Below are 57,671 nucleotides of genomic sequence, written 5' to 3' on the forward strand. Positions count from 1 at the left end.
AGCTGCGGGCCATCATGGCCGAGCACGACATCGAGCTGACGGTCCTGGCCCGCTACATGCAGATCATTTCGGATGACCTCTGCGCTGAGCTGACCGGCAAGGCCATCAACATCCACCACTCCTTCCTGCCGTCCTTCAAGGGCGCCAAGCCCTACCACCAGGCCCACGCCCGCGGCGTCAAGCTGATCGGCGCCACCGCCCACTACGTCACGGCCGCGCTGGACGAGGGACCGATCATCGAGCAGGAAGTGATCCGGGTGGACCACGCGCGCACGCCGGAGCAGTTTGTGCAGATGGGCCGGGACGTGGAGGGCCGCACGCTGGCGCAGGCGGTCCAGTGGCACGCCGAGCACCGGGTGCTGCTGGACGGCAACCGCACCGTCGTCTTCAACTGACAGGTATTAACTGGCGGGCTTCAACTGAGGGACGGGGACCAGCATGGACGCAGCATCCGGGGTTGGGATGGGGGAAGCCGGCAGCGAGCAGCACCTCGCCGAGTTCTACAACCGCCGTGCCGCGTCCGGCTGGGATCATCCCCTGTCTCCGCGGCGGGTGGAAGCGCGCGGGCGGTTCATCAGCCTGCTGAAGTCCGAAGGCCGCCACGACGTCCTGGAGATCGGCTCCGGCCCCGGCCAGGATGGCCTGAAGTTTGTCCAGGCCGGCATCCATTACACCGGTGTTGACCTCTCCGAGGAGCACGTCCGGCAGGCCCGGGCCAAAGGCCTCGCTGTCTCGGTAGCAAGCGCCCGGAGGCTGCCTTTCGCCGATGGCTCATTTCCCGCGGTGTGGTCGATGAGCACGCTGCTGCACATCCCCGCCGCGGATATCGACGGCGTCCTGCGCGAACTGGTGCGCGTCACGGCACCCAACGCGCCCATCGCCGTCGGCCTCTGGTCCGGTGACGACGAAGAAGTGCTGAACCCGGAGGATGACCTTGAACCACGGCGGTTCTTCAGCCGGCGCAGCGACGAAACAGTGCGGCGGGTCTTCGGACGGCACGGCGCGATCGAGGATTTTGTCACTTGGCCTGAAGGCACCGGCGAGGAATCCGGCCCGGGCGCCGGGCACTGGACGCAGCACTACCAGTTCCTGATCCTCCGCACCCCCGCCTCCCCCAGCTACTAGCGGTCGGGGATGTCCTAGGCTTGGCCCATGGCTCCTCTTTACGATTTCGCCGGCGCATCACCGGCCGTCCACGGCTCCGCCTTCGTCGCCCCCACCGCATCGATCATCGGCAACGCAACCCTCGCCGAAGACTCCAGTGCGTTCTACGGCGTCTCCGTCCGCGCTGACACCGCTGCGATTACCGTGGGTTCCGGCAGCAATCTGCAGGACAACGTGGTGCTGCACGCGGACCCCGGCTTCCCCTGCAGCGTCGGGGCAGGCGTCAGCGTGGGGCACGCCGCCGTCGTCCATGGCTGCACCGTGGAGGACGACTGCCTGATCGGCATGGGCGCCACGGTGCTCAACGGCGCGGTGATCGGCACCGGCTCGCTGGTGGCGGCCGGCGCCGTCGTCCTGGAGGGCACGGTCGTGCCGCCCCGGTCACTCGTCGCCGGGGTCCCCGCCAAGGTACGGCGGGAACTCACCGACGAGGAGTTCGACGGCGTGAAGGCCAACGCCGCCCGCTACGTCGAACTGGCCCGGGCGCACCGCGAACTTCACGGCTAATCCAGGCTGATCGGGCCGATTGTGTCCAGCAGTTCTCCGGGTCCGGGGTTGTCCGGCGCGGACGAACCGCCCAGGTGGTTCACCACTCCCCACACGGCATTCAGGCCCGTGGTCACGGCTCCTTCGGCCCAGCCTGCGGTGAAGGACACGTCGTCCCCGGCAAGGAAGATCCCACGCTGGGATTCAGGCAACTTGTCCTGCTTGAAGTGCGTGAACAGGCGCTGCTGGTAGCGGTAATGCCCCGGCAGGTTCGCCTTGAACGCACCCATGAAGTTGGGATCAGCTTCCCAGGAGACCGTGATGGGCTGGCCCACGATGTGGCTGGCGATGTCCACGCCCGGGTAAATCTGCTCCAGCGAGTGCAGCATCAGCTCAACGCGCTCGTCGGCGTCCAGCGCGAGCCATTTGAGGGCGTCGTCGTTCCAGGTGTAGGACAGCAGGATTACGGCCGGCTTGTCGGGGCCGTCATCGAGGAGGTAGGTGGCCCTGTTCAGCCGGTCCGTCAACGTCATGGACAGCACCTCGCGCCCGGTGTCCGGATCGGTGTCCTTCCAGAACGGACGGTCCACCATCACAAACGTCTTGGACGACTGCATGTAGTGCGAGCGTTCGATCGCGGTCCACAGCTCGGCCGGGAACAGCGCCTCCTCCGTGTGGATGCGCGTGGACAGCAGCCAGGACTGGCAGGTGGTCACCACGGCAGGGTAGCTGGCCTCGCGGCCCCAGCGCTCCCGGATCCGGAGGCCGCCGTCGGCATCGCGGCTGATCCTGCCCACGGCACCGCGCGGTGAGCCGGAGTGGAGGGAGGCGAGTGAGGTTCCGTCGGGCCAGTGGGCCATGCCCGACGGCGTGTGCTGCCACAGTGCCTCGGGGAGCCGTTGCGCTCCGCCGCTGATGAGCCGGTGCTGGTCGTCCGCGTCGGTGTAGACCACGCGGAGGATTTCCAGGATGGAGTTGGGGAAGTCTGTGTCCCAGCCGCCGGTGCCGAAGCCCACCTGGCCGAACGCCTCACGGTGCGCGAAGCCGGCGTCCTTGAATGACTGGCTTCCGGCGATGAACCCGTAGAAGGTCTGCTCGTCCATGAGCGGCAGCAGTTCGTTCCAGAGGGCCTTGATCCGGCCGGTGTCGCGGGCCCGGATGGCCTCCTGCATTTCGGCGAACTTCGCGCCGTCGTTCACCGCGGCCTTCCAGGCATCGGCCACCTCGCGGAAGAACGGCGGCAGGTCCTCGGCGGTCTCGGCGTAGTGCTTCTGGCCGGCCAGTTCAATCACGGTGCTGGAGGTGACGGGTGCCAGCGGGTTGGGGAAGTCCTGGGTGTCCAGGCCCAGCAGGTCCACATAGTGGTAGAAAGCCCGGCCGGACACGGGGAACCGCATCCCGCCCAGGTCGGCCACCACGCCTGGAGCGGACGGGAAGCTGGCGGTGCGCAGGCGGCCGCCGATCTGGTCTGCTTCATAGATGACAGGGCGCAGGCCCAGCTTCATCAGTTCGTACGCCGTGACGAGGCCCGAAAGGCCTGCGCCAACAACTGCCACCTCGGCGCCGTAGAGCTCCGGCGGAACCGCCCCGAGCCCTGCCGGGTGGGCGAGGTAGTGGTCGTAGCTGAACGGAAAATCGGGGTTCAGCATGGTGATGGGGCCGGCCTGCGTGCTGGACGGGTCGGAAGCCGGGAGTTCGGTGGCGACGGTCATGGAAGCTCTGCCTTCGTTGGTTCGGGGGTGGACAGTGTTGAAGATTCCGGGCGGCTTAGCTCACGGTATTCCTCGTGGCTCAGCGCCGCCACCCTGGAGTTGCGGCGGCCGTAGCCGAAGTAGGCCGCCAGGCCCACCAGCATCCAGATTCCGAAGGTCACCCAGGTATCGGCGCCCAGGTTGGCCATGAGGTAGGCGCACATCAGCGCACCGAGGACCGGGGTCAGGGGGAAGAGCGGCACGCGGAAGGTGCGCTCCAGTTCGGGCCGGGTGCGGCGCAGGTAGATCACGGCCACGTTGACCAGGGCGAAGGCGAACAGCGTGCCGATGCTGGTGGCGTCGGCCAGGGCACCGAGCGGGACCAGCCCGGCGGTGAGGGCGACGGCGGTGCCCACCAGGAGCGTGCCGGCCGCGGGGGTGCCGGTCCGGCGCGAGACGCGGCCGAAGATCTTCGGGATAAGGCCATCACGGGACATGGAGAGCAGGATGCGGGTCTGGCCGTAGAGGACGGTGAGCACGATGCTGGCGATGGCCAGGACGGCGCCGACGGCGAAGATGAGGGCGATCCAGGGCTGGCCCGTGGTTTCCTCCAGGATCTTCACCAGGGCCGCTTCGGTGCCGTCGAACCAGCCCCACGGGCGGGCGCCGATGGCTGCGACGGCCACCAGCACGTAGATGGTGGTGACGATGACCATGGAGAGCATGATGGCGCGGGGGAGGTCGCGCTTGGGGTTGCGGGCTTCCTCGCCGGCGGTGGAGGCGGCGTCGAAGCCGATGTAGGAGAAGAACACCCGGGACGCGGCGGCGGAAACTCCGGCGGCGCCCATGGGCAGGAGCGGCTCAAAGTTGCCGGCGTTGAAGGCGGTGAAGGCCACGGCGCAGAAAAAGAGGAGGATGCCCACCTTGATCACCACGATGGACGTGTTGATCCAGGCGCTTTCCTTGGCTCCGCGGACCAGCAGGATGGTTGCCAGCACCACGATGACCATGGCCGGGATGTTGACCAGGCCGCCGTCGCCCGGGGGCTGGGAGATGGCGTCGGGCAGGACCTGCCCGAACACGGCAAGGGTCTCGTTCACGTACTGGCCTGCGCCCACGGCTACGGCCGCGACCGAGACGGCGTACTCGAGGACCAGGCACCAGCCGCAGATCCAGGCCATGCCTTCGCCCATCGTGGCGTAGGTGTAGGAATAGCTGGAACCGGCGACCGGGACCATGCCCGCCATTTCAGCGTAGGACACTGCGGACAGGAGCGCGGCGAATCCGGCGATGGCGAACGAGATCCAGATCGCGGGGCCGGCGAGCGGGACGGATTCGCCCAGGATCACCAGGATGCCGGTTCCCAGGGTGGCGCCGACACTGATCATGGTCAGCTGCAGGATCCCGAAGCTGCGGACCAGTTTCGGTCCGCCGTGCCCGCTTTCCGCTTCGCTGACCATCTGTCCGATCGGTTTCCGGCGCAGCAGTTGCGCGCCCAGCCCGGGACGGCCGGCCTCGCGGCCCGTGGCCGGTCCGGAGAGTGTTGGCACAGTCATCGTTGACGTCCGTTCGTGAGTAGTTGTCGGTTTCCCCTACCCAGCGTAGGTGTGTGAGCGGCATCTCAATGATGTGCAAAGTGACCTATAGTCTTCATTCATGAGACGCAATGCACCACGGGCGGATAGCTCGGAACAGCTGGACGCGGTGACCCTGGGCCAGTTTCTGGCAGCACTCCCCCGGGACCTCACCGTCCTGCACGATGCCGGCAACTCCGGCGCGCCGCTGCGCTGGGTGGAGTCCAGCGAGCTGGAGGATCCCACGCCCTACCTGCTGGACGGGGAGTTCATCCTGACGGCGGGACTGCCGTTCCTGGACGACGGCGGCACGACGGAGCGGGCGGAGGCGTATGTCCGTCGGCTGGTCGGCGCAGGCGTCGCTGCCCTGGGGTTCGGCCTGGAGCCCTACTTCGACGCCGTCCCGGACCCCGTGCTCTCGGCGTGCCAAAGCCATCAGCTCACCCTGGTCCGGATTCCCCACAGCGTCCCCTTCGCCGCCATCGGCCTGGAGTTCTCCCAGCTCCTGGAATCCGGCAACGCCCGCGTCTTCCGTCAACTGGCGGACACCAACCGGCAACTGATGCGGGCGGTGCTGTCGGCCAGGCCCGAGCATGAGCTGCTCTCCGCCCTGGCGCAGCGCGTCCCGGTGTGGGCCCAGCTTTTCGGGGCGGACGGCCGGGTGCGTGCCCGGGCCGCAGCAGCCGGAACCGGCGTGACCAGCCCGGCGGCCGCCGTCGAGCCTTCCATCCTGCAGCCGCTGCTGAAGCGGCTCCTGACCGGCACCGGCCCGCGGGTGGAGACGGACTCGTTGCCCGCGAACGGGTCAGCCCTGGTGTTCGGCCACCCGCTCCGGAGCACCAAGGACGCCACCCTCGGGGCGCTGATCCTGGGTACCGACAGGCCGCTGACCCCGGCCCAGAACAGTGTGGTGTCCTCGGTGGTGGGGCTGCTGGAATTGCTGGTCCGCCAGCGCACCAGCGGCTCGCTCGCCCCCAGCCAGCTGGCAACGGCACTGCTGCTGCATCCCGAAAGCCTGGCCGCCGGCTCAACCCGGCAGCTGAATGTCCTTAGGGACCTCCTCGCCCAAAGCGTTTCCGGGACCCGGTCCGGTGCCCTGCGGGTGGTCCAGGGCGTCCGCGCGGATGCCGCGGCGTCTGCGTCGGCGGAAGGCCCGGTCCGGGAGCTGCTGCAGTGGCGCAGGCTGTTCGACACCAAGATGGTGGAGCTGACGGACTACGGGTTTGCCGCAGTCACCAGGCTGAAGGTGGACGACGCGCTGCTGCATGAGGTGGAGGACCTCGGCTGGCGGCTGGTGGTGGGCGAACCCACGGAAATGGCCGGGCTTCCTGCCGCCTACCAGCGTGCGGCGGCGCTGCGGCCCCGCGTCCAGGCCAGCGGAGAAAGTGTCCGCGTGGATGACGTCAGCTGGTCTGTCACGGGGCTGTTGGGCCGCGGCGCGGGCACCCTGCTTGCCGCCCGGCTGCTGGAACCGGTCCTGGCGCAGGAGCCGGACCGCCGCAGCTCCCAGCTCAGTGTCCTGAAGTCGTGGCTGGGCGAAAACGGCAATTGGGATGCCAGCGCCAAGGTCCTGGGCATGCACCGGAACAGCGTGCGGCGCCAGATCAACGCCTTGGCGGAACTGCTGTCCATGGACCTTGGCAGCGCCCAGGTGCGGGCGGAACTGTGGATTGCGCTGCAGTACGTGGACGGCGTCGAGCCTCAGATGCTCCAGGACCGGTAGAGCTCGGGGCGGCGTTCGCGGAGATAGGGCACCGCCTCACGGGCTTTTCGGGCGGCGTCCGGATCCACCTCGGCGTAGAGGATTTCGGTTCCCGGCCCCGCCGCGGCCAGCAGCGAACCGTCCGGTCCGGCAATGACGCTGCCGCCGAGGAACGTGACGCCCTCCTCGGTTCCGGAGTGGTTGGCATAGGCGACGGTCAGCTGGCTCTCCAGAGCCCGGGCCCGCAGCAGCACCTGGGGAACGGACTCAAAACCGTGCGCCAGTGCGGTGGGCACCAGGAGCAGCTCTGCCCCGGCCAGCGCGGCGGCCCTGACCATTTCCGGAAATTCCACGTCGTAGCAGATCACCATGGACGTCCGGAACCCGTTGAAATCGACGACGGCGGGACCCGCCGCGGCGGAGCTGAACGCCGCGCGTTCATCGTCGCCAAAGAGGTGCACCTTTGCGTAACTGAGGAGCTCGACCCCGGCCGAGTCCACCAGCGTGGATGTGATGTGCCAGCTGCCGGCGTCCGTGACTGACGGCAGGCTGTAGACCAGTGCGATCCCGTGCCGGCGTGCGATGCCGTTCATCGTTTCCTTGACGGCGGGAAGCCTTGCGGGGTCCAGTTCCGCGCGGAGCCGCAGCGGAGCGTAGCCCACGGCAAACAGTTCGGGCGTGACCAGGACGGCGGCGCCTGCCGCGGCGGCCGTCCGGGCGGCCGCTTCCAGGGCGGCGCAGTTTGCATCGACGTCGAGTACGCGGGCGTTTGCCTGCATCAGGGCCAGCAGCACCGTTACCACCTCACATGATCGGGACGGACGCAGGTAATTCGCGTCCACTGGTGCCAGCCTAGCCAGCTGCAGGCCGCGCCGCCCGGGGCCAATTGCACCGGCCGAAGTCCCAGGATGGACGGATCGTCCCGCCATTTTGTCTCACCCAGCAGACTCCTTGCGTTAACTTCTTGACTACAAGAGTCAAAATAGGGCAATCTTCTTTGCATGTCCGCAACACCGCGCTCGACGAGGAGCAAGCCCAAAAATCCAGGATCCCAATCCGCGCTGAGGCAGTTGAACCAGCAGCGGATCATCGAGACCCTGATGGGCGGACCCGCCACCCAGGCCGAGCTCTCCCGGCAGACCGGCCTCTCCACCGCCACGGTCTCCAACATCGTCAAAATCATGCAGGATTCGGGCCTGGCATCCACCGAGCCCATCACCAGTTCCGGCCGCCGGGCACTGAACGTCAGGCTGAACAGCAACGGTGCCGTCGCCGTAGGGATCGACTTCGGACGCAGGCATCTCCGTGTGGTCCTGGCATCGCTGAGCTACCACGTCATCGCGGAGGAATCCGTGATGCTTCCACTCGGCCACCAGTCGGAGGAAGGCATCCAGGCTGCGGTCGTTCTGCTCGAAAAGCTGCTGCGTGAAAGCGGTGTGGACCGGAGCGCCGTGGTGGGCGCCGGCGTCGGAATTCCCGGACCGATCGACCGCCGGACCGGAACTGTGGCGCAGGGTGCCATCCTCCCGGAATGGGTGGGAATCAACATCCTTCAGCATCTCGAGGAAACCCTCAAATTCCCCGTCTACATTGACAATGACGCCAATCTGGGCGCCTGGTCGGAGGTGACCTGGGGCCCGCATACCGGGGTCAGCAACCTGATGTTCCTGAAGATCGGATCGGGCATCGGTGCGGGCCTGATCCTTAACGGTGCGCCCTACTACGGAAACGTCGGGATCACCGGAGAAATCGGCCACGCCACCATCCACGAGCAGGGCCTGGTGTGCCGGTGCGGGAACCGCGGCTGCCTCGAAACCATCGCGTCCACCACCACCATGATCGAGCTCCTCAGCCGCGGCGAAGACAGGCCGCTGACGCCGGCAGACATCGTCCGGAAAGCCCTGGCGAGGGACCCGGCCACCCTCCGCGTGGTGGACGATGCAGGCCTGGCCGTGGGGCGCGCACTGGGCAACGTGGCCAACCTGATCAACCCGGAGGTGATCGTGGTGGGCGGGCCGCTGGCAGGCCTTGGCAACCTCCTCCTGGACCCCATCCGGCGGGGTCTGGTCCGCCATGCCGTCCCCGTCATCGGCGAGACCACCACCCTCACGATGTCCTCGCTCGGGGACCGCGCAGAAGCGCTTGGAGCGGCCGCACTGGTCTTCCAACAGGCCGGGATCCGGCGACAGTAGCCGATTCGTTATCCGGCAATTGCGTTAAAGACTTGACGACAACTGCTGTGATCCAGTTTACTTTCAAACCAGACGGCCCTGCGCTTTGCGGGGACGGACAACGAAGTCATGCATTGGAGGCGTAAGGGCTTATGACGTCCCACACCACGCACACCGACCCGGTCATCCTGGAGATGCGCTCCATCACCAAGGAGTTTCCCGGCGTCAAGGCGCTTTCGGAGGTCAGCCTCCGGGTCAAAGCGGGCGAGATCCACGCCATCTGCGGCGAAAACGGCGCCGGCAAGTCCACGCTGATGAAGGTACTTTCCGGCGTGTACCCCTACGGCAGCTACGACGGCGACATCGTTTACCAGAACGAGGTCCAGCAGTTCCGGGATATCCGCGCCAGCGAACACGCCGGCATCGTGATCATCCACCAGGAACTGGCCCTGATCCCGGAACTGTCCATCATGGAGAATATCTTCCTGGGCAACGAACCCACCAAGCGCGGCGTGATCGACTGGGCAGAGGCCCGGATGCGGTCCACCGAACTGCTGGCCAGGGTGGGGCTGCGGGAAAACCCGGATACCCCGATCAAGGAAATCGGCGTCGGCAAGCAGCAGCTGGTGGAAATCGCCAAGGCGCTGAACAAGTCTGTGAAGATCCTCATCCTCGACGAGCCCACTGCTGCGTTGAACGAGTCGGACTCACAGCACCTGCTGGACCTGATGCTGGGCCTGAAGGGACGCGGCATCACGTCGATCATCATTTCGCACAAGCTGAACGAGATTGAGCAGATCGCCGATTCGATTACCATCATCCGCGACGGCAAGTCGATTGAAACCCTGGATGTCAAGGCCGACGGCGTTGACGAGGACCGGATCATCAAAGGCATGGTGGGCCGCGCCCTGGAATCCCGGTTCCCGGACCATACCCCCAAGATCGGCGAAGTGTTCTTCGAAGTGAAGGACTGGAACGTAGCCCACCCCCAGATCCAGGACCGGATGGTCTGCAAGAACTCGAACTTCTTTGTCCGGCGGGGCGAGATCGTAGGCTTCGCCGGGCTCATGGGCGCGGGCCGGACGGAGCTGGCCCGTTCCGTCTTCGGCCGGTCCTACGGCCACTTCGTCTCGGGCCACGTCTACGTGGACGGCAAAGAAGTAACGCTCAAGAATGTGCACCAGGCAATCGACGCCGGCCTCGGCTATGTGACAGAGGACCGCAAGTCGTTGGGGTTGAACCTCCTGGACGACATCAAGACCACCACTGTCTCAGCCAACCTGGAGAAGATCAGCAAGCGCAGCGTGGTGGACACCAACAAAGAGTTCGCAGTCGCAGAGCAATACCGGAAGTCCCTGCGGACCAAGGCCCCTTCGGTTCAGGAAGGAGTCGCCAAGCTCTCTGGCGGCAATCAGCAGAAGGTAGTTCTGGCCAAGTGGATGTTCACGGAACCGGAACTGCTGATCCTGGACGAGCCCACCCGCGGGATTGACGTCGGCGCCAAATACGAAATTTATGGAATCATCCAGCGGCTCGCCAATGAGGGTAAAGGAGTCATTGTGATTTCTTCCGAGCTGCCTGAGCTGCTGGGCCTCTCGGACCGGATTTACACCATCTTCGAAGGCGCCATCACCGGCGTCCTGAACAAGGAGGAAGCCAGCCAGGAAAGCCTGATGAAGCTCATGACCTCCGCCCGAAAAGCCGCCTAATCCGCTGCAGACTTCCAGAACCTTCCAGATACAAGGACCGAAAACAATGAACGCGCTCAAGAAACTCTTCGGTGGCGACACCCGCCAGTTCGGCATGATATTTGCCTTGGTGGCTCTGATAGTTCTCTTCCAGTGGCTCACAGGCGGCATCACGCTCACCCCGGGAAACGTCATCAACCTCTTCAACGGCAACTCCTACATCCTGATCCTTGCCATCGGCATGGTGCTGGTCATCATTGCCGGCCACATCGACCTGTCTGTGGGTTCCGTCGCGGCCTTCGTGGGCATGGTGGTGGCCATCGCGATGCGGGACTGGGACATTCCCTGGTTCCTGGCTATCCTGCTCGGCCTGGGCCTGGGAGCCCTGATTGGAGCCTGGCATGGCTGGTGGACCGCATATGTCGGCATTCCGGCATTTATCGTTACCCTGGCCGGCATGCTGATCTTCCGTGGGGCGCAGCAGTTTGTGGGCCAGTCCAACTCGATTCCCGTCCCCAGGGAGTTCCAGTACATCGGTGCAGGTTACCTTCCGGAAGTCGGACCGAACACCGGATACAACAACCTGACACTGTTGCTTGGCCTCGCCGCGGTCGCCTTCGTGATCTACAGCGAAGTCCGGCGCCGCAGGACCGCCAAGGCCCTGGGCGCTGAGGTGCCGGAAACCTGGGTAGTTGTCGTGAAGCTGGTCCTGATCTGTGCAGCCATCCTGTACGCCACATACCTCTTCGCCACAGGCCGCCCGGGCACGTCCTTCCCCGTCCCCGGCCTTATTCTCGCCGTCATGGTCCTCATCTACGGGTTTGTCTCCTCCAAGACCGTCGTCGGCCGCCACGTTTACGCCGTGGGCGGCAACCGGCATGCGGCGGAACTGTCCGGTGTGAAATCAAAGAAGATCAACTTCCTGGTCATGATGAACATGTCCATCATCGCCGGGCTGGCGGGCATGATCTTTGTGGCCCGCTCAACCTCGGCCGGTCCTTCCGACGGTACTGGCTGGGAATTGGACGCCATCGCCGCAGTCTTCATTGGCGGCGCAGCAGTGACGGGCGGCGTGGGCACCGTGATCGGCTCGATCGTCGGAGGCCTGGTCATGGCCGTACTGAACAACGGCCTGCAGCTGCTCAGCGTCGGCGCCGACTGGCAGTCCATGATCAAGGGCCTGGTGCTGCTGGTGGCCGTGGCCATTGACGTTTACAACAAGACGCAGGGCCGGGCATCGATTATCGGGCTGATGATGAAGAACTTCAGCCGCCCGAACGGCGGACCTGGCTCACCGCTGCAGCCGGACGAGGTCACTTCCACCAAAGAAACCATCTCCAGGGAAGCCTGAGCCACTCAGGCCTCCCCGAGCCACCACCCCAAAAGAAAGTGAACCAAAAATGCGAATGATGGGTAAAGCAGGAAAGGCAGCAGCGATAGCTGCGATCGCGGCACTGGCGCTGACGGCCTGCGGGCGTGCCGAGCCTGGCACTACAAGCGGCACAACCGGTGCCGCCGGCTTCGCGCAGGACTCAGCCATCGGCGTCGCGCTTCCTAAGAAGACCAGCGAGAACTGGGTCCTGGCAGAGAAACTGTTCAACGACGGCCTCTCCAGCGCAGGCTTCAAGCCGACAGTCCAGTTCGCCAATAACGGCGTGGCCGAGCAGCAGAACCAGATCAGTGCCATGATCGCCAAGGGCGCCAAGGTGATCATTGTCGGCGCGCTCGACGGTTCCCAGCTGGGGACCCAGCTTCAGCAGGCCAAGGACTCCGGCGCGACGATCATTGCATATGACCGCCTGCTGCTGAACACCGAGAACGTGGACTACTACGTGGCCTACGACAACTTCAAGGTCGGTGAGCTGCAGGGCCAGGCACTGCTGGACGGCATGAAAGCCAAAAAGCCCGCCGGTCCGTACAACATTGAACTCCTGGCAGGTTCTCCGGATGACGCCAATGCGAAGGTCTTCTTTGATGGCGCCATGAAGGTCCTCAAGCCGAAGATCGATGACGGCACGCTCAAGGTCCTCTCAGGCCAGACAACGTTTGAGAAGGCCGTGACCCAGGACTGGAAGGCTGAGAATGCCCAGCGCCGGATGGATACGCTCCTGACCGGTTCCTACGGAGCAGCGTCCCTGGACGGCGTCCTCTCGCCGAACGACACCCTGGCACGGGCCGTCATCACCTCCGTAAAGGCGGCCGGCAAGCCTATTCCTGTCGTCACAGGCCAGGACTCCGAAGTTGAATCCGTAAAGTCGATCCTCGCTGGCGAGCAGTACTCCACCATCAACAAAGACACCCGCAAGCTCGTTGAGCACGCAATCGTCATGGTCAAGGACCTGCAGGCCGGCAAGAAGCCCGAGGTCAACGACGACAAGTCCTACAACAACACGGTGAAGACGGTTCCTGCCTTCCTGCTGCCGCCGGTCATCGTGACCGCCGCCAACGTGAAGACGGCCTACGTCGACGATCCGGTACTCGGACCGATCACCAAGTAATACTGATCACCAAGTAACACGGAACGCGGAAATGCCCCGGCTCCCCAAGGGAGCCGGGGCATTCTGTTTATGCAGTTCCGGAAACTACGACGCCGGGTCCTCCACGCGCAGGACGCCCGGGCCCGTGAAGTGCAGGGCCTGGTTGCGCACCGACTGCGGCGTGGTGAACGCCTTGTAGCTGTAGGCGTCGGCGGGATCCCAGCCGACGTCGGTGGTGAAGTCCCACGCGGTCCAGTCCGGTGCAGGCGTGCCGGCGAGTTCTGCTTCCGCCAGCGCCTCTGCCCTGTGGGTTTCATAGGACGCGCGGGCCACGGCGCCCAGGTCCGCCGGGGCTCCGTTGAACCACGATCCGGTGTCGCTGAAGCGGTGCCCGTTGTAGCTGCTGACCATGATTGATTCGTCCGCGCCCGGGCCGGTGTAGTCGAAAGCGTTGTACTCGGAGAAGATCCGGGACTCGTAGCCGGCCCCCAGGAAGTAGCTGCTGCCACCCTGTGCCCCGCTGACCATGGGGTACTGCGGGTCGTCGGTGCTGCCCACAAAGTAGTTGTTCAGCACGTGGACCTGGCCGAACCTGACCCGGGGGCCGCGCTGCTGGATGTTCTCCATCAGGTTGCCGATGTAGCTGACGCGCAGCTTGCCGCCGTCCTTGTCCACGTGCTCGTCGCCGGAACCCAGCAGCATGGTCTTGTCATGGTTGTGCAGTTTGCTGTTGGAGATGGTCACGTAGTCGGTGCCGTCCTTGAGGTCCAGCAGGCCGTCGTGGCGGTTGGCCGGCTTGCCGCGGAATCCGATCGGCGCCTCGCTGTCCGGGTAGCGTCCGTCCGTCAGCCGGACGTGGTCGATCCAGAGGTGGTTGGACGTTACTGAAGACACTGCGTCGAAGCGCGCGTTCCAGGCGCCGTCGCCGTCGTCCGGTGACCAGGTGGTGAAGAAGTCCACCGGCGCCTCCACGCTGAGGTTCCGCACCACCACGTTGGTGGCGCTGAGGATCACGATGTTGGTGCCCACGAAGCCGGCATCATCACCGAGGCCGATCAGCGTGGTGTTGCTGGGCAGGCTCGCCTCTATCTGGCGCTTCATGTTGTTGCTGCCAGTCTGCCGCAGCTGCCGCATGGACTTGCAGTAGTCGAACGTCTGGTCGCTCCAGGCTTTGCCCTCCGGCCCGAAGCAGGACATGTACTTGTTGATGTCGTAGCCGGGGGCATAGTCTTGCTCGCCGAGGATGCGCCCGTCTGCGGTCTGGTTGCCGTCGATGGTTCCGCGGACGTAGATGATTTTCGGCGCTTTCGGCTCGCCGTGGTTCGCCAGCGCGGTCTTCAGCTCCGCCAGAGTGCCCACCTCGTAGCGGTTTTCGTCCGGGGCGCCGGCCCCGCCATTCGTCACACCGTCGACGGCGGCCCAGCCGGTGGGTGCCGCGTCGTCGGGACGGATGGTGCCGCCACCGGTCAACGACGGCGCTGCATCGCCGGGTGCCATGCTGGCAGGAGTTGTATTGCCGGGTGCTGCCACAGCGAGTCCGGCGGCGAGCGCCAGTGCCGAGGCGGACGCCGCCAACGCGGCGGTGCGCCGCAGGCGGTTGAATCGGGTTCTTGATGTGGTGGAGGACGTCATTGGCCTTATTTCCGGCATGCCAAACAGACCACATGCCTTAGTCGGGTGCGGGTACTCATTTCTGGGAACTGCCGCTCAGAAAACGCTTTCCGAGTGGCACTACCAGTTTTACTTCCGCCATGACAAGGCTGTCAAGGGGTGTCCCTTTTCGGCGGTCTTTCTCTGGCAAGGATGGCCTTCACAGCGCAAACATAGGTTTGCCCGGTTTCCCGCACAGGGTGGGGCGCGAGTCTGGGATCCGAACGCCGGCCTTCCGCCGGCCCCAGATCCTAGGAGTACAGTGAGCGTCCTTGCCCGGAGTGTAGGCAATGCCTTCAGAAACAAGGCCCGAACGGCGGCGGTCGTTGCAGTCCTGGCCGTGGCCATCGGCCTGGCACTGGCCATGCTGGTGGCCAACCAGGCCGTAGGTGCCAAGGTCCAGGAGCTGAATGCCTCCGTCGGCACCGTCCTGACCGTCAATCCGGCCGGCGGCCAGGGCTTTGAAGGCGGCGGCGAGCCGCTGACAACCGAGCAGGCCGCCACCGCAGCCGCAGTTCCCAACGTGAGCTCCGTCGTCGGAACCAGCTCCCTGAGGCTCCGGAACGCTGCGGAAGCGGCAGCCCAGACGGCTCCTGGCGGCCAGGCCGGTCCCGGTGGAGGCCAAGGCGGTCCCGCCGGACAGAACGCAACCACACTGACCACCAACCTGACCGCTGCCGTTGATGCGGGCACGCTCGGCGGCCGGAACCAGGCCGCGAACGGCACCACCGGAACCACCACTACACAGCCGGTACGCTCGCTTCCCATCACGGCAACCGGAATCGGCGCGGAGGTGGACAGCACCGGCAAGGCCCTGGCCATCACCGACGGCACCGGCCTCGGCGATTACACGGCCGAATCCGCCACTGCCCTGCTGGGGACTACGCTCGCCGAGAAGAACAGCCTCTCGGTGGGATCCACGTTCACCATCAACGCCCAGACCTACACCGTGGCCGGCCTGTTCGATTCCGGCACCACGTTCGGCAACAACGCCCTCTACGTCACCCTGCCCACCGCGCAGACCCTCGCGGCGCTGCCGGGCGAGCTGTCCACGATGATTGTCACCGTTGACTCGCTGGAGAACGTTGGTTTCACCAAAACCGCGCTGGAGACGGCCCTCGGCACGGACAAGGCCGACGTCACCCAGGGCCAGAACCTGGAGACGGCCGTCAGCTCCCTCGGCAGCGTCAAGAACATCTCCTTCATCGCTTTCGTCGCGGCCCTCGGTACCGCCGGGCTCATCATCCTGCTGATCATGGTCATGCTGGTCCGCGAACGCCGCCGCGAGATCGGTGTCCTGAAGGCCATCGGCGCCCCCAACCGCACCATCGGCCTGCAGTTCGTCCTCGAAGCCCTCGTCCTGGTGGCCATGGGCAGCGCGGTGGGCGCCGCGATCGCATCCTTCGCCAGCGGCGGCATCGCGTCGGCGCTGATCAGCAGCAACACCACCGCTACGACGGCGGCCACCGCCACCGGCCGCGGGGCCGCTATGGCCGGGGCAGCTGGCGGCGCCGGAATGCCGGGCGGCGGGGCCGGCATCCCGGGCGGCCAGGGCGGACCGCTCGGCGGTGCCTCCCAGCTGCTGACCTCCGTCACCGCCAGCGCCTCCCCCGGCGTCATCGCCGCCGGCATCGCAGCGGTGTTCGGCGTGGCCATCATCGGCGCACTCGTCCCGGCCCTGCTTACGGCCCGCATCCGTCCCATCGAAGTCCTGCGAGGAGAATAGCCATGATTGAAGTCAAGAACCTGGTCCGCACCTTCAACTCCGGTGACCGCACCATCAAGCCCGTCAACGATGTGAGTTTTGAACTCGAGCAGGGCACCCTGGCCTCCATCGTGGGCAAGAGTGGCAGCGGCAAAAGCACACTGTTGTCCCTCCTGGGTGCGCTGGACAAACCCACCAGCGGAGACGTCGTCGTAAACGGCGTCAGCCTGGCCAGCATGCCGGACGGCAAGCTGACCGAATACCGGCGCCGGGACATCGGCTTTGTGTTCCAGCAGTTCAACCTGATCCCCAACCTCTCCGCGGTGGACAACGTCATGCTGCCCATGGAGTTCGCCGGGATGCGCAAGGCCGCACGCCTCCAGCGCGCGAAGGATCTGCTGGAGCAGGTGCAGCTGGACCCGGAGAAGCATGTGCGGCGCATCAACAGGCTCTCGGGCGGCGAACAGCAGCGCGTGGCCATCGCACGTGCACTGGCCAACGAGCCCAAGCTGATCCTGGCCGACGAGCCCACCGGCAACCTCGATGAGCAGACAGGCGACCACATCATCGAGCTCCTCAGCTCGCTCAGCCGGGACCACAACACCACCATCCTGGTGGTCACGCACGACAGGGCGCTGGCCAACAAGACGGACCGCCGCTTCAGGCTCCAGCAGGGCAAACTGACGGAGGAGGCGGCCCGCACCCGTTCCGCAGTCGCCGCCTCGGCCTAGAACGCAGCTGCCGATGTGACGCACGGCAGAGGGAGGGCCCGCCCCAGGGCCCTCCCTCTGCCTGCGCCAGCCCCTCCCATCAGGACGCTCGCTCACTTTCTGCAGGTTTTTCCCGGATCCTCTCTCACCTTCCGCGTGCTTTTCCCGGACGCTCTATCACCACAGTGAGAGGATGGCTGGCATGAGTGCGCCCATTGCCAAGCCATGGCTGTCCAGCCAGTCCGACCAGGACCCCCGGTCCGCTACCGGCACCACGCTGCGCTGGGGAGTGATCGCCACCGGCGGGATCGCCCAGTCCGTGTCCGAGGACCTGGCCCTGCTGGCTGACGCCGAGCTCTATGCCGTCAGTTCCCGCAGCCAGGAATCTGCGGACAGCTTCGCCGCGGCGAATGGTTTCGCCAAGGCATACGGGGACGACGACGGCGTTCCCGGCTACCAGCGGCTGCTCGCCGACGACTCGGTGGACGTTGTCTATGTCGCCACGCCGCACGCGCAGCACCACCAGATTGTTCTCGCCGCGCTCAACGCCGGAAAGCATGTCCTGTGCGAAAAGGCCTTCACCATCAACGCCCGGGAAGCCACAGAGCTCATTGATACGGCCCGCAGGAAAAAGCTGTTCCTCATGGAAGCCATGTGGAGCCGGTTCCTCCCGGCCATGCAACGGGCCTTTGAGATCTCCGCGTCGGGCGAGCTCGGTGGTGTGCACTGGGTCAGTGCGGATTTGGGCTTCCCCGCACCCTACTCCCCCACGGCCAGGCTGTGGGCCAGGCAGGATGGCGGCGGTGCGCTGCTGGATCTGTCCATTTATCCCCTGCTCTGGGCGCTCGGAACCCTCGGATTCCCGCAGACCGTCAGCGCGACGGGGGTTGTCAACGACGACGGCGTGGACGCCCAAAACGCCATGACCCTCGGGTACCACCACGGCGCCCAGGTCCAACTGACGTCCTCACTCCTGGCCCACGGGCCCCGGACTGCAACCGTCGCCGGAAGCCTGGGATACCTGCAAAGCGTCGGCTCCATCAACAACCCAAGTGAACTGCTGGTCTGCATCGGCCGCGAGGAGCCGCGCCGGGAGGTGTTCGACGCCGTCGGGCGAGGTTACACATACGAGCTCCGCGAGGTGACGCGCTGCATCCAGCAGGGGCTCACAGAGAGCCCTGTCATGCCGCTCGAAGACTCCCTGAACACCATGCGCCTGTTCGACGGCGTGCGCGCCCAACTCGGTGTCAGCTACCCGAACGATGCCCACTAAAGTCAGTGAATATGAGTGACAGGGAATGTCAATTTGATGGGATTATGTTGATTTTTATCTAGACTTCCATCAATAAGCAGTCTTAGTATGTAAACATCGTCGGCTTTATCGGCAATGGGGGTGGTACGCATGGCTAAAGGTCTCTTGCCATGGCGCGCGCTCCGTCCGGTTCTCCTCGCAGGAGCCGCCACCATTACCTGGCTGACGCTTTCCGGTACTGCCGCAACTGCTGACTCAAATGACTCGGGATCGCTCCTGGGCGGGGTGACTTCGTCGGTTTCTGCCCTCGCGGCCCCGCTGACAAGCACCTTGGCTCCACCACCGGCGGTTACCCCTGCTCCGCCAGTCGCGACACCGTCCGGACTCCTGCAGCCCGTCGTCGGAACGCTGACCGGCGCCACAGACCAGTTGATCGCGGCCGTCCCTGTGGTGAACAACGTTGTTCCTGAAGGGACAGTCTCTGCGGTGGCCGTGCCCGTCGCCGTCGTGGCCGATGACTCCACCGCAGCACTGGTGGAAACCGTCGCTCCGCCGCTCATTGAAGCGGTTCCCATTCTTGAGCCCGTGGTCCAGCCTGTCTCAGACCTGGTCACCGGTGTTGTGCCCTTGCCCGTTACTCTGCCCGTCATTCCGGACACGGGATCCGTTTTCCCTGACACCGCAGGCGTGCTGAGCGGCGCCGACTCAACGGTTCCGGCGGCTATCTCTGGCGCTCCTACGGACAACGGTGCGGAGGTGCCTCTCGGGGGTGCCGGCGCCGGCATGGAAGGCTCAGCCGCACTGCCGGTGGCCCTCGCCGGAACTTCCGCCTCCCCCGCTGCGAGTGCAGCGGCGCACCGCTCAGCTGTCCCGGAGTTGCCCCTGACCGGTGAGCCGTCGCCGTTCCCGGCACCGGCCGGGCCCAGTACAGGGGCGGGGAGCGGCGCGTCCACGTCCGGTCCCGCAGGTCCTGCCGCCTGGCTGAACGACTTTATACTTGATCTTCCGCTTCCGGGATCCTTCGCGGTCGCCGGAGCCTGCGAACATTCCCCCTCACCGGTGTCGTTCGACCCTGGTTCCTCTCCTGACTAGTTGAGCCCTCTCTGCCTTTCGATGGCAGAACACGGCCACAGGGCGCTGAACTGCGCCCAACACCAACTTCTCAGGAGACAAAACCATGCATTCCAACCTTCGCAGAGGGCTGCTTAGCACCCTCTTCGCCGGCGGGCTACTAGCCCTCGGCGCCACCGCAGCCAGCGCTGCGGATACAACAAGCGGATCGGACCTCACCGCATCCGCACTGGTCTCAGCGGCGACATCCGCTAACACGACGTCGTTGGGCCTGCTGGGTGGCTCAACGCCGTCGGACACCGCGGATGTTGCCGCTGTGGTCGACGTCAACGTCGGCCTCGGTGACGGCCTGCTGGGCAGTGCCAACGACGGCGGAACCACCGCCGACGTCGCAGCAGACGTCAACCTCGGTCTCGGAAACGGCACCGTCACCGGCACCAACGGCACCGGAACCACCGCTGACGTCGCAGCAGACATCAACCTCGGCCTCGGAAACGCCACCGGCACGACCACGGACGTGGCCGCTGCAGCTGACGTAGCAATCGGCCTCGGCGACGGCACCGTCACCGGCACCAACGGCACCGGAACCACCGCTGACGTCGCCGCAGACATCAACCTCGGCCTCGGAAACGCCACCGGCACGACCACCGACGTGGCCGCCGCAGCTGACGTAGCAATCGGCCTCGGAAACGGCACCGTCACCGGCACCAACGGCACCGGAACCACCGCTGACGTCGCCGCAGACATCAACCTCGGCCTCGGAAACGGCACCAACACGACCACAGACGTGGCCGCCGCAGCTGACGTAGCAATCGGCCTCGGAAACGGCACCGTCACCGGCACCAACGGCACCGGAACCACCGCTGACGTCGCCGCAGATATCAACCTCGGCCTCGGAAACGGCACCAACACGACCACAGACGTGGCCGCCGCAGCTGACGTAGCAATCGGTTTGGGCAACACCACCGACGTGGCCGCCGCAGCTGACGTAGCAATCGGTTTGGGCAACACCACCGACGTGGCCGCCGCAGCTGACGTTGCACTCGGTTTGGGCAACGTCACTAATGGTGGCCTGGATGCCGCAGTCGGCGTCGATCTGGGTCTGGACACGTCAGGCCTCCTGGATGACGTGACTGTCGGCGTCGGTGGATCCGTCATCATCGGCGGCGCCACGGACGGCAGCGTCACGCCGGGAACCGAAAACCCCGGCACTGAGACCCCGGGAACCGAAACACCGGGCACGGAAACGCCGGGCGGCACCGGCACAGCTGGCGGCACGGACACTCCGGGCACCGGCACTACCGGCACCACGGGAAATACCGGCACCACTACAGGGTCTGGCGCGACCGGAATCACCGTCGCCCCGGCCGGCATCACCACGTCCGGTTCCACCGCCGGCACGGTGTCCGCAGCAGCAAACACCAGAGGCATCACCACGGGTCAGGGCAGCGCTGCCGCCCTCGCCAATACGGGATTCGATGCTTCATTGGTTCCCGTCGCGCTGCTCCTGCTGGTTGCAGGCCTGCTGATGCTCCTGCGTCGCAAGACGTCCTAATCAGTACCTGCACCAACAGGTTCTGATTCCCGCAAGCGTTACCAGTGCCTGCCGTTCGCGGCAGCCGGCGAAAGGAGGTAGCCCACGACGAAGCGCGACTAAACAGTACCTGTCCTTGTGACCGAGGGTCCGGACGCCAAGGCCTCAAAGCCTTTGCGTCCGGGCCACCGGTGCGCGAGGAGGACCACCCCAGGAGGCGTTACCGGCCGGTACAATTAAGGCAGAATAGTGCCGCAGCGCACCGGAGGGAACTGGTCATGGTGGCGGATTCGCCTAGCTCCATCAAGCATGAAGTAATCGGCGGACGGTATCGGCTCGGAGAAGTGATCGGCCGCGGCGGCATGTCATCGGTCTACTGCGCCAGGGACGAGAACCTGGGCCGCGATGTGGCCTTGAAGCTCTTCGCCCCGCAGGCTCCGGACGCCGACGAACTCAAGCGCCAGGAATCCGAAATCCAGCTGCTGGCAACACTCAACCATCCCAGCCTGGTCACGCTGTTCGATGCCGGAATCGATACCCGAATCCCAGACGAACCCAGGCCGTTTCTCACGATGGAACTCGTGGAGGGCCAGGACCTTCGCAGCCGGATCAGGCACAGCGCAGTCCCCTTGGACGAGCTCGCAGTCATCGGCGCCGGTACCGCAGACGCCTTGGCCTACGTGCACAGCCTGGGCATCATCCACCGGGACATCAAGCCGGGCAATATCCTGCTGGTACAGATCCGTCCGGGCGAACCCCTGCGGCCCAAACTCACGGATTTCGGCATCGCCAGGATCGCGGACTCAACACGGCTGACCACCACCGGAACCATGGTGGGCACGGCCGCGTACCTCAGTCCGGAGCAGGCCATGGGTTCCCCGCTGTCCCCCGCCACGGACATCTACTCGCTGGGCCTTGTCCTCCTGGAGTGCATCAAGCAGACAATGGAGTACCCGGGCAGCGCCGTCGAGTCTGCCGTGGCAAGGCTGCACCGCGCGCCGGAAATCCCGGCTGACGTGCCTGCGGAGTGGGCTGACCTGATCCGTTCGATGACCGCCATCGAGCCGCTGGAACGGCCTACGGCTGCCGACGTGGAAACCGCGCTGCGCCAGGCCCTGGTTTCACCGGCTTCCACGCCGGGCGAGCTGGCACCCGAAACCACGCGTGTGCTCCCCGCCATGCCCTTCAGGCCGCCATCCATCGCCATCACGGCGGAATCGGACGTTCCGGCGACCCACGCCAGCCGCAACCTGCTGGGACTGCGGGACTGGCAAGACTCCGCGGCCGGGAGGCGGGCCCAGGTCTGGGCACGGCTTCGGAACGGCGGAAAGCGTGTCTGGCTCGTGGCTGTCCTGGCTCTGCTGGCGGTCGCGGCCGTCGCGGCGGCACTGACGTTCAGCCTGGCACCCCAGCAGACTCCCGACGTCGTCCCCTATCCCACCGTCACCGGAACCGTTGGCGACCATCTCAAGGAACTCCAGGAGAGCGTACGTCCATGAACCCTGCAAACAACGGCCGCCGGCGCTTGCCGCGCGTCCGGGGTCTGGCGGCCGCCTTCCTTCTGCTCGCCGGATCCTTGGCCGCCTGCGGCCCTGCCGACACCGGCCTTCAGCACGACGCCGCCCGGCAGCTCCAGCAGCGTGTCCTTGGCGTCAGCGAGGCGGCGGCCGGCAACGACCCCGCCGGCGGGCTGGCAGCCTTGGACGGCCTCGAGGCAGACCTTGCTGCCGCCGTCGAAAACGGGCAGGTCTCCGAGGACCGCCGGCGGAGCATCATGACGGCGGCCGCAGCCGTCCGCGCCGACCTCGCCGCAGCCAAATCAGCGGCAGACGCCGCAGCCGCGGAAGCTGCGGCAGCGCAACAGCAGGCCGATGCCGCTGCTGCTGAGGCAGCCCAGACAACCCCCGCGCCGGTGGCACCGGCACCCGCTGAAGGCAAGGGCAACGAGGGCAAAGGAAAAGGCAAGGACTGACGGCTGACACAGAAAGAGGCGGCGCCCCGGTTTCCCGGGACGCCGCCTCTTTGTGCGTCTGGCTTGGAACTAGTTCAGGGTCGCGACGACCTTGTTCAGCGTTGCCGAGGGACGCATCACTGCGGACGCTTTGGCCTCGTCCGGACGGTAGTAGCCTCCGATATCCACCGGAGAGCCCTGGACCGCGGCAAGTTCGCCGACGATGGTCTCCTCGTTGGAGGACAACTCCTTGGCCACAGCTGCGAACGATGCCGCCAGCTCCGCGTCCTCGGTCTGCTTGGCCAGTTCCTCGGCCCAGTAACGGGCAAGGAAGTAGTGGCTGCCGCGGTTGTCCAGCTCACCGGCGCGGCGGCTCGGGGACTTGTTCTCCAGCAGGAACGTGCCGGTGGCCTTGTCCAGGGTGTCGGCCAGGACCTGGGCGCGGGCGTTGCCCGTGGTGGTGGCCAGGTGTTCGAAGCTGACGGCGAGAGCAAGGAATTCGCCCAGGCTGTCCCAGCGCAGGTGGTTTTCCTTGAGCAGCTGCTGGACGTGCTTGGGGGCGGATCCGCCGGCGCCGGTCTCGAAGAGTCCGCCGCCGTTCATCAGCGGAACAACGGAGAGCATCTTGGCGCTGGTGCCCAGTTCGAGGATGGGGAACAGGTCCGTGAGGTAGTCGCGGAGCACGTTACCGGACACGGAGATGGTGTCCTCGCCCTTGCGGATGCGTTCCAGGGTGAAGGCGGTTGCCTTCTCCGGGGACATGATCTCGATCTCCAGGCCCTCGGTATCGTGGTCCTTCAGATACTCTCGGACCTTGGCGATGAGGTTGGAGTCGTGTGCGCGGGTCTCGTCCAGCCAGAACACGGCGGGCATCTTCGAGGCGCGGGCGCGGGTGACGGCCAGCTTGACCCAGTCGCGGATGGGGGCGTCCTTGGTCTGGCAGGCGCGCCAGATGTCACCTGGGGCAACCTCGTGTTCAATCAGCACGGCACCGGAGGCGTCAACGATCTGCACCGTTCCGGCTTCCTGGAGCTCGAACGTCTTGTCGTGGCTGCCGTATTCCTCCGCGGCCTGGGCCATGAGGCCCACGTTCGGGACGGTGCCCATGGTGGTGGGGTCGAAGGCGCCATGGGCGCGGCAGTCGTCCACAACAACCTGGTAGATGCCGGCGTAGGAGCTGTCCGGAAGGACCGCCAGGGTGTCGGCTTCCTTGCCGTCCGGGCCCCACATGTGGCCCGAGCTGCGGATCATGGCGGGCATGGATGCGTCCACGATGATGTCGGAGGGCACGTTCAGGCTGGTGATGCCCTTGTCCGAGTCCACCATGGCCAGGGCAGGTCCGTCTTCGAGGCCCTTGGTGATCAGCGCCTTAACGCCTTCACGGACGTCCTCCGGCAGGTCCTCGAGGCCGTTCAGGATGGCGGCGAGGCCGTTGTTGGGGCTCAGGCCGGCGGCGGTGAGCTGCTTGCCGTAGGTCTCGAACAGTTCGGAGAAGTAGGCCTTCACCACGTGGCCGAAGATGATGGGGTCCGAGACCTTCATCATGGTGGCCTTCAGGTGAGCGGAGAAGAGAACGCCCTCTTCCTTGGCGCGGACAACCTGGGCTGCCAGGAATTCGTCCAGCGCAGCGGCGCGCATGACGGTGCCGTCGATGACTTCGCCGGCCAGGACGGGGAAGGCCTTCTTCAGGACCTTGACCGAGCCGTCTTCACGGACCAGCTGGATGGCGATGGTGCCGTCGGCGGCAATGACTACGGACTTCTCGTTGGAGCGGAAGTCGTCAGCGGTCATGTGGGCGACGTTGGTCTTGGAGTCGGCGGACCAGGCACCCATGGAGTGCGGGTTCTGGCGGGCGTAGTTCTTGACGGACAGCGGCGCGCGGCGGTCCGAGTTGCCTTCGCGAAGGACCGGGTTCACTGCGGAGCCCTTGATCTTGTCGTAGCGTGAGCGGACGGCCGTTTCCTCATCCGAGGAGGGGTTGTCCGGGTAGTCCGGCAGGTTGTAGCCCTGGCCCTGGAGTTCGGCGATGGCGGCTTTCAGCTGCGGGATGGAAGCGCTGATGTTGGGCAGCTTGATGATGTTGGCTTCCGGCGTCTTTGCCAGTTCACCCAGTTCAGCAAGGGCGTCACCGATCTGCTGTTCCGGGGTGAGGTAGTCACCGAACACGGAGATGATGCGGCCTGCGAGCGAAATGTCACGGGTCTCCACCTCCACACCTGCGGTCGAAGCAAACGCCTCGATGATCGGCAAGAACGAATAGGTAGCCAGCATCGGCGCTTCGTCGGTGTGGGTATAGATAATCTTGGACATGCGCGGGCGTCTCCCTGGAGGTCGGCTGATTTTTTGGAAAATCCGGTCTATTTCACCAGTGTTAACTTACCCGAGGACACGGGTTTGAACCCTACCCGCAGCCGTACGCGCTGCTCCGTTACTGCCGGATTACAGCGTTGGAAAACGCACGACGGCGCCACGCACCCCGGGCGGCAGGCCGCCGTCGCGCTGTGGTTTAGGCAGTTGTTTTCGGGAGTTCCCAGCTGGCGCGCCGGTTCAGTCAGCGGCGCTTGTGGGGAACATCACTGGGCCAGACCTGCACGTACTTCGGATCGCGGCGGCGCAGCTCCTCCGTTGCGGTGAAGGTGTGGACCGGGTCGACGTCGCGCAGCTGGAAGGCTTCGGCCTGGGCTGCCAGGTCCCCGGCAACCTCCTGCGCCTCGGCAGCGGAGAAGTGACGGCCGTTGAGTGCGGACTTCTTGGCGGGCTTGCGGAAGGAAAACATGACGAGGGCCCCAAATCTCTTACGTGTCCGGAGCCCAGTCGGACAGCCAATGCTGTGCCTCAAAATTAGCCTCCGGACGGGACCCGCCGCCAGAGCGGACGCCCGGATTCAGCAGATTCTGCGGGATTTTTGTGGCTCCACTGCGGCTTCCACACAGATGGGGCGCGGACCCTACACGAGACGTCACTACTATTTACAAAGTTGTCATATCCGGATAAATTCGGTAGGTCACTCGGCGGGCTTGACTGGAGCCCTCCCCCACCCGTTTAGACAGGACAACCATGACACGTACGAGGTCTCTGGCTAGCAGCCTTCTGAGCCTTTCCGCAGCCGCACTGCTGGCGTTGACCACGGCCGGCGGAGCAACAGCAGCACCCGCCGCATCCGGGGACAAGGAGCACCCGTCCGTCACCAGCGCCGCCGTGGACAGCACGGGAGCCGCCGACTACTGGACCGCCGACCGCATGCGCAGCGCCATCCCCGGCGATGTGCTGGCCGGCAAGGCATTGGAACGGGGCAACACCTCCAGCGCGGCAACGGTGGAGAAGGGCGCCAACACCAAGGTGCGGGCAGGCAAGGGCAAGCCAACGATTGCGGTCAGCGAAAACCCCGTGGACCACATCGGCAAAGTCTTCTTCACCCTGGCCGGGACCAATTATGTCTGCTCGGGCAATGCTGTGGTCTCTGCGAACAAGAGCACCGTCGCCACGGCCGGCCACTGCCTCAATGAAGGCCCGGGAGCCTTCGCCACCAACTTCATCTTTGTGCCCAAGTACGAAAACGGTGCCGCCCCCTACGGCCAGTGGACCGCCAAAGCCCTCTACGCCCCCACCCAGTGGAGCAGCAATGGCAACATGCAGTACGACACCGGGTTCGCGGTCATGAACACCCTCAACGGCAAGTACTTGTCAGACGTCGTGAACGAATCAGGCGTCGAATTCAACGCGGCCCGCGGCCTAACGTACAAGTCCTATGGATACCCCGCGGCGTCGCCATTCAACGGCGCGACTCTCAAGAGCTGCTACGGCGCGGCGTCCAACGATCCCAACAACGGTCAGTTCCTGACCCAGGGCATCAGCTGCGACATGACCGGCGGTTCCTCGGGCGGCCCGTGGTTCATCGGAAGCAATGCAGCTGGCCTGCAGAACTCGATCAACAGCTACGGCTACAGCGGATCACCGGTGATGTATGGCCCCTACTGGGGCACTGTCATCCAGCAGACCTACGCCAGTGCAGCCGCTTCCTAAGGAATCCTCGCCAGGCGGCAAACCCGTCAGCCACAGGAGGCCCGCCCAGTCGCACGAGGAGATCCTCGAGTACTGGACGCCGGCGCGGCTGGCGGAAGCAAAGCCCCGGGAGTTCCGGCTTCCGGAGGAGGGGTCCGCGCCTCAAGCAGCGGGGCGCGGATCCTCAAGCAGCGAGTCCTAAGAGGTCCTCAAAGCCCGACGGCGGCTGTCCCCACCCAGGGGACAACCGCCGTCGACGATTAACCCTTAGTGGAAGAAGTGGCGGGCACCCGTGAAGTACATGGTGACCCCGGCAGCGTTGGCCGCGGCGATGACTTCCTCATCCCGGACGGAACCGCCCGGCTGGACCACGGCGCGGACGCCGGCGTCGATCAGGATCTGCAAGCCGTCGGCGAACGGGAAGAACGCATCCGATGCTGCAACGGCACCGCGTGCGCGCTCGGGTGCAACGCTCGCCTCTGCTGTCGACGGACCAGCCGCACCGCCGGCACCGTCGACGTCGGACTCCACCTTGACACCCAGCGTGTTGGCCCGCTCCACGGCGAGGCGGCAGGAGTCCAGGCGGTTGACCTGGCCCATGCCGATGCCCACGGCGGCACCGTCTGCGGCGATGAGGATGGCGTTGGACTTGGCGGCCCGGCAGGCGGTCCACGCGAAGGCGAGGTCGGCCAGCGTCTTCTCGTCGGCGGCGTCACCGGCGGCGAGGGTCCAGTTGGCGGGGTTGTCGCCGTCGGCGTCCACCTTGTCGGACATCTGCACGAGGACGCCGCCGGAAACCTGGCGCATTTCCGCCGGGTAGCGGCCGTAGCCTTCGGGCAGGGCGAGGAGGCGGATGTTCTTCTTCTTGGACAGGATCTCCACGGCCTCAGGCTCGAACGCGGGCGCGATAACCACCTCGGTGAAGATGCCGGCGACGGTCCGGGCCATGCCGGCGGTGACCGTGCGGTTGGCTGCAATGACGCCGCCGAAGGCCGAGACGGGGTCGCAGGCGTGGGCTTTGGCGTGGGCGTCGGCGATCGGGTCTTCAGCATCGGCGGAACCAACGGCCACACCGCACGGGTTGGCGTGCTTGATAACGGCGACCGCCGGCTCGGCGAAGTCGAACGCCGCGCGGAGGGCGGCGTCGGCGTCGACGAAGTTGTTGTAGCTCATGGCCTTGCCGTGCAGCTGGTCCGCCTGCGCGATGCCCGCGGGAGCGGCCTTGTCCACGTACAGCGCGGCCTGCTGGTGCGGGTTTTCACCGTAGCGGAGGACCTCGGAACGCTCCAGCGCAACGCCGGCGTAGGCAGGCCAGTCGATGACGCCGTCGCCGTCCTCATCCAGGAACTGGCTGGCCGTCCAGGTGGCCACGGCGTTGTCGTACGTGGCGGTGTGGGCGAACGCCTTGGCGGCGAGCCGGCGCCGGGTCTTCAGGTCAAAGCCGCCTTCAGCCGCGGCGGTGACCACCTGGCTGTAGAAGCCGGGGTCAACAACAATTGCGACGGCGGCGTGGTTCTTCGCTGCCGACCGCACCATGGCGGGGCCGCCGATGTCGATCTGCTCGACGACGTCGTCCTGCGCTGCGCCGGACTTGACGGTCTCGACGAACGGGTAGAGGTTCACCACCACCAGGTCAAAGGTTTCGATCTCCATGCCGGCGAGGGTTTCCATGTGCGCCGGGACACGGCGGTCGGCCAGGATGCCGCCGTGCACGCGCGGGTGCAGGGTCTTGACGCGGCCGTCCAGCATTTCCGGGGAGCCGGTGACTTCCTCGACTTCCTGGACCGGGATGCCGGCCTCGGCAATCTTCTTGGCCGTGGAGCCAGTGGATACGATCTTCACGCCTGCTGCGTGCAGGCCCTGGGCGAGCTCCTCCAGACCGGTCTTGTCGTAAACCGAGATGAGGGCCCGGCGGATGGGAACACGGTCAAGCTGCGTGAAGCTCACAAAAGTCTCCGTCTTATCTCGCGGACCAGTGCCGCGGTTGGTGGGGATACCGCCAGTTTATCGCGTTGCCGGGTCTGCCCCGGTTGCCGGCCGGAGTGTGAACGTCGGTGGGCACGGATAGAGTTTTCACAGGAGGCCAAAATGAACACGTACACCACTGTGCCCAGCGGCGAACAGGTGGTCCAGGAGCTGCCATGGCGGTGGAAGGTCCAGGGACGGATTTTCCTCATCGGAGGGCTCGGTTTTATGTTCGATGCATGGGATGTAACGCTGAACGGCATCCTCATTCCCCTGCTTTCCACGCACTGGGCGCTGGCCCCGGGCGAGGTTGCCTGGGTGGGTACCGCCAACCTGATAGGCATGGCCCTGGGCGCTTTTGTGTGGGGCACCATCGCGGACACCATCGGACGCAAGAAGGCCTTCACGGCCACGCTGCTCATCTTCTCCCTCTTCACGGTCCTGGGCGCCTTCTCCCCCGACTTCGTCTGGTTCTGTGTGTTCCGCTTCATGGCAGGTTTCGGGTTGGGCGGCTGCATCCCGGTGGACTATGCGCTGGTGGGTGAATTCACGCCTCGGAAGCAGCGCGGCAAGGTCCTCACCGCAATGGATGGCTGGTGGCCGGTGGGCGCCGCCCTTGCCGGGTTCGTGTCCGCCGGGCTGGTGGCCGCGTCCGGCGACTGGCGCCTGACCATGCTGGTGATGGTTCTCCCGGCGCTCCTGGTGTTCTGGGTTCGGCGCAGCGTGCCGGAATCACCTCTGTTCCTGATCCGCAAGGGCCGGCGGGAGGAAGCTGCGAAGGTCATCGACGACCTCGTCGCTGCGACTGGTGCTGAACCCCGCGCCTACAGCCTCCCGGACGCGCAGGAAGTTCCGCGGCTCTCCGCCGGCAGCGCCTGGCACCAGCTTCGCCTGGTGTGGCAGTTCAACTGGAAGATCACCGCCACAGCCTGGGCGTTGTTCTTCAGCATCCTCCTCGTGTACTACCTGTCGCTGACGTGGATGCCGCGGATCCTTATCGGCGCTGGCTTTGCGGAGTACAAGGCGTTTGTGACCACAGCGTCCATGGCCGCCGTAGGACTCCTCGGTGTGGTTGTGGCCGCCCTGCTGGTGGAGCGGGTGGGCCGCAAGTGGATCCTGGCCATCACCGGGCCGCTGTCTGCCCTGACCCTGGTGATCGTGGCGATTGTGGTGGATATCCCCACGGCCGCCGTGTTCTGGCTGCTGGTGTTCGGCTTTGTGGTGCAGGTGGCCATCCCGGTGCTCTACGCCTACGTGTCCGAGCTGTACCCGACCGAACTGCGGGGCACCGGTTTCGGCTGGGCATCGACATTCTCGCGGCTGGGCGCAGGCTTTGGCCCACTCATTTTCGCGAACTACTTCTGGCCGGAGCTGGGCCTGGCAACGTCCTTCGCACTGGCCGGCGGGCTGGTCATGGTGGCCGTGCTGTTTATGGCGTTCTTCTCACCGGAAACCAAGCAGCGCCGCCTCGAGTAGGTGCAGCCCCCTCCCCCACATCTAAGTAGCAGCAGATGTCGGTTTGAGCCCTCAAACCGAGATCTGCTGCTACTTACTTGGGGGACCACCCTCGGCTAAGTAAGGCTGTTCGGACTTTTGCGACGGCGGCCGTTGCCTCGTTCTCCATGTGCCGTTTGGAGATCCGGACAACTATCCACCCCGCACGCGCAAAGTCCTCTTCGCGGGCAATGTCACGGATGATCTGCGCGGCTTCGGAATGGCCGTCGCCGTCGTACTCCACGGCCACTTGATGCTCCGGATAGCTCAAGTCAGGTTGACGCACGACGCCGGCCCCCAGTTCCGCGGGAGCGTTCAGTCGTGGTTCTGGCAAACCGCCATTCTCCAGCGCCAGCCTAAGTTTCGTCTCCGGGGCGGAGTCAGATCCGGTGCGGGCCTGCTCAAGGGCAAGTCGCGCCTTCCGGATTCCGGGTGTCCCCTTGTGCCGATCGAGCATATCCGCAAGGTCGTCCCGAGTTGCGTAGGGCTCGGATCTTCCTTCGAAGTCCGGCCTCGGAACCCGCAGCAAGTGGTCGGCGACCACCGTCAGTTCGTCGACACTCATCTTGCGTGCGCAGTCCAGCCACGTCCGTGTTCGGGAGGTGACGAGCAGTCCGTTGAGATTCACAATTTCATCGTCGAAGAACTGCCCGCGATGTCCCCGAACTCCAGACCGACGCGGCATAGCCATGGTGTCCGGCCTGGAGATATGAGTGACGGGATCGTCCCTGCCCGGGAGGAATCCTGGGAAGGACCACAACGTAAATGCGGTCGCGTGGGAAGCTGCCGAGAATTCCGTGATCAAGGTTAACGGCCGGACCAGTGACGATAGCTCAGTGAGCGTCTCGTGCTTCGGCCGTCTGATGCCTCGGCTTGGAGCAGCCAACGAACGATGCCGCAACCGCCCAACCGTCACACCGGCGTCGGCCGCTTCCTGGAACGTAAAAGCAGCGGAACCCAGCGGTTCCGGCAGTGGCTGCGGAGTTTTCATGGGCCCATGGTGACAAATTTTGCGCCACGATGCGGAAGTTATCCACAGGCATCCAGCGCTGGCCCAACCAGGTAGCAGCAGATGTCGTTTTGAGGGCTGAAAACGACATCTGCTGCTACCTACTTGGGCGGAGTGGCGGCGGCGAGGGCTGCCAGGGTGGATACCAGGAGTCGGCGCTCCACCACCTTGATGCGTTCGTGCAGGGTTTCCTCGGAGTCGGATTCCTCGACGGTCACGGCCTCCTGGGCGATGATGGGCCCGGTGTCCACGCCGGCGTCAGCCCAGTGCACCGTGCAGCCGGTGACCTTTACGCCGTAGGCCATGGCGTCGCGCACTCCGTGGGCGCCGGGGAAAGCGGGCAGCAGGGCAGGGTGGGTGTTGAGGTACCTGCCATGGAATGCCTCGATGAAGTCGGCGCTGACGATGCGCATAAAGCCGGAGGAGACCACCACGTCCGGGGCGTAGGAAGCCACCCTCGCGGTCAGCGCCGCATCCCATTCGTCGCGGGTGGGGAACGAGTTGAAGTTGACCACGAACGTCTCCAGGCCTGCCTCAGAGGACCGCTCGACGCCGTACGTCCCCTCCCGGTCGGCGCCCACCGCGGCGATTTCCACGTCCAGCTCCCCTGTCTTGACGGCGTCGATGACAGCCTGGAGGTTGGAGCCGGTACCGGAAACGAGGACTACGATGCGCATGGGTCTAGCTTATGGGCAGGCTCGCGTAGGCTGGAAAACATGAACACCACCCCGGAACCCGCTGGCCAACAGCGGACCAAACCCCAGCTCAGCGAGGCAGCCAAGAGCTCGCTGAGCACCACGCACAACCTGTTCCGGATCTTCCTCGTCACTGTGCTGGGCTCGTTCTTCGTCTTCCAGCTCGATATCAGCTATCTCTGGCTCACCGGCATCCTGACAGCTGCGAGCCTTGTCCTGGGCATCCTGCTGCTGGTCCGTGCGGTCCGGCTCAAGGAATCCAGGCTGGTGCTCTTCGGGACCATTTCGGGCCTGTTCGTTTCCCTGCTCATGGTGCTGGTGATCCTGGCCGCGTCGGTGTTCTTCGATGAGTTCCGCGACTACCAGCAATGCGTCCGCGAGGCCATCACGGAGCAGGCCAAGTCAGGGTGCCAGATCGCGGTGGAGAACTCACTGCCCCGGCTTCCCTAAGGCAACTCGCCGGGACTGGCCCTACAGCGCCAGCTCCGCTTCCTCTTCCACCTGCTGCTGGCGTTCCAGCCACGGCCCGGCCGCGTAACCGATCACGACGCCGATGCCCACTTCCGCGGCCACCCAGACCGCCGTCCACAACGGGTCGGGCCCGATGTCCGTCAGGCGTCCCAGGCCGGCGGACCCGCGTGCCAGCCAGGCCAGTCCGGCGGACAAAAGCCCGGCGACGGCCCCGATCAGCGCACCGAGTGCCAGCGTAGACACGGTGGCAGTGAACCAGCGGGCGTGGATCTTGATGGAGAGCCACTCGTCGAAATGGTTCTCCCCAGCGCGCAGGAACCACCAGCCCGCCAGCACACCGGCCAGCACCGGCACCACCAGCGCCACGAACCCGTACTCCAGCGAGCCGGAGGGGATGGCTGCGAACACGGGAATGGACGGCAGCGGCCCGGTGGCGGTTCCCAGCGGACCCACCTGCGAACCGACGCCCATCGCAAAACCGGATCCGGATGCCCAGGCGAGCGCAAACACGGCGAGGTTGGGGAGGTACCCGAGCTGCGCAATGGTCAGGGCGGCACCTCCGAGGGCACCGGCGTCGAGCGCTTCATAGACGGCCACCACAAGGTTCCAGTGGATGAAAAGGTCCACCGCCAGCAGCACACACGCGAGCGCCAGGGAGGACGCCAGCGCCACAAACCCTGCCTTCGCTGCGGAGGCCAGATAGGACCCTGCCCAGCGGGAATGCTGGCTGGTGCGGGAAATCCAGGCGACGGCGTCGACGCCGATCAGCCGGCTCCACGAGCCAGCCTCGCGCCGGGCACCGATCGCCATTCCCAGTGCGTACGGGATCAGCGGGATGAGCATGGCGTACCAGAGGTTGATGACGACGTCCTGCGTGCGGCACACGAATGCCGTGGCCGCGCCGAACGCCGCGTAGACCACCCAGGATCCCAGCAGGGCCTGCCACAGCTGGTCGGTATAGGAAGCCCGGGCCAGCCGCCGCCCCGCCCGCCAGGCAAGCAGGAACGGAATCAGGGTGAGCCCCAAAGGAATCAGTGTCAGCATGTCGGACCCGGAGCCTCCGGCTGTACCGGATCCGACATCGGCCAGTTCCAGCGGCACGCCGTGGATCAGCAGCCAGGCCTGGCCGGCCAGCCGGGCCAGGACGTCGAACGCGGAATTCTGGAAACCGGCGGTGGCCCAGACCGCGGCGATCGGTGCGATCACCACAAGCGCCGAAATGATGGCTGCCTGTGCCGTCTCGAGCCCGCCCTGCAGCCACAAGGGCATGGGAAGGCCACGGTCTCCGGTCTGATCAGCGCGCAGTTTCATCGTGTTCCATGGTGTCACGGAGCGGCCCTTCCGCCCGTTTGCGACAGGCTCAACAGGCCCACGAGACGCGCCTCACCAGAGCCCTCAGGGACGGCAACACTGCAGCCGGCCGCGGACAGCCGCATACGCCAGTCCTGTCGCTGCGCAGAAGTCCCTGTCCGCGGCCTTCCGGAGCTTTTTCCACAGGTCAGCCGTAAAATTGGAATGTCCGCAATCAGTGGTTGGAGGCAGAAAAAATGACTACCGCATCCCCACATGCACACGGCGTTCATTTCGGGCGTGCAGACGTCCAGAATGCCGGCATGGGTGTAGGTATTCTCTTGATCGTGGTCGGCATCCTGGGCTTTATCCCGGGCGTCACCACGCAGTACAGCGAATTGATGTTCCTTGGGCCTGATTCCCACGCCATGTTCCTTGGCCTGTTCCAGGTGTCCATGCTGCTCAATATAGTGCAGCTGGCCATTGGCGCAGCCGGCTGGACTATGTCCCGGACCGAACATGGCGCGCGTAATTTCCTCTTGGGCGCCGGCGCGCTGTACATCGTCCTTGCCATTTTCGGTCTCAGTGTCGGTGTTGGTTCGGCAGCCAATTTCCTGTCGCTCAACATGGCTGACAACTGGACCCACTTGGTACTGGGCGTAGCGATGATTGCTTGTGGCTGGCTGTTGTCCCGCAACATGGCCAGCGACAGGAGGTAACCCGGATATCGAAACCGGGAAATAGGAGCCGCGTATGAGGTTAGTTCAATAAATTCTGAATATTCGTCCTAATGGCTGGTGCAGTTGACCGCGGTGACGCGGACAGCTGCATCGGCTTTTTTCGTGGGCCGTCCCCCGAAAAATTAGTGCTGGACGGCAGGTTGGACCCGGCGTACCCTGTTGTTCCATCGGGCTAGGGGGTGGATCGGATGGGGGCGATACCGCGGACTCTTCGCCGCCCTGCCCTCCGGTCCTTGCTGCTGGCTCTCCTGGCCGCCGTGGCGTGGCTCGTCTGGGGAGCCGGAACCGCCACCGCTTCCAGCCTGGTCCCGGACACCGGGGACCCGCTGAAACCTGCATCGTCCCTCCTTGCGGAAGCGATACCTCCTCAGGCGCCTCCCGTGGTGGCAGGCACCGGCGCTGCGGCCGCGGCAACCGCAGCCTCCCTCGCGAATCCCGTAACAGGCCTCGCAAACTCCCTGGCCGCTCCGGCCCTTCCTGTGGTCGCCGGCACTGTTGACTCCGTCACCGCCCTGGTGCCGGGCCTTCCCGAACTCCCCCTCGTGCAGGCGCCCCTTCCGCTGCCTTTGCCCGATGTCCTGCCGTTGCCTGACGAGTTGCCGCCGCTGCTTCCTGAGCTCCCGGCCGCACCGCTGCCTTTGCCCCTCCCCGATTTGCCGCTGCCCAGCCTTCCACCGCTTACGACGCCGGCACCCGGCCTGGTGCCGACCGCGGCACCCAGCCTCCCGGCGTCGGACGCGGTTGCAGGCAGTGACGCTGCCATCGTGAGTCCTGCGGCCACCTCTCCTGCTGCTGCCCAAACGGGGCTGGCGGGCACAGCCGCCACGAACACCCTGCGGTTCGGCTTCGCTCCTGCCCAGGACCGCGCCGGGTTGGCCCCGCCTCCTCAGGCGACGCCTACCGGACCCGAAGACGGGCCTCAAGAACCCGGCACGCAGGCTCCCCCTGCCCTGGCGAACCAGGCCGGGCAGGCCAACCCAGGATCTTCCGGTCCCGTGAGTGTTGCAGACCTTGGCGGGTCCTGGCCGGCCCTGCCCACTACCACCAGTGACGCAAACCTGTCCGGCGCCGAGACGCTACCGGCTGGCCCTTCCTTCGATCCCGGGTCCTCACCCGACTGAACAGGTCACCTCTGCCCTTTTCGCGGCAGAACATGACCCCCGCGCACCACCGGCGCGCGGACACCACGTTCAGTCAGGAGAAACCGTCATGTCCAACTACAACGCTGAGATCAACCGCGCCATCGTCACGTCGACCGTGGGCAACTGGCCAGACCCGATGCGGAAGCTCGGCTAGGCCGTGGCTGGGCGGGGCGGTGTTGGGGGCCGCCCCACCCGGTCAGCCGTCAGAGTTATTGAGGCGCTATCCGGCGCGAACTGGCACGTATTACCCTCAAAACTCGGATTTGAGGGTAATACCTGCCAGTTCGCGCTGTGGAAATTAGGGCCTCAAGTGTACGTTTGCGCCTCAGGCGGCATGGAAAACCTGTGCCGCTGGAACAATGGGCCCATGAGCGCCATCATCCTGGGCTGGGACCCGGCCCGCTGGAACCGCTGGAACTACGCGGCCATTGTTGAAAAGGTCGCCGTTACAGGGCTGCACCTGGAGCCCTGGACCGTCAGCCGAAGCGTGGCTGCGGGCACGGATGCGTGGCTGTTCCTGCTGGGAGACCACGGTCCAGGCCTGATCGGCCACGGCGTGGTGCTGTCGGCAGCCGCGGACCGTGCAGACATCACCGTGCAGGTAGCCTTCGATGCACTTCTTCCCCTGGGCGACCAGGTGCCTGCCGACGTTCTCACCAGGGCGATGCCCGACGCCGCGTGGGACAGCGCCGGCTTCGCAGGCACCGTGCTCGCACCCGATGACGAGCCGGCCGTCCGCGCACTCTGGACGGACCATGGCCCGCCGCAAGGACCCGACCCGACCCAGCCGGTGCCCGGCACCTATCCGGAGAGCGCCGTCGTCCGCGCCGCCGTTAACCGGTACGAACGCGATCCCGCGGCACGGCGGGCCTGCATCGCGCACCGTGGCACCAACTGTGCGGCGTGCGGGTTCTCCTTCGAACTGGCCTACGGCGACATTGGCGCGGACTTCATCCACGTCCACCACGTGGTCCCCGCGTCGCAGCTTGGCAACGGCTACGTCCTGGACCCGCTCACGGACCTGGTTCCGCTGTGCGCCAACTGCCATGCCATGTCGCACCACGGGGTCAACTCGCCGCGGAGCGAGGCCGAGCTGCGGAACATCATCGCCGCCGCCGGATACCTCCGCGGAACCACCGTCACGCCCGAGGAGCTCGAGGCCCAGCGGGCTGCCCGCGAGATCCTCGGCCACTAAAGGAACCGGCCCGCCGGTAAGGAAGTTTCCCGCGCTCTGGACTCTTGGGCGGGCGCCAATCACACTGGCTACAACAGCTGGGCAGGCTGGCCGGAATTGCACGCAGGAAAACCGGCAGGAAATGGACAGCTGCATTTACCGGAGCGTTACGGCGATGCTTTTCCGTACCTGTGAAAGGACCTGATCATGCCGGATCTGTCAGCATTCTTCCCGCTGATTGCCACGATTATCGGGGCGATCCTGGTGATCGGTTTTGTGTGGGTGGCCATCAAACTGATGTGGAAAGTGGCGGAGCCCAATGAGGCCCTGATCATCTCGGGGCTGACCCGCGGAACCCTGGACACCCGGGCCGGTATGGATTTCAAGATTGTCACCGGAAAGGGCGCCTTGGTATTTCCGGGCCTGCAGACTGTCCGCACCCTCTCCCTCACCCTGAATGAAACTGAACTCAAGGTTTCTTGCGTTACGTCCCAGGGCATCCAGGTGATTGTGGAAGGCGTGGTGATTTACAAAATCGGTGACGCCCCGCCGTTTATCGCAAATGCGGCCAGGCGTTTCCTGGGCCAGCAGCCCAAAATGGAAAGCCAGGTCTACAACGTCTTTGAGGGCCACCTGCGGTCCATCATCGGAAGCATGACCGTGGAGGAGATTATCCGCGAACGTGACAAGCTCGGTTCGCAGGTCCGCAGCGCCAGCGGGGTGGAAATGGAGAAGCTGGGGCTCGTGGTGGATTCGCTGCAGATCAAGGACCTGCAGGACCCCACAGGGTACATCCAGAACATCGCCAAGCCCCACATCGCCCAGGTGAAGATGGAAGCCCGGATCGCCGAGGCCACCCGCAACCGTGAGGCGGCCGAGAAGGAAGCCGAAGCCGCAGCGCTGATCGCGGATGCGCAGAGCGTTTCGGCCATCCGGCAGTCGGTGGCGCAGGCCAACGCCGAGCGGGCCAAAGCCAACGCGGCCCAGGCCGGACCGCTGGCGGATGCCACGGCCCGGCAGCAGGTGGTGGTCCAGGAAACGGAAGTGGCCAAGCTTGAGGCGGACCGGGAAGAGCAGAAGCTCCAGACCACCGTCCGGAAGCCCGCCGACGCCAAGGCGTATGCCAAACGCACCGACGCCGAGGGCCAGAAGGCCGCGGACATCAGTGCCGCCGAGGCGCTGGCACGCCGCACCGAGCTCGAAGCCCAGGCCAACGCCCGCCGGACGGAACTCCAGGCACAGGCGAACGCCACCGCCGCTGCTGCCGCAGCCGGCGCCACGAAAGTCACCGGCGAGGCCGAAGCTGCAGCCACCAAGGCCCGCGGTGACGCTACTGCCTCCGCCATCAAAGCCAAAGCCCTGGCCGAGGCCGACGGCATCAAGGCCCGGGCTGAAGCACTGGGGACCAACCAGGAGGCCGTCATCTCGCAGCAGCTGGCCGAGAACATGCCGGCCATCGTCGCCGCAGCGGCCGAGCCCTTCTCCCACGTGGGCCAGATGACGGTGCTGAACGGCGGCGAAGGCGTCAACAAGATGCTCGGCGGAATCCTCGCCCAGGTGGGCGACTACCTTCCCGCCCTGTCCACGGCGCTCAAGAACAGCCGGGAAGGCAAGCGGCCCCCGAAAGCCCCGGATGCATAAAAACGTTGACCGGAGCCTCACCGGCAAGATCGGGCGGGTGACCGGGCGCATCGGCCCCGGCACCATCGGCGAAGTCATGCTGCCCTACCTGGGCGGCACCAACGCATTCCACGCCCACCCCTTCGACAAGACGAGCATCTTCGCGGTGGGCGACGAAGTGCTGGTCATCTACTTCGAGCCGCCGCAAACGGTCTATGTGGACGAACTTCCGGACGTGCTGCGGCACGGCGAAAAGCCCTGACCCGGCGCTCCTGATCTGTTAACCCAACCTTTCCCTGCGCTCTACCCGCGCGACCCCGCACCGTCAGCCCGGGCGCCCACCGTGGAGGGGTGAGGATCGCAATAGTCGCTGAATCATTCCTGCCATTGATGAACGGGGTGACCCACTCCATCCTGCGGGTGCTGGAGCACCTCGAGGAACGGGGCCACGACGTCCTGGTCATTGCACCCTCAACGCTGGACACCAAGGACACCGCGGTCCCCGAGGCTGTGCACGGTGCGCTGGTGTACCGGCTGCCCTCGGTCCCGCTGGCCGGGTACACCAACGTCCGCGTGGCGATGGGCGGTGTGTACCGGGTCAAGCGAATCCTTGCCGACTACGCACCGGACGTCGTCCACCTGGCGTCACCTTTCGTCCTGGGCTGGCGGGCGGTCCAGGCTGCGCACCAGCTGGGCATCCCCACCGTTGCGATCTACCAGACCGAGGTCCCCAGCTACGCCGCCCGGTACGGGGTGCCGTTCCTGGAGAACTGGGCCTGGAATCGGGTGGAGAACATCCACCTGCTGGCCACCCGGACGCTGGTCCCGTCCACGTTCGCCCTGAACCAGCTCCGCGGCCGCGGCATTCCGCGCGTGGACATGTGGCGGCGCGGCGTGGATACTGCCCGGTTTTCGCCCGGAAAGCGCGACGACGGCTGGCGGGCTTCGGTGGCTCCCGGCGGCCAGCGGATCATCGGCTATGTGGGCCGGCTGGCCATCGAGAAGCAGGTGGAGGACCTGGCCGCCCTCGCCCGGGTGCCCAACGCGAAGCTGGTGATCGTGGGCGACGGCCCCCAGCGGGCGGCACTCGAGGAAGCCCTGCCAGATGCCGTGTTCACTGGTTTCCTCGGCGGCGAGGAGCTTGCACGGGCGGTGGCGTCGTTTGACCTCTTTGTCCACCCCGGCGAGTTCGAAACGTTCTGCCAGACCATCCAGGAGGCCATGGCATCGGGCGTACCGGTGGTGGCCACCGGCCGTGGCGGCCCCCTGGACCTGGTGGAAAACTCCCGTACCGGCTGGCTCTACCAGCCCGGCGACCTGGCGGGCCTCCGGGCGCACGTCATGGACCTGATCGGCGACGACGCCAAGCGCCGCGCCTTCGCCGCCGCAGCCCACGCCTCCGTGCAGGACCGGACCTGGCCCGCACTGAGCGCCGAACTGGTGCGGCACTACCGCTCGGTGATCACCGGCCAGCCGGTGGTAGGGCCTGCCACAACCCCTCGACGCCTCGACACCAAGAGCGGAGCAACCTTGTGAGGATCTCGGTCATCGGCTGCGGCTACCTCGGCGCCGTCCACGCTGCCACGCTCGCCTCGATGGGCCACACGGTGGTGGGCATCGACGTCGACGCCGCCAAGGCGGACCACCTCAGCCACGGGCACGCGCCCTTCTTCGAACCCGGCCTGGACGAACTGCTCCGGGACGGGCTGGCCACCGGCCGGCTCACGTTCTCCACGGACTTCGCGGACGCCGCGCGCGCCCAGGTCCACTTCCTGTGCGTGGGGACGCCGCAGTCCAAAACGTCCGACGGCGCCGACCTCACCTTCCTGGTGTCCGCCGCCAAGGCGCTGCTCCCGCACCTGGCGAGGGGCGCCGTCGTCGTTGGTAAATCCACAGTGCCGGTAGGCACTGTGGAGATGCTCCGCGGAATCCTGGCACGGCGGCCCGACGTGCTGCTGGGCTGGAACCCGGAGTTCCTGCGGCAGGGCACAGCGGTCAAGGATTCGCTGGTCCCGGACCGGCTGGTCTACGGCGTATCAGGCGGTCGGGTCGCCGCTTTCGATCCCGGAACGGGTGCGCCGCGGGGCGTGACCGCGGCCCTGGACGCCGTCTACGAGCCGCTGCTGAACGCCGGCATTCCCAGGCTGGTCTCCAACTACGCCACCGCCGAGCTGATCAAGTCGGCAGCCAACGCGTACCTTGCCACGAAGGTCAGCTTCATCAACGCGATGTCCGAACTGTGCGATGCCGCCGGAGCGGACGTCACCGAACTCGGCGAAGCGATGGGCCTCGATCCGCGCATCGGCAGCAGGTACCTGCACGCCGGGCTGGGCTTCGGCGGCGGCTGCCTGCCCAAGGACATCCGCAGCTTCCGGGCACAGGCTGCTGCGTTGGCGGTGGACTCCGTGGAGGAGTGGATGGGCGTGGTGGATGGCATCAACGTGGGCCAGCGTGCCCGCACCGTGGACCTGGCCCGTGAACTCTGCGGGGACCTGGCCGGCCGGACCGTCACTGTCCTCGGTGCCGCTTTCAAGCCGGACACCGACGACATCCGGGACTCCCCCGCGCTCGACGTGGCGGCCCGGCTCGCCGCGGCCGGCGCCCACGTGACGATGACCGACCCCAAAGCCATCAACAACGCCTGGATGCGCTACCCGCAGCTGCGTTTTGAGGTGTCCACCCGCCGCGCGCTCGAGGGCGCAGAGCTGGTGCTGCTGCTGACCGAGTGGGAGGAATACCGGCATCTGAGCCCGGCTGTAGCCGGCGGCCTGGTCCGTCGGCGGGTCATGCTGGATGCCCGGAATGTTCTGGACATGACGGCCTGGGAGGCGGAAGGCTGGGTTGTCCGCGGGCTGGGCCGGGCCTCGGTGCCCCGTAACTCCGAAGCCCTGACCGAAATGCACAACTAATCGTCGCCTTTTCGATATCCGGGAATCCTTGCGATGTAGTAAGCACACTGATTGAATTGGATGACCGGGGTGAGGCATCGGCACCACTTATCGAAAAGGAAGTGTGATCATGGGAATTCTTGGATTTCTCATTTTGGGCCTGATAGCTGGAGCGATTGCCAAGGCAATCCTGCCCGGCAGGCAAGGAGGAGGCTGGCTTGTCACCCTCGTCCTGGGCGTCGTTGGCGCAATCCTGGGCGGCTGGATCGGATCCCTGATCTTCGGCGGCGGCCTGGCTGAATTCTTCGACCTCCGGACGTGGCTGCTGGCCATCCTGGGCTCCATTATTGTCCTGCTCGTCTACGGCATGGTCACCAGGCGCGGCAGCCGCGTCTGACGGGTCCCTTCTTAAAGCGAAGGCGCCGCCCCGAACCGGGGACGGCGCCTTCGCCGTGCCCGGCCCATAACCGACATCACAGGAAACCGATTCCACCCGCCGCATTGATATCCCGGATTCGCACTTTATGATGTGCGTGGGGGTGATTGCGTCATGGCGGGTTCGGGACGGCACAGCGAAGATTTGCCTGCAAAGGCATCCGGCGATAACGCTGACGCGGCGGGGAGGTCCCAGACGAAGGGCCTCCCTATCGCTGCGGGCGCCCCGATGGGCAGCAACGCCATGTTCGAGGCGAGCCCCGATGCCCTGCTCGCGGTTGCCGAAGACGGCCGCATCCGGATCGCCAACGCCGCCGCATCCCGGCTGTTCGGGGTAGCAGCCGACGAACTTGTGGGCAGCGACCACCGGGCCCTCCTGTCTGAGGGCTTCCGGAACGAAATCCAGCAGATCTTCCGGCACCTGAGAAACCTGGAGCCGATCCCGCCGCGTGAAGTGTACGGAGTCCACAGCGACGGCACCGAGTTCGCTGCCGAGATGGCCGGCGCCCTGCTGGAATCAGCCGACGGACCCCAACTTTTGGTCTCCATCCGCAGCACCTCGCACCGGAAGGCTGCGGACGCAGACCTGCGCGAGGCCATGTCGCTGCTGACTGCGACCCTCGAATCCACGGCGGACGGCATCCTGGTGATCAGCTCGGACGGCAGCGTGGCGGGGTTCAATGACCAGTTCCTCAAGATGTGGGGCATTCCGCCCGAACTCCTCGAAGGCGACAGTGAAGAGCCTGTCATGAGGCTCATTCTCTCCCAGGTAGAGGATCCGGAGACTTTTGTCGCTCGGCTCACCGAAGTGGAGGAAAACCCCGAAGCGGAAAGCCACGATGTGCTGGACTTCAAGGACGGCCGGACCTTTGAACGGTACTCACGGCCCCGGCGGGTGGGCGAAAAGATCGTGGGCCGGGTGTGGAGCTTCCGCGACGTCACCCCTCGGCGGAAGGCCCAGGAGCAGGCACAGCAGGCCATGCTGGACCTCGCCGCCCAGGCCGAACAGCTCCGGGCCCTGGCTTTCCAGGACCACCTGACCGGGCTTGCCAACCGGGCAGTCTTCAACGATGGCCTGGCAACGGCGCTGAGCGCGCCCCGCCTCAAGACCGTGGACGTTTTGCTGGTCGACCTGGACGATTTCAAGGAAGTCAACGACATCCTGGGGCACCAGGCCGGAGACGACATGCTGGTGGAAGTGGCACGCCGGCTCCGCGGCTGCGTCCCCACCGCGGACGTAGTGGCCAGGCTGGGTGGTGACGAGTTTGTGGTCCTGCTGACGGCCTGCCCCGACGCGGATGAGATTGCGGCCTGCATCGTCAGGTGCCTGCACGTGCCGGTCACCATCAACGGCACGGTGCTGCGTCCCAGCCTGAGCCTGGGCCTGGCATCGGCCGGCGCGGACGTCATCAGCCCATCCGAGCTGCTGCGCCAGGCCGACATCGCCATGTATGCGGCCAAGGCTGCGGGAAAGAACCGCTTCCTGCGGTTCCATCCGGAAATGATGGCGGCCCTGGTGCAGCGCACGGACATGGAAGCCGGGCTCCAGCTGGCTGTTCCCCGTGGCGAGATCTCCGTGGTGTTCCAGCCCATCGTGTCGCCGCGGATGGCGAAGGTGGTGCAGGTCGAGGCGCTGGCCAGGTGGGACCGCGGCGGCGTGCGCGTCCCGCCGTCGGTCTTTATCCCGCTGGCGGAGCGCAGCGGACTGATCAGCGAGGTGGGCGAAGAAGTGATGGCCCTCAGCCTCGTGCAGCTGGCGCCATGGCTGGGCGAGGACCCGTCGCGGTCGCTCGCCGTCAACGTCTCCGGCGTGCAGCTGCAGGACGCCAACTTTGCCGACGGCGTCCTCGGCCTCACCGACGCCGCCGGTGTGGGCGCCTACCAGCTGGTCCTGGAAGTCACCGAGAGTGTCTTTTTCGACGCCGACAGCAGCCTGATCAGCCAGCTCAGCAGCCTGCGCGAGGCCGGCGTCCGGGTGGCACTGGATGACTTCGGCACCGGCTACTCGTCGCTGGGCCGGCTGCAGGAGCTTCCCGTGGACACCGTCAAGATCGACCGGACCTTTGTGTCCATGGTGCGGACCGGCCATGAGCGGCTGCCCATCCTCAGCTCGATGATCAACATGGCGCACAGCCTGGGCCTGACCGTCACTGCCGAGGGCGTGGAGACGGCGACGCAGGCGGACTACCTGACGGCGCCGGAGTGCGATTCCCTGCAGGGCTACCTGTTCTCGCTCCCGGAAACGGGGAGCCGGCTGGAGCTGGCCGTGCGGCAGGCTGAGCAGGCGATCGACGCCCTGAACGGCCGCCCGGGCTGATGCGGCGGCTGGCGTCCCTGCCAGGACACAGCCAGGGGAGCCCCCATGCGAGGAGAATGATCCTATGGACGTCGTTGTCATCGAAACCCGGCCGCTCGGGGACCGCAGCTACCTGGTCCACGACGGGCAGGTGGCGCTGGTCATTGATCCGCAGCGGGACACAGACCGGGTGGAGGCCGCGGCGGCTGAAGCCGGCGTCAGGATCACCCACGTTGCCGAAACCCACCTCCACAACGACTACCTCACCGGCGGGCTGATCCTGGCCCGCGCCCACGGTGCCGCGTACCTCGTGAACGGGGCGGACGCCGTCGAGTTTGACCGCGTCAAAATAGCCGACGGCGACACCGTCCGGGTGGGCCGGCTCACCGTGAAGGCGGTGGCCACGCCGGGACACACCCACCACCATCTCAGCTACGTGGTGACGGACGGCCAGGAGCAGGCGGTGTTTTCGGGCGGCAGCCTGCTGTATGGGTCGGTGGGGCGGACGGACCTGGTCAGCGACGAAGACACCGAAAAGCTCACGCACGCGCAGTACGCATCGGTCCGGCGCCTGGCCGCCGAGGCAACGCCGGACGCCGCCCTGTACCCTACCCACGGGTTCGGCTCGTTTTGTTCGTCCGGGCCGGCGTCAGGTGTCCATGCGTCCACCATCGCCGATCAGCAGGGCAGCAACCACGCGTTCACGGATCCGGACGAGGACCACTTTGTGCGGGAGCTCATCAACAACCTGACCGCCTATCCGTCCTACTACGCACACATGGCGCCGGCCAACCGGAAGGGGCCGGCCCCCGCGCAGCTCGCCGTGCCGGACCCGCTCGATCCGGCTGAGCTCAGCCGCCGGCTGGCGGACGGCGAATGGGTGGTGGACGTGCGCAACCGTGTGGCGTTCGCCAGCAGCCACCTGCAGGGGTCGGTCAGCTTCGAGTACGGCCGCGGCTCCAGCTTCACCGCCTACCTGGGCTGGGTCCTGCCGTGGAACCGGCAGCTGACTCTGGTGGGATCCCGCGACGACGTCGAAAAGGCCATCCGCGACCTGTCCCGGATCGGCATCGACTCCCCCGATGCGGCCCTCGGAACTGAGCCGTCGGCACTCGCGCCGGGCACCGCCATCATGCATTACCCGCGCGTGGACTGGGACGGGCTGCTGCACGGCCGCAGCGCCGGGGACGTGGTGCTCGATGTGCGCCGGACGGACGAGTACGACGCCGGCCACGTCGCCGGGGCGGTGAACATTCCGCTGCATGAGCTGCTGGGGCGGGCGGGCGAGATTCCGGCGGGCACCGTGTGGGTGCACTGCGCCACCGGATACCGTTCCGCGGTGGCGGCCAGCCTGCTGCAGCGCGCCGGCCGGGACGTGGTCCACGTGGACGCGAGGTACGGCCCTTCTTGAGCTGTGAGGGATATCATAAGGATGCGTCTCCGCCCAGGTCTCGGGCGGGCCCAGGTCTCACGGTTTTATGGGTAACGGGCGCACCTATGGGGAGGGATCCGCGTGTATCAGACAGATCTCCTGGAGCAACGTCCCGCCACAGGCACGCGCACGGCCACGCTGGTGTGGCTGATCGCGCTTAGTGCTGTCGTGCTGGCCGTTCTCGGGCTGTTTTTCGCCGCCAACAGCGGCACTCCCACTGCTCTGGTGGCGGGTGATTTCTCCATCCTCCTGGCGGCCATGCTGGCTGGCCGCAGTTGCGCCCATGCAGCCCGCCGCGGCGGGGTGAATGCGCGGGCCTGGACCCTGATGTCGGTGGCGTGCTACGTCTGGGCGGCCGGCCAGCTCGTCTGGACGTACTTCGGCCTCGCCTATGACCATGTGTACCCCTTCCCTTCCCTGGCGGACGCCTTGTTCCTGTCCTATTCGGTGCCGGCCGCCGTCGCGCTGTTCAGCTTCAGGCGGCCCGGCGGCACCACCCGCGTGGGGCTCGCCCGGACAGTCCTGGACGCGGGAGTGATAGCCGGTGCGGTCATGGTGGTCAGCTGGTACACGGCGCTGGGCCCGGCCTTCAGCTCCGAAGGCGACTTCCTGACGCATCTGACCAACTTGGCCTACCCCGTGGTGGACGTGGTCATGACCTCCCTGGTGCTGGTCCTCGGGATGCGGCGGCGGCCCGGCGAGCGCCTGCCGTGGCTGTGTTTCGGCGGCGGCCTGCTGATCCTGACCATTACGGACAGCACTTATGTGCGGCTGACGTTCGACGGCGTTACTGGCGTCACTGGCTCCCCCCTCGCCCTGGGCTGGATTGGTGCCTTCCTGCTGATTGCCCTGGCACCGCTGCTCCCTTACGCGGAAAACCCGCGGCCGGACCGCAAGGCCTTTGCGCTGGCCCTTGAGCTTCTGCCGTACGCGCCGATCCTCGTGGCAGTGATGATGATTGCCGCCCCGCACGTCGGCGAGATGAGCGTTTTCCTGCTGACGGTGGCCCGACTGACAGTGGCACTCATCCTGATCCGCCAGGTCCTGATCATCATCGAGAACCTCACCCTCACCACCGGGCTGGAGCAGGAGGTGGCTGCCCGGACGGCGGAGCTTGAAGGACTCGGCGCAATCGTCAACTCCTCCTCGGACGCCATCTTCAGCACCACGCCGGAGGGCGTCATCACCAGCTGGAACCCGGGTGCGGAGCGGCAGTACGGCTACTCGGCAGGGGAAGCGCTGGGCCGCGACGCGCGTTTCCTCCTGCCGCCGGACAGCACGGACGGCGACGACGAGGTGGTCGAGCAACTCCTCGAAAGCGGCGAGGCCGCGAGCTTTGAAACCGAACACCTGGCCAAGGACGGGGCCGTCATCCCGGTCTCCGTGACCGTCTCTCCCATCCGCAAAGACGGGAACGTGCGCGGGATCGCCGTCATCGCCAGGGACATCACCCTGCGCCGGGCCGCGGAGCAGGAGCTGAAGGCCGCGCGGGAAGCAGCACTGGAATCCAGCCGGCTCAAATCCGAGTTCCTGGCCACCATGAGCCACGAAATCCGCACCCCCATGAACGGCGTGGTGGGGCTGACCGCCCTGTTGCTCGAGACACCCCTGGACGAGACACAGCAGCAATATGCGCAGGGCGTCAAGGGAGCGGGTGAAGCGCTGCTGTCCCTTATCAACGACATCCTGGACTTCTCCAAGCTGGAGGCCGGCAAGGTGGACCTCGATGTCCGCCCCTTCGACCCGCGCGCGCTCGTGGAGGAAGTGGCCGGCCTGCTCACCGAACCCGCGCAGGTCAAAAACCTTGAGCTGATCGCCTACTGCGAGCCCGGCGTCCCGGCCAGGCTCCTCGGCGATTCCGGCCGGATCCGCCAGATCCTGCTGAACCTCGCCTCCAACGCCGTGAAGTTCACGGCCGCCGGCGAGGTGTCCATCCAGGTGAAGGTGGAAACCCCCGACGCCCGGCCGGGCGCGACCGCCATGGTCCACTTCGAAGTCCGTGACACCGGCATCGGCATCGATCCGGCCGACCATGCGCGGCTGTTCGAGTCGTTCTCCCAGGCGGACGCATCCACCACCCGGCGCTATGGCGGCACCGGACTGGGCCTGGCCATCTGCCGCCGGCTCACGGAGGCCATGGACGGCGAGATCGGGCTGGACAGCGTCCTGGAAGAAGGCAGCACCTTCTGGTTCCGGATCCCGCTGCCGGTGGCGCCTGCGTCGACCGATCCTGTTCCCGCGGCCGGCTTCCTCGCCGGGCTTCGGGTCCTGGTGGTGGACGACAACGCCACCAACCGGCTGGTCCTGGAATCGCAGCTGCGCGGCTGGAAGCTGCAGCCGGAGGCGGTTCCCGACGCCAAGGCTGCCCTGGTCCGGGCACGCGAGGCAACAGCCGCCGGGAAGCCGTTCGACCTCGCCGTGCTGGACCTCTGCATGCCGGACACCGATGGCCTGGCACTGGCCCGCGAAATCAAGGCCGATGCCCGGCTGGCGGACATCGAGCTGATCATGCTCACCTCCACCATGCAGGTCAACGCGGCCCAGATCGCCGGCGCCGGGGTCCGCGAATGGTTGATGAAACCGGTCCGCAGCTCGGAGTTCTATAACCGCCTGGTGCGCCTGATGTCCAGCCGCGAGCATGCCGCAGCCCCGGCCGCGCCAGCCGCACCTTCGCCGGCTGCTGCCTCCGCAGCCGAACCAGCCCCCGCCCCCGAGGGGCCGTCCCGCGGCCGCATCCTGGTGGTGGAGGACAACGAGGTGAACCAGCTGGTGGCCCGCGCCACGGTGACCAAGTTCGGCTTCGCGGTGGACGTCGTGGCCGACGGCGCCGAGGCGGTGGCGGCCACCGCCCGCAGCCAGTACTCCGCCGTCCTGATGGACTGCCACATGCCCGTGATGGACGGCTTCGAGGCCACCCGGGTCATCCGGCAGCGGGACGGCAAGCACAGCCGTCTTCCGATCATCGCGATGACCGCCGGCGCCCTCGACGGCGACCGGGAACGCTGCCTCGCCGCGGGCATGGACGACTACCTTTCCAAACCGGTGGACGCCGCGGAACTCCAGGCCGCCCTGGCCCGCTGGGTACCCGAGCAGGCTCCCCAGCTGCTGGCCATCACCGGTGGCCGGCCGCCGTCGGTGGATCCGGGCCGGCTCGCCATGCTGCGCGACCTCGGCCCCGAGGACGGCATGGGCCTGCTGCCGGCAGCCGCCGAGGCGTTCCGGAAGGACCTTCCGGCACGGCTCGCCGTGTTGCGGGAGTCCGTGCACAACGGCGGCGGGCCGGCCCTGGCGCAGGCCGCGCACGCCCTGAAAGGCGCGGCGGCCAACATCGGCGCCACCGCCGTCGCCACCCTGTGCGGCGAGCTGGAAGAGATGGGCCGCAAAGGAAAACACGACGGCGGCCCGCAACTGGTCAGCCAGCTGGAAGCCGAGCTGGTGAAAGTGAACTTTGAACTCGACCTCGCGCTGGAGGTGGCGCCGTGAAAGTCCTGGTGGCGGATGACGATCCGGGCTCGCTCCTGGTGGCCAGGGCCGCCGTCGAACGTTCGGGGCACGACTGCCTGACCGCGGCGGACGGCGACGAGGCCTGGGCACTGTACCTGGAGCACCAGCCGGACGTGGTGGTGACTGACTGGATGATGCCCGGAATGGACGGGCTGGCGCTGTGCCGGGCCATCCGGGCGCGGGGGGCCGACCTGTACACGTATATCGTGCTGCTGACGTCGCAGGGGTCCCGGGACGACGTTCTTGCCGGGCTCGAGGCGGGCGCCGACGACTACGTCACCAAGCCGCTGGACCCTTTTGTCCTGCACGCGCGCATGCTGGTGGCGCTCCGGGTGACCACGCTGCACGCCGACCTGGCGCATTACCGGAAGGTGCTGTCGCAGCAGGCGCGGACCGATCCGCTGACAGGCCTGAACAACCGGCTGAAGCTGTCCGAGGACCTTGAGCAGCTGCACGCCCGGAGCCAGCGGTACGCCGAGGAATACTGCGTGGCCATGTGCGACGTCGACAACTTCAAGAGCTACAACGACATCTACGGGCACCAGGCGGGCGACCTCGCACTGCGGGCAGTTGCGGCAGCCCTGACCGGTGCGGCCCGGAAAAGCGACGGCGTGTACCGGTACGGCGGCGAGGAGTTCCTGCTGGTCCTGCCGAACCAGTCGCAGCTGGGTGCGAAGGCCTTTATGGAACGGGCGCTGGACTGCGTGCGGGAGCTGGAAATTGTCCACTCCGGGGACCCGATGGGGCAGCTGACGCTGAGTGCCGGGATCGCGGCGTTCAGCGCGGACCACAGGGCCGACGCCGAGACCCTCCTGGGCGAGGCGGATGCGGCGCTCTATGCGGCCAAGGCGGCAGGGCGGAACCGGGTGGAGCTGGCGCTGTAGTTTGCCTGCGCCGTTGTCCTCGGCTCGGGGGCGACTACGCGGCTTTTTTGCGCTGCTTGGCCAGGGCAGGCTTCTTGAGCGGCTGGGCCGCGGGGCGGCTCTGCGATGCGGGCTGGCCCTGCTGGGGCTGTACCGGTGCGGGCTCCGTGTTGGGTTCGGGCACGGCTTCAGGCTCCACTTGGACTTCAGGCTCGACCCCCACTGCGGGCTCGGCTGGGGCCTCGGCTACGGGCTCCTGCTGTTCCGGCAATGCTGACTCTGAGCCCGCCTCAAACTCCTCCGACACACCGGCCTCTGCAAGCGCTTGCGCGTACTGGCGGTTTCGCTGCCATCGGCGCACCAGGTTGACGGCGGCGACAACACCGGCGAGCGGAGTCAGGACGGCCGCTGCGTAGACAAACAGCAACCAGGTCAGGGTGGCCATGGGCGGCTGGTTGTTGTTCAGCAGCGAGAGCCCGCCAAACATGGCGATGACCCAGAACAGCACCACAGCCGCCAGCACCGCGGCAGCAGGAAAATACTGGTTCTTCACGATCTTCTTCAGGGTTTCCATGCACTTCCTCCTGCCTGGCCGGGGACTGCGGTGACACGCCGCATCAACACCAGTATGGGGCTGCAGGAGCGTGGATTTCGGCAACACGCAGGCGGCAGTGATGAACCTAACTTCCGGCATGGTTGGGGAGCGAATTCCACGCCCCGAAACCAGCCCGGATCGCGGGCCCCTTCCCTGCTGCGGACACACCTAATACGGTGGATTTGTCCGGCCCGGCGCCGGCCCGCACCAAACCGTTGGCACTATTTTGGAGGTCCCCATGCGCAAAGTCACCGCCGGCCTGTTCCACTCCGTTGACGGCGTGGTGTCGGACCCGTTCCTCTGGCAGTTCGACAGTTTCGACGAGGACCTCGGAAAAGGCATGACAGGCATGATTGAGCGCGTGGACACCGTGATCCTGGGCCGGGTGAGCTACCAGGAATGGGCGGGCTACTGGCCTACGGCGTCCGTCGACGACGACTTCGCCGGCTTCATCAACCCGGTGGAGAAGTTTGTGGCCTCGCGGACTCTGACCGAGCCGCTCGAGTGGCAGAACTCACACCTCATCGACAGTCCATTGGAGGACTTCGTCGCGGAATTGAAAAAGCGCGACGGCGGCGAGATCGCCGTGTGCGGCAGCATGTCGGTCACGCGCCAGCTGCTGTTCGCCGGGCTGCTGGACGAGCTCACCCTTATGACTCACCCAGTGGTGGCCGGCAGCGGCAGGCGGCTGTTCGAGGCCGGCGACCCGGTTACCCGGCTCAGCCTGAAGGACCAGTACAAGACGACCAAGGGCAACGTCATCAGCACCTACAGTCTGTTGGGCGAATAGCCAGGGGATCTGCGCTGGTCACCACGGCGCCGGGTCCAGGACATTTTCCGGTGGGCTCGGCGCAGAAGGCCGTGACTGGCCGGCGTCGGGCACCGTCCTGCTCCTTCTGTTCCGGCCCCGGAGTACCTCGTTGGCTGCCTGCGTCAGTGTCAGTGCCTTCCCGGCTGCCCAGGCGATGCCAAAGCGGATGAGCCCGGCCTCGGTGCGCGCCCTGGTGATGACCAAATCGATTCGGCGCTGCTCTGCCGGGTAGAGCGGAAGCCCCCGGTCGATGCGGTAGGCGTCAGTGCTTCCCAGCAAGCGAATGGCTCTTTCGACGCGGTGCTGCGCAACGTAGACGCCAGCGATGGATTCGAGGATGGCGACGATGTTTCCGTGCGCACCGAGCTCGAGCAACGCGCCCAGGGCCTCGTAGAGCAAATGCTCGGCGGTGTCGTATTCGCCCGCTTGCTCCCTGCTTTCGGCAAGGTTGACCAGGGTGTTTCCGAGGAGCCAACGGTCCCCAAGGGGCCGGGTGAGGTCGGCACACTTCTTGGACAGCTCAAGCGCCCGATCATGGTCTCCGGCGTAGAAGGCGAGCCGGGACAGCACGATCAGCGCAGCTACACGGGTGCGGTGGCTGGCGCCGGTCATCAATAATGCCTCTGCAGCCAGTCTCTCGGCAGTTCCGATGTCGTCACTCTGTGCCGCCTGCACGGCAAGGCACATGGTTGTCCAGGCGGCACCCCGGTTGTTTCCCGCCCGCCCGAACGCCCGCAGTGCCCGGCCGTGGAAATCAGCGGCTTGGTCGTACCTCCCCACGGTCCAGCACAAAGTGGCTGCTCCGCTCAGCGCCGGGGCAAGGAGCGCGGGCGCAGCTTCCTGGGTTCCATCCACCAGCGATACGGCGGTCGCGCACTGCTCAGCCACGTCACCTGTCAGCTCCCAGTAGTGCCAGAGCTGCCCCACCAGCTGCAGCGCAACATCGGTGGAGCCATCCGGTCCCGCCGCCCATAACAGTGCAGCCCGCAAGTCCGGCGCGTCCGCGTGCAGCAGCCTGAAGGCCTCCAGCTGGCCGTGCCCCCACAGCTGAGGACCCAGCCTCTCAGCGAGACCGAGGTAGTAGTGGGCATGACCGCGCCGGACCGCCGCCGGGTTGTCGATCAGGCAGAGCCTGTCACGGGCAAACTCGCGGATCGAGTGCAGCATCGAGACTCTGCTGCTTCCCGAACGATCGGTGTACCGCCGCAGCAGGCTGTGGCGCGCGAGCGCGGACAGCAAATCTTCGGACGGCAAGGCTTCCGATTCCGGCTTCGCGTCTGCCACCCGGCCGCAAATCGCGTCAACCGCCGCCGCAGTGGGATCAGCAGCGAAGACGCCGAGCTGGTCAAACAGCAGCCGTTCGTCCTTACCCAGCAACTCGTAACTCCAGGCGATCGTTGCGGTCAGCGTCCGTTGGCGGTCCGGAAGGTCGCGGAAGGCTGCCGGCAAGGAAGCAAGGCTGAGCTCAAGGTCGTCCAGGAGCGAGGCCTCGCTGATGTTCCGCAGCTGGGCGGCTGCCAGTTCGATGGCCAGCGGAAGTCCGTCCAGGCGGTGGCACAGCCGGGTGATCACTGCGGCGTTGCGGGCATCGACGTCGAAGTGCGGACGGACTGCCCGGCCTCGGGTGACGAACAGCTTTACGGCCGGAACCTCCCGCAGCTGGCTCGGAGGCAGTGGCGGGTCGACTGGCGGCAGGGCCAGCGGCGCGAGCTCGTATTCGTACTCGGCGCGCAAGCCGAGGCGCCTCCGGCTGGTGGTCAGGATCCTGAGGTCGGGGGCGGCGGTGAGCATATCCAGCACCACCGGCCAGGCTTCCTCCAGGTGCTCGAAGTTGTCCAGGACCAGCAGAAGCCGGCGCGTGCGCAGGAAGCGGGAGGCAATCTTCAGGGGATCTTCGCCGCCCCAGTCCTTCAGGCCAAGGGTCGCAGCGATGGCGCCGGCGACTTGCTGCGCCTGGGTGAGCGGCGCCAGGTTGACCCAGCCCACGCCATCGGCCATCCGTTCGCCGAGCTGCGCGGCCGCCGCAAGCGCCAGTCTCGTCTTTCCGGTCCCGCCCGGACCCGTGACGGTCACCAGCCTGCAGCCCTCCGAGCGGTAGAGCGAACACACCTCCCCCAGCTCGGCGTCCCGGCCGACCAACGGGGTGAGTTCGGCCGGCAGGTTATCCAGCCTCGGCCTGATCCTGCGGTGCCCGTCTGCGGCGGGGGCAGCGACGGACGGGTCCTGCCGCAGCACGAGCGTTTCCAACTCCTGCAGGCGTGCACCGGGATCAATACCAAGGTCCGCCGCGTAGATGCTTCGCGCTTCCCGGCACGCCCCCAGGGCATCTGCCTGGCGGTCGGAGCGGTACAGCGCGAGCACGAGTGAGGCCCACAGACGCTCCCGGTAAGGATGCTCCTGGACCAGCCGCTGCAGCTCCCCCAATAAGGCGCCGTGCAGGCCCAGCGCCAGCTCGACGTCGACAAGGTCCTGGTACGCGTCCAGCCGGGCTTCTTCCAGCCCGTCCAGGTCCGGGCCCAAAAGCCCGACGTCGGAAAGGTCGGGAAAGGCGGGCCCCTGGAAGAGCTCCACAGCCTGGCGCAGGAAGTCGGCGCCGCCCGCCAGATTCCCGGCCTGCACGGCCAGCTCACCGGCCGCGACGTGTTCCCTGAATTGCAAGAGGTCGAGTTCATCGGCGGTGGCACTCAGCACGTACCCGCCCGGCCGGCTTGCCAGCCGGAGGGAAGCGACCCCTTTGGCGCGGTCGGGTTCGAGCAGGCGCCTCAGGTTTGCCACGTAGACCTGCAGTTGCGGGCCCGGCTGCGCTGGTGGGTGGCCATCCCAAACGGCCTCGGCCAGGAAATCGGCGGCGACCACCGAGTTTGCCCGCAGGGCCAGGCACGCCAGAACGATCCGAAGCTTCCCGCTGCCCACGGCGACCGGCGCGCCGTCGGCGACGACCTCCAGCGGGCCCAGAGTTCTGATCCACAGTGCGCCCATCGCCAAGCACCCCTCACCGACCGGCCGCAGTACCGGGTCTGACAAAACCCGTCCCGCGGAGCTCATCGACCAGCGACCCCATAGCGCCCGCCCCGACACACGATGCGACCTGGAAATTTTGGCCACATCAACCCCATCATGCTCCCGCCGGAGGCGGACGGTCCAGTGTCCCTGGAGCGATTAAGGACCAATTAAGTCCGCAGGGTCAGTCTGGGAAAACCAATCCGGATACGTTCGAAAGGAAATCCAATGAAAACCAGCAGGATCACCCGCGGTTTCGCCCTGTCTGCCCTGGCAGCGGCAGCTCTTGTGGCACCGGCGCAGCCGGCGCTGGCCGACGGATCATATTTTCTCCCCATGGGGCAGGGCTGTGCCGGCTTCAACCTCGAATGGTCATGGACAGGCACCATCACGCACACCAAAGAGTTTTTCGACAAGAATGGCAACAAGGTTCGTCTCCTTTCTGCCGGCAAGGGCACGGTCAACACCTATACGAACTACGGAACCAAAGCCAAGAAGCCAGTAGCAGGCGAGTCCATCACCATCAGAACCGACGGATCAGTCACGGAAACTGTGTACAACCCCGATGGCTCCCAGACCGTGACGGCAACCGGACACAACGGCCTCATCATGTTTCCAACTGACGTGCCTGCCGGGCCGTCAACGACCCACTACACCGGCAAGATCGTCTACACCATTGGCACGGACGGTGTCTTCACGCTGCTGAGCACGTCCGGCCCGTCGATCGACGTCTGCGCCGAACTGGCTAGCTAGCCCCTGTTCCGCTCCAGTGACTCACCGATAATCCGGGCGCCTTCCGGGAAGGCGCCCGGATTCGTCCCCGAGTAGTTGAGCCGGATGAATGGGCCTGCCGGTTCGGCCGGAAACCACTCGTTGCCGCCGGCGATGATAACGCCGGCGGTTTCACAATCGCGGGTCAGCCGTTCCAGGTCAGTCCCGTCGGGCAGCCGCGCCCACAGGTTGAGGCCGCCCTTGGGCACCTGCCCGATATGCGCCTGCGGGGCATACTGGCGCAGGCTGGTGACCAGGAGGTCGCGCCGTGATTCGAGCTGGTGGCGGAGGCTGCGAAGGTGCGTCTGCCACCCGGGCTGGGTGACGACGTCGAGCGCTGCCGCCTGCAGCAGCCCGCTGACGTACATCGATTCGGCGGCCCGGTCCGCCAGGATGCGCTCCCGCGCCGGTCCGCGGGCGATCACCGCTGCGACGCGGATCGAGGGCGACACGCTCTTGGTTAGCGAGCGCAGGTAGACCACGTGGCCGGAGTCGTCGCGGGAGGCGACGGGCACGGGGGTGGAGGTGATGCCGAAGTCGTGCGCCCAGTCGTCCTCCACAAGGAACGCACCCTTCACGCGCACCACGTCCAGGACCTGTTCACGCCGTTCGGCCGACCACTGCGCACCGGTGGGGTTGGCGTAGTTGGGCTGGGCGTAGAACAGCCGCGCGCCGGACTCGTCAAAGGCGCGGGCGAGCTCCGCCGGGTCCGGCCCGTCCGGCCCGCTGGGCACCGGGACAACCCGCACGCCTGCCTGCGCCGCCGCCAGGATGGCGCCCCAGTAGGTGGGCGATTCCATCAGCAGCGGCTGGCCCCGGCCAGCAAGGGCGCTGAAGATGGAGCTCAGCCCGCTTTGGCTGCCGGGGAGTACGACGACGTCACTGGGGTTCGGCGGTGTGGTCCCGGCCGGCGTCGAGGCACCGAGCTCGTGCGCGAACCACGACTGCAGCTCCGGCAGGCCTGCCGCGGGCGGACGGGACAGGGCGGCGTCGCCGCGGGCCGCGCGGGCAAGGGCGGCGCGGACCAGCCGCTCGGGCAGGAGTTCGCGGTCCGGGTAGCCGGAGTGGAACGAGATGGCATCGTTGGCCACGTTGCGCATGGTGCTGGAGGCCGGAGGCGGCGGCGCCAGCGGGGACCGGAGGGCCGCCGTCTGCCAGCCGTAGTCGGACGGGCGCGCGGTCCGGACGGCGCGCACGAATGTCCCGACGCCGGGCCGGCTCTCGATCAGACCCTGGGCCGTCAGCGTCTGCAGGGCCTTCTGAACGGTGACGGGACTTGCTTGGTACTCGGCCACGAGAGAACGGGTGGACGGCAGCTTCGCACCAGGCGCGGCCGAAGAAATCCATGTCTTCAGGTGCGCCACAATCCGCGAACTGCTATCGTTGTTCATGAGAGACAATAGTAGCGCTACTACACTTATTCGGCCAGTGGTACCGTCCCGCCGGCCCACCGGACTCTGGTGGGGCCTCCTTGGAGTAGCGGCCTTCTCGTTCACGGTACCGCTCACCAAGGCCGCCATCGCCGGACTGTCCCCGCTGTTCATCGGCTCCGGCCGGGCGGTGGTGGCAGCTGTCCTCGCTGCCTTCGCCCTCGCACTGACCCGGCAACGGCTCCCCCGTGGCGTGCAGTGGGTGCGCCTCGCAGTGGTGGCCGCCGGCGTCGTCGTCGGGTTTCCCCTGCTTACCTCCTTCGCGCTGACCACTACGCCAGCCAGCCACGGCGCCGTGGTGATTGCCCTGCTCCCGGCCGCTACGGCGACGGCGGCCGTCCTCCGCGGACGGGAACGCCCGCGGCTGGCCTTCTGGCTGATCACCGGCGCGGGCGCCCTGGCCGCCATCGGCTTCGCTTCCCTGCAGTCCGGCGGCTTCGGACAGCTGCATTGGGCCGACGTACTGCTCCTCGGCGCCGTGGTGGCTGCCGCTGTCGGCTACGCGGAAGGCGGCCTGCTGGCGCGCGAACTCGGCTCCTGGCAGACCGTGTCGTGGGCGCTGGTTCTCGCCTCGCCGCTGATGGTGGTGCTGACTACGGTCTCTGTCGTCCAGCAGCCACCCTCCGCTACCCCGATGCAGTGGCTGGCCTTTGCGTACCTCGGCGTGGTCAGCATGTTCCTGGGCTTCTTCGCCTGGTACCGCGGCCTGGCCATCGGCCCCATGGCCCAGGTCAGCCAGATCCAGCTCGTCCAGCCGGTGCTGACCATCTGCTGGGCAGGACTGCTGCTGGGCGAGACCCTGACTTGGACCACTGTCGTCGGCGGCCTGGCAGTCATCCTCTGCGCGGGCGCAGCCGTCCGGGTCCGGCTCAAACCCGCCCCGGAACAGCCTGCCGTCCCCCCTACGCGAACCCTCCAGCCTGCAAAGGATTAGCACCATGTACACGCCAGCCCATTTCGAAGCCGCTCCCGAGGCCGTCCGTGAACTGCTGACCCGGCCCGGCGCGGCCAACCTGGTCACCATGACATCGCAGGGCCTGCTCGCCACACTCCTGCCGTTTGTCTACGACCCCTCGATGGGCGGACACGGAGCACTTCACACACACGTGGCCCGGAACAACCCCCAGTGGTCCGAGCCGGCGATCGGGGAAGCACTCATGATCATCCAGGGCGCGGACGCCTATGTGTCACCGTCGTGGTACGCGTCCAAGGCGGAGC

Annotated in this window: 47 protein-coding genes (2 of these 47 only partly in view); 34 read left to right on the plus strand and 13 right to left on the minus strand. The window is 66.3% G+C overall.

Features of this window, described 5'->3' with window-relative positions; translation table 11 throughout:
* The 3 genes in view from purU to ABV518_RS13340 are tightly spaced (at most 43 nt apart) and all read left to right on the plus strand, a layout consistent with a single transcriptional unit that may run on beyond the window.
* On the plus strand, positions 1 to 395 hold the 3' portion of the coding sequence (purU, locus tag ABV518_RS13330; protein ID WP_367767550.1) for a formyltetrahydrofolate deformylase. The gene continues 466 nt to the left of window position 1, outside the view; the window shows 395 of its 861 coding nt (coding positions 467–861); its start codon lies beyond the left edge, outside the window; it ends in the stop codon at positions 393 to 395.
* Between the two features lie 43 nt (positions 396 to 438).
* The gene (locus tag ABV518_RS13335) at positions 439 to 1,125 is read left to right on the plus strand and encodes a class I SAM-dependent methyltransferase (RefSeq protein WP_367767551.1); all 687 of its coding nucleotides are present in this window, start codon (positions 439 to 441) and stop codon (positions 1,123 to 1,125) included.
* A 27-nt stretch (positions 1,126 to 1,152) separates the two neighbouring features.
* Positions 1,153 to 1,671 (plus strand): gamma carbonic anhydrase family protein, encoded by a 519-nt coding sequence (locus tag ABV518_RS13340; RefSeq protein ID WP_367767552.1) that lies wholly within the window; start codon positions 1,153 to 1,155, stop codon positions 1,669 to 1,671.
* Here ABV518_RS13340 and ABV518_RS13345 read toward each other — a convergent pair.
* Positions 1,668 to 3,362 carry a flavin monoamine oxidase family protein gene (locus tag ABV518_RS13345; RefSeq protein WP_367767553.1) on the minus strand — a complete coding sequence of 565 codons (1,695 nt, stop codon included), beginning with the start codon at positions 3,360 to 3,362 and terminating at the stop codon, positions 1,668 to 1,670. The genes ABV518_RS13340 and ABV518_RS13345 overlap by 4 nt on opposite strands.
* Positions 3,359 to 4,897 carry an amino acid permease gene (locus ABV518_RS13350; protein WP_367767554.1) on the minus strand — a complete coding sequence of 513 codons (1,539 nt, stop codon included), beginning with the start codon at positions 4,895 to 4,897 and terminating at the stop codon, positions 3,359 to 3,361. Before ABV518_RS13350 ends, ABV518_RS13345 begins: the two co-directional genes overlap by 4 nt.
* Positions 4,898 to 4,997: 100 nt before the next feature.
* Here ABV518_RS13350 and ABV518_RS13355 point away from each other — a divergent pair, with 100 nt between their 5' ends.
* Entirely contained in the window at positions 4,998 to 6,638 is a 1,641-nt protein-coding gene (locus ABV518_RS13355; RefSeq protein WP_367767555.1) for a PucR family transcriptional regulator ligand-binding domain-containing protein, read from the plus strand.
* Here the strand turns inward: ABV518_RS13355 and ABV518_RS13360 are convergent.
* Positions 6,617 to 7,396 (minus strand): nitrilase-related carbon-nitrogen hydrolase, encoded by a 780-nt coding sequence (locus ABV518_RS13360; RefSeq protein ID WP_367767738.1) that lies wholly within the window; start codon positions 7,394 to 7,396, stop codon positions 6,617 to 6,619. The two genes, ABV518_RS13355 and ABV518_RS13360, sit on opposite strands and share 22 nt — an antisense overlap.
* A gap of 222 nt (positions 7,397 to 7,618) precedes the next feature.
* Here ABV518_RS13360 and ABV518_RS13365 point away from each other — a divergent pair, with 222 nt between their 5' ends.
* From ABV518_RS13365 to ABV518_RS13380, 4 genes are all read left to right on the plus strand, one after another.
* Positions 7,619 to 8,809, plus strand: a complete 1,191-nt coding sequence (locus ABV518_RS13365) for an ROK family transcriptional regulator (protein WP_367767556.1) — start codon at positions 7,619 to 7,621, stop codon at positions 8,807 to 8,809.
* Positions 8,810 to 8,940: 131 nt separating this feature from the next.
* Complete coding sequence (mmsA, locus tag ABV518_RS13370; protein ID WP_367767557.1) at positions 8,941 to 10,497, plus strand: multiple monosaccharide ABC transporter ATP-binding protein; 1,557 nt, start codon at positions 8,941 to 8,943, stop codon at positions 10,495 to 10,497.
* Positions 10,498 to 10,543: 46 nt separating this feature from the next.
* Complete coding sequence (gene mmsB, locus ABV518_RS13375) at positions 10,544 to 11,827, plus strand: multiple monosaccharide ABC transporter permease (RefSeq protein ID WP_367767558.1); 1,284 nt, start codon at positions 10,544 to 10,546, stop codon at positions 11,825 to 11,827.
* Between the two features lie 49 nt (positions 11,828 to 11,876).
* Positions 11,877 to 12,974 carry a substrate-binding domain-containing protein gene (locus ABV518_RS13380; protein ID WP_367767559.1) on the plus strand — a complete coding sequence of 366 codons (1,098 nt, stop codon included), beginning with the start codon at positions 11,877 to 11,879 and terminating at the stop codon, positions 12,972 to 12,974.
* Positions 12,975 to 13,058: 84 nt separating this feature from the next.
* Here ABV518_RS13380 and ABV518_RS13385 read toward each other — a convergent pair whose 3' ends face one another.
* On the minus strand, positions 13,059 to 14,585 hold the full coding sequence (locus ABV518_RS13385) for a polysaccharide lyase family 1 protein (protein ID WP_367767560.1): 1,527 nt from the start codon (positions 14,583 to 14,585) through the stop codon (positions 13,059 to 13,061).
* 280 nt (positions 14,586 to 14,865) lie between these two features.
* Between ABV518_RS13385 and ABV518_RS13390 the strand changes: the two genes are divergently transcribed.
* The 7 genes from ABV518_RS13390 (at position 14,866) to ABV518_RS13420 (ending at position 22,847) form a co-directional block, all read left to right on the plus strand.
* Positions 14,866 to 16,329 (plus strand): ABC transporter permease, encoded by a 1,464-nt coding sequence (locus ABV518_RS13390; protein WP_367767561.1) that lies wholly within the window; start codon positions 14,866 to 14,868, stop codon positions 16,327 to 16,329.
* Between the two features lie 2 nt (positions 16,330 to 16,331).
* Positions 16,332 to 17,039: an ABC transporter ATP-binding protein gene (locus ABV518_RS13395; protein WP_367767562.1), complete on the plus strand. Its 708-nt coding sequence runs from the start codon at positions 16,332 to 16,334 to the stop codon at positions 17,037 to 17,039.
* A gap of 181 nt (positions 17,040 to 17,220) precedes the next feature.
* Entirely contained in the window at positions 17,221 to 18,291 is a 1,071-nt protein-coding gene (locus tag ABV518_RS13400; protein ID WP_367767563.1) for a Gfo/Idh/MocA family protein, read from the plus strand.
* A 129-nt stretch (positions 18,292 to 18,420) separates the two neighbouring features.
* Positions 18,421 to 19,362 (plus strand): hypothetical protein, encoded by a 942-nt coding sequence (locus ABV518_RS13405; RefSeq protein WP_367767564.1) that lies wholly within the window; start codon positions 18,421 to 18,423, stop codon positions 19,360 to 19,362.
* A gap of 85 nt (positions 19,363 to 19,447) precedes the next feature.
* The gene (locus ABV518_RS13410) at positions 19,448 to 20,896 is read left to right on the plus strand and encodes a hypothetical protein (protein ID WP_367767566.1); all 1,449 of its coding nucleotides are present in this window, start codon (positions 19,448 to 19,450) and stop codon (positions 20,894 to 20,896) included.
* 257 nt (positions 20,897 to 21,153) lie between these two features.
* Complete coding sequence (locus ABV518_RS13415; RefSeq protein ID WP_367767567.1) at positions 21,154 to 22,374, plus strand: serine/threonine-protein kinase; 1,221 nt, start codon at positions 21,154 to 21,156, stop codon at positions 22,372 to 22,374.
* Positions 22,371 to 22,847, plus strand: a complete 477-nt coding sequence (locus ABV518_RS13420) for a hypothetical protein (protein WP_367767568.1) — start codon at positions 22,371 to 22,373, stop codon at positions 22,845 to 22,847. Before ABV518_RS13415 ends, ABV518_RS13420 begins: the two co-directional genes overlap by 4 nt.
* Positions 22,848 to 22,916: 69 nt before the next feature.
* Here the strand turns inward: ABV518_RS13420 and ABV518_RS13425 are convergent, their stop codons facing one another.
* Positions 22,917 to 25,136 carry an NADP-dependent isocitrate dehydrogenase gene (locus ABV518_RS13425; protein ID WP_367767569.1) on the minus strand — a complete coding sequence of 740 codons (2,220 nt, stop codon included), beginning with the start codon at positions 25,134 to 25,136 and terminating at the stop codon, positions 22,917 to 22,919.
* Between the two features lie 241 nt (positions 25,137 to 25,377).
* Positions 25,378 to 25,602, minus strand: coding sequence for a hypothetical protein (locus tag ABV518_RS13430; protein WP_367767570.1), 225 nt, complete (start codon positions 25,600 to 25,602; stop codon positions 25,378 to 25,380).
* A 281-nt stretch (positions 25,603 to 25,883) separates the two neighbouring features.
* Between ABV518_RS13430 and ABV518_RS13435 the strand changes: the two genes are divergently transcribed.
* Positions 25,884 to 26,849, plus strand: a complete 966-nt coding sequence (locus ABV518_RS13435; RefSeq protein ID WP_367767571.1) for a serine protease — start codon at positions 25,884 to 25,886, stop codon at positions 26,847 to 26,849.
* A 246-nt stretch (positions 26,850 to 27,095) separates the two neighbouring features.
* Here the strand turns inward: ABV518_RS13435 and purH are convergent, their stop codons facing one another.
* Positions 27,096 to 28,775 (minus strand): bifunctional phosphoribosylaminoimidazolecarboxamide formyltransferase/IMP cyclohydrolase, encoded by a 1,680-nt coding sequence (gene purH, locus ABV518_RS13440; protein WP_367767572.1) that lies wholly within the window; start codon positions 28,773 to 28,775, stop codon positions 27,096 to 27,098.
* Positions 28,776 to 28,916: 141 nt separating this feature from the next.
* Between purH and ABV518_RS13445 the strand changes: the two genes are divergently transcribed.
* Positions 28,917 to 30,269 carry an MFS transporter gene (locus ABV518_RS13445; RefSeq protein ID WP_367767573.1) on the plus strand — a complete coding sequence of 451 codons (1,353 nt, stop codon included), beginning with the start codon at positions 28,917 to 28,919 and terminating at the stop codon, positions 30,267 to 30,269.
* Positions 30,270 to 30,342: 73 nt separating this feature from the next.
* Here the strand turns inward: ABV518_RS13445 and ABV518_RS13450 are convergent, their stop codons facing one another.
* Entirely contained in the window at positions 30,343 to 31,278 is a 936-nt protein-coding gene (locus ABV518_RS13450) for a DUF559 domain-containing protein (RefSeq protein ID WP_367767574.1), read from the minus strand.
* Positions 31,279 to 31,397: 119 nt separating this feature from the next.
* Positions 31,398 to 31,973, minus strand: a complete 576-nt coding sequence (gene purN, locus ABV518_RS13455) for a phosphoribosylglycinamide formyltransferase (protein ID WP_367767575.1) — start codon at positions 31,971 to 31,973, stop codon at positions 31,398 to 31,400.
* 39 nt (positions 31,974 to 32,012) lie between these two features.
* Between purN and ABV518_RS13460 the strand changes: the two genes are divergently transcribed.
* A complete protein-coding gene (locus ABV518_RS13460; RefSeq protein ID WP_367767576.1) occupies positions 32,013 to 32,441 on the plus strand; it encodes a hypothetical protein in 429 nt (142 codons plus the stop codon).
* Between the two features lie 21 nt (positions 32,442 to 32,462).
* On the opposite strand, the gene ABV518_RS13465 is transcribed toward ABV518_RS13460, so the two are convergent.
* Positions 32,463 to 33,773 (minus strand): DUF6350 family protein, encoded by a 1,311-nt coding sequence (locus ABV518_RS13465; protein WP_367767578.1) that lies wholly within the window; start codon positions 33,771 to 33,773, stop codon positions 32,463 to 32,465.
* 236 nt (positions 33,774 to 34,009) lie between these two features.
* On the opposite strand from ABV518_RS13465, the gene ABV518_RS13470 reads away from it, so the two are divergent.
* The 12 genes from ABV518_RS13470 to ABV518_RS13525 all read left to right on the plus strand — a co-directional run bounded on the left by ABV518_RS13470 (position 34,010) and on the right by ABV518_RS13525 (position 49,867).
* Positions 34,010 to 34,471, plus strand: coding sequence for a DUF4383 domain-containing protein (locus ABV518_RS13470; RefSeq protein WP_367767579.1), 462 nt, complete (start codon positions 34,010 to 34,012; stop codon positions 34,469 to 34,471).
* A 209-nt stretch (positions 34,472 to 34,680) separates the two neighbouring features.
* The gene (locus ABV518_RS13475) at positions 34,681 to 35,613 is read left to right on the plus strand and encodes a hypothetical protein (RefSeq protein WP_367767580.1); all 933 of its coding nucleotides are present in this window, start codon (positions 34,681 to 34,683) and stop codon (positions 35,611 to 35,613) included.
* A 388-nt stretch (positions 35,614 to 36,001) separates the two neighbouring features.
* Complete coding sequence (locus ABV518_RS13480; RefSeq protein WP_367767581.1) at positions 36,002 to 36,829, plus strand: HNH endonuclease; 828 nt, start codon at positions 36,002 to 36,004, stop codon at positions 36,827 to 36,829.
* 186 nt (positions 36,830 to 37,015) lie between these two features.
* Positions 37,016 to 38,449 carry a flotillin family protein gene (locus ABV518_RS13485; protein WP_367767582.1) on the plus strand — a complete coding sequence of 478 codons (1,434 nt, stop codon included), beginning with the start codon at positions 37,016 to 37,018 and terminating at the stop codon, positions 38,447 to 38,449.
* Complete coding sequence (locus tag ABV518_RS13490) at positions 38,442 to 38,690, plus strand: hypothetical protein (protein WP_367767583.1); 249 nt, start codon at positions 38,442 to 38,444, stop codon at positions 38,688 to 38,690. Before ABV518_RS13485 ends, ABV518_RS13490 begins: the two co-directional genes overlap by 8 nt.
* 89 nt (positions 38,691 to 38,779) lie before the next feature.
* Complete coding sequence (locus ABV518_RS13495) at positions 38,780 to 39,964, plus strand: glycosyltransferase family 4 protein (protein WP_367767585.1); 1,185 nt, start codon at positions 38,780 to 38,782, stop codon at positions 39,962 to 39,964.
* Positions 39,961 to 41,337: a UDP-glucose/GDP-mannose dehydrogenase family protein gene (locus tag ABV518_RS13500; protein ID WP_367767586.1), complete on the plus strand. Its 1,377-nt coding sequence runs from the start codon at positions 39,961 to 39,963 to the stop codon at positions 41,335 to 41,337. Before ABV518_RS13495 ends, ABV518_RS13500 begins: the two co-directional genes overlap by 4 nt.
* A 109-nt stretch (positions 41,338 to 41,446) precedes the next feature.
* On the plus strand, positions 41,447 to 41,713 hold the full coding sequence (locus tag ABV518_RS13505; RefSeq protein WP_367767587.1) for a GlsB/YeaQ/YmgE family stress response membrane protein: 267 nt from the start codon (positions 41,447 to 41,449) through the stop codon (positions 41,711 to 41,713).
* Positions 41,714 to 41,980: 267 nt separating this feature from the next.
* Positions 41,981 to 44,068 carry a putative bifunctional diguanylate cyclase/phosphodiesterase gene (locus ABV518_RS13510; RefSeq protein WP_367767588.1) on the plus strand — a complete coding sequence of 696 codons (2,088 nt, stop codon included), beginning with the start codon at positions 41,981 to 41,983 and terminating at the stop codon, positions 44,066 to 44,068.
* 64 nt (positions 44,069 to 44,132) lie between these two features.
* Positions 44,133 to 45,458 (plus strand): rhodanese-like domain-containing protein, encoded by a 1,326-nt coding sequence (locus ABV518_RS13515; RefSeq protein ID WP_367767589.1) that lies wholly within the window; start codon positions 44,133 to 44,135, stop codon positions 45,456 to 45,458.
* A gap of 102 nt (positions 45,459 to 45,560) precedes the next feature.
* On the plus strand, positions 45,561 to 48,962 hold the full coding sequence (locus ABV518_RS13520) for a response regulator (RefSeq protein WP_367767590.1): 3,402 nt from the start codon (positions 45,561 to 45,563) through the stop codon (positions 48,960 to 48,962).
* Positions 48,959 to 49,867, plus strand: a complete 909-nt coding sequence (locus ABV518_RS13525; RefSeq protein WP_367767591.1) for a diguanylate cyclase — start codon at positions 48,959 to 48,961, stop codon at positions 49,865 to 49,867. Before ABV518_RS13520 ends, ABV518_RS13525 begins: the two co-directional genes overlap by 4 nt.
* 34 nt (positions 49,868 to 49,901) lie before the next feature.
* Here the strand turns inward: ABV518_RS13525 and ABV518_RS13530 are convergent, their stop codons facing one another.
* Positions 49,902 to 50,420, minus strand: coding sequence for a hypothetical protein (locus ABV518_RS13530; protein ID WP_367767592.1), 519 nt, complete (start codon positions 50,418 to 50,420; stop codon positions 49,902 to 49,904).
* 259 nt (positions 50,421 to 50,679) lie between these two features.
* Here ABV518_RS13530 and ABV518_RS13535 point away from each other — a divergent pair, with 259 nt between their 5' ends.
* A complete protein-coding gene (locus ABV518_RS13535) occupies positions 50,680 to 51,231 on the plus strand; it encodes a dihydrofolate reductase family protein (RefSeq protein WP_367767593.1) in 552 nt (183 codons plus the stop codon).
* An 18-nt stretch (positions 51,232 to 51,249) separates the two neighbouring features.
* Here the strand turns inward: ABV518_RS13535 and ABV518_RS13540 are convergent, their stop codons facing one another.
* Entirely contained in the window at positions 51,250 to 54,231 is a 2,982-nt protein-coding gene (locus tag ABV518_RS13540; protein ID WP_367767594.1) for a BTAD domain-containing putative transcriptional regulator, read from the minus strand.
* 249 nt (positions 54,232 to 54,480) lie between these two features.
* Here ABV518_RS13540 and ABV518_RS13545 point away from each other — a divergent pair, with 249 nt between their 5' ends.
* Positions 54,481 to 55,005, plus strand: coding sequence for a hypothetical protein (locus tag ABV518_RS13545; RefSeq protein ID WP_367767595.1), 525 nt, complete (start codon positions 54,481 to 54,483; stop codon positions 55,003 to 55,005).
* Here the strand turns inward: ABV518_RS13545 and ABV518_RS13550 are convergent.
* Positions 55,002 to 56,414, minus strand: coding sequence for a PLP-dependent aminotransferase family protein (locus tag ABV518_RS13550; RefSeq protein ID WP_367767596.1), 1,413 nt, complete (start codon positions 56,412 to 56,414; stop codon positions 55,002 to 55,004). The two genes, ABV518_RS13545 and ABV518_RS13550, sit on opposite strands and share 4 nt — an antisense overlap.
* Here ABV518_RS13550 and ABV518_RS13555 point away from each other — a divergent pair.
* A complete protein-coding gene (locus tag ABV518_RS13555; RefSeq protein ID WP_367767597.1) occupies positions 56,413 to 57,387 on the plus strand; it encodes a DMT family transporter in 975 nt (324 codons plus the stop codon). The two genes, ABV518_RS13550 and ABV518_RS13555, sit on opposite strands and share 2 nt — an antisense overlap.
* A gap of 4 nt (positions 57,388 to 57,391) precedes the next feature.
* On the plus strand, positions 57,392 to 57,671 hold the start of the coding sequence (locus tag ABV518_RS13560; RefSeq protein WP_367767598.1) for an FMN-binding negative transcriptional regulator. The gene runs 350 nt beyond the window's last position; the window shows 280 of its 630 coding nt (coding positions 1–280); it begins with the start codon at positions 57,392 to 57,394; its stop codon lies off the right edge, out of view.

Origin of the sequence: Arthrobacter sp. HS15c, from assembly GCF_040812005.1 — a bacterium.
In the GTDB taxonomy this organism is placed as follows: Bacteria; Actinomycetota; Actinomycetes; order Actinomycetales; family Micrococcaceae; genus Arthrobacter.

Coding starts and splice junctions, on each gene's coding strand:
- ABV518_RS13510 (WP_367767588.1), top strand. CDS start 41,981: ATGGGCAGCAACGCCATGTTCGAGGCGAGCCCCGATGCCCTGCTCGCG.
- ABV518_RS13405 (WP_367767564.1), top strand. CDS start 18,421: ATGGCTAAAGGTCTCTTGCCATGGCGCGCGCTCCGTCCGGTTCTCCTC.
- ABV518_RS13550 (WP_367767596.1), bottom strand. CDS start 56,414: ATGAACAACGATAGCAGTTCGCGGATTGTGGCGCACCTGAAGACATGG.
- ABV518_RS13515 (WP_367767589.1), top strand. CDS start 44,133: ATGGACGTCGTTGTCATCGAAACCCGGCCGCTCGGGGACCGCAGCTAC.
- ABV518_RS13340 (WP_367767552.1), top strand. CDS start 1,153: ATGGCTCCTCTTTACGATTTCGCCGGCGCATCACCGGCCGTCCACGGC.
- ABV518_RS13435 (WP_367767571.1), top strand. CDS start 25,884: ATGACACGTACGAGGTCTCTGGCTAGCAGCCTTCTGAGCCTTTCCGCA.
- ABV518_RS13360 (WP_367767738.1), bottom strand. CDS start 7,396: ATGCAGGCAAACGCCCGCGTACTCGACGTCGATGCAAACTGCGCCGCC.
- ABV518_RS13540 (WP_367767594.1), bottom strand. CDS start 54,231: ATGGGCGCACTGTGGATCAGAACTCTGGGCCCGCTGGAGGTCGTCGCC.
- ABV518_RS13365 (WP_367767556.1), top strand. CDS start 7,619: ATGTCCGCAACACCGCGCTCGACGAGGAGCAAGCCCAAAAATCCAGGA.
- ABV518_RS13425 (WP_367767569.1), bottom strand. CDS start 25,136: ATGTCCAAGATTATCTATACCCACACCGACGAAGCGCCGATGCTGGCT.
- ABV518_RS13420 (WP_367767568.1), top strand. CDS start 22,371: ATGAACCCTGCAAACAACGGCCGCCGGCGCTTGCCGCGCGTCCGGGGT.
- ABV518_RS13460 (WP_367767576.1), top strand. CDS start 32,013: ATGAACACCACCCCGGAACCCGCTGGCCAACAGCGGACCAAACCCCAG.
- ABV518_RS13535 (WP_367767593.1), top strand. CDS start 50,680: ATGCGCAAAGTCACCGCCGGCCTGTTCCACTCCGTTGACGGCGTGGTG.
- ABV518_RS13335 (WP_367767551.1), top strand. CDS start 439: ATGGACGCAGCATCCGGGGTTGGGATGGGGGAAGCCGGCAGCGAGCAG.
- ABV518_RS13505 (WP_367767587.1), top strand. CDS start 41,447: ATGGGAATTCTTGGATTTCTCATTTTGGGCCTGATAGCTGGAGCGATT.
- ABV518_RS13350 (WP_367767554.1), bottom strand. CDS start 4,897: ATGACTGTGCCAACACTCTCCGGACCGGCCACGGGCCGCGAGGCCGGC.
- ABV518_RS13545 (WP_367767595.1), top strand. CDS start 54,481: ATGAAAACCAGCAGGATCACCCGCGGTTTCGCCCTGTCTGCCCTGGCA.
- ABV518_RS13470 (WP_367767579.1), top strand. CDS start 34,010: ATGACTACCGCATCCCCACATGCACACGGCGTTCATTTCGGGCGTGCA.
- mmsB (WP_367767558.1), top strand. CDS start 10,544: ATGAACGCGCTCAAGAAACTCTTCGGTGGCGACACCCGCCAGTTCGGC.
- ABV518_RS13395 (WP_367767562.1), top strand. CDS start 16,332: ATGATTGAAGTCAAGAACCTGGTCCGCACCTTCAACTCCGGTGACCGC.
- ABV518_RS13430 (WP_367767570.1), bottom strand. CDS start 25,602: ATGTTTTCCTTCCGCAAGCCCGCCAAGAAGTCCGCACTCAACGGCCGT.
- ABV518_RS13475 (WP_367767580.1), top strand. CDS start 34,681: ATGGGGGCGATACCGCGGACTCTTCGCCGCCCTGCCCTCCGGTCCTTG.
- ABV518_RS13385 (WP_367767560.1), bottom strand. CDS start 14,585: ATGACGTCCTCCACCACATCAAGAACCCGATTCAACCGCCTGCGGCGC.
- ABV518_RS13355 (WP_367767555.1), top strand. CDS start 4,998: ATGAGACGCAATGCACCACGGGCGGATAGCTCGGAACAGCTGGACGCG.
- mmsA (WP_367767557.1), top strand. CDS start 8,941: ATGACGTCCCACACCACGCACACCGACCCGGTCATCCTGGAGATGCGC.
- ABV518_RS13555 (WP_367767597.1), top strand. CDS start 56,413: ATGAGAGACAATAGTAGCGCTACTACACTTATTCGGCCAGTGGTACCG.
- ABV518_RS13480 (WP_367767581.1), top strand. CDS start 36,002: ATGAGCGCCATCATCCTGGGCTGGGACCCGGCCCGCTGGAACCGCTGG.
- ABV518_RS13380 (WP_367767559.1), top strand. CDS start 11,877: ATGCGAATGATGGGTAAAGCAGGAAAGGCAGCAGCGATAGCTGCGATC.
- purN (WP_367767575.1), bottom strand. CDS start 31,973: ATGCGCATCGTAGTCCTCGTTTCCGGTACCGGCTCCAACCTCCAGGCT.
- ABV518_RS13410 (WP_367767566.1), top strand. CDS start 19,448: ATGCATTCCAACCTTCGCAGAGGGCTGCTTAGCACCCTCTTCGCCGGC.
- ABV518_RS13400 (WP_367767563.1), top strand. CDS start 17,221: ATGAGTGCGCCCATTGCCAAGCCATGGCTGTCCAGCCAGTCCGACCAG.
- ABV518_RS13345 (WP_367767553.1), bottom strand. CDS start 3,362: ATGACCGTCGCCACCGAACTCCCGGCTTCCGACCCGTCCAGCACGCAG.
- ABV518_RS13450 (WP_367767574.1), bottom strand. CDS start 31,278: ATGAAAACTCCGCAGCCACTGCCGGAACCGCTGGGTTCCGCTGCTTTT.
- ABV518_RS13530 (WP_367767592.1), bottom strand. CDS start 50,420: ATGGAAACCCTGAAGAAGATCGTGAAGAACCAGTATTTTCCTGCTGCC.
- ABV518_RS13415 (WP_367767567.1), top strand. CDS start 21,154: ATGGTGGCGGATTCGCCTAGCTCCATCAAGCATGAAGTAATCGGCGGA.
- ABV518_RS13490 (WP_367767583.1), top strand. CDS start 38,442: ATGCATAAAAACGTTGACCGGAGCCTCACCGGCAAGATCGGGCGGGTG.
- ABV518_RS13465 (WP_367767578.1), bottom strand. CDS start 33,773: ATGAAACTGCGCGCTGATCAGACCGGAGACCGTGGCCTTCCCATGCCC.
- ABV518_RS13485 (WP_367767582.1), top strand. CDS start 37,016: ATGCCGGATCTGTCAGCATTCTTCCCGCTGATTGCCACGATTATCGGG.
- ABV518_RS13445 (WP_367767573.1), top strand. CDS start 28,917: ATGAACACGTACACCACTGTGCCCAGCGGCGAACAGGTGGTCCAGGAG.